This window comes from Kitasatospora sp. NPDC056531, assembly GCF_042794375.1.
Taxonomy (GTDB): domain Bacteria; phylum Actinomycetota; class Actinomycetes; order Streptomycetales; family Streptomycetaceae; genus Kitasatospora.
Genome location: NZ_JBHTTU010000036.1, coordinates 41,161 through 84,990, shown reverse-complemented (window position 1 = coordinate 84,990; position 43,830 = coordinate 41,161). Strand labels below are relative to the sequence as shown.

General features: G+C 74.0%; 40 protein-coding genes and 2 pseudogenes. 22 read left to right on the top strand and 20 right to left on the bottom strand.

The window, feature by feature from the left end; all coding sequences use genetic code 11:
- The 3 genes from ACFQ87_RS26830 to ACFQ87_RS26820 all read left to right on the top strand — a co-directional run.
- A partial coding sequence (locus ACFQ87_RS26830) for an electron transfer flavoprotein subunit alpha/FixB family protein (protein ID WP_360509808.1) occupies positions 1-322 on the top strand: 322 nt, incomplete at its 5' end.
- Positions 323-515: 193 nt separating this feature from the next.
- The gene (locus ACFQ87_RS26825) at positions 516-1,937 is read left to right on the top strand and encodes an AMP-binding protein (RefSeq protein ID WP_380613377.1); all 1,422 of its coding nucleotides are present in this window, start codon (positions 516-518) and stop codon (positions 1,935-1,937) included.
- A gap of 266 nt (positions 1,938-2,203) precedes the next feature.
- Complete coding sequence (locus ACFQ87_RS26820) at positions 2,204-3,073, top strand: C40 family peptidase (protein ID WP_380613376.1); 870 nt, start codon at positions 2,204-2,206, stop codon at positions 3,071-3,073.
- Positions 3,074-3,187: 114 nt separating this feature from the next.
- On the opposite strand, the gene ACFQ87_RS26815 is transcribed toward ACFQ87_RS26820, so the two are convergent.
- Complete coding sequence (locus ACFQ87_RS26815; RefSeq protein WP_380613375.1) at positions 3,188-4,102, bottom strand: PfkB family carbohydrate kinase; 915 nt, start codon at positions 4,100-4,102, stop codon at positions 3,188-3,190.
- A gap of 389 nt (positions 4,103-4,491) precedes the next feature.
- On the opposite strand from ACFQ87_RS26815, the gene ACFQ87_RS26810 reads away from it, so the two are divergent.
- Positions 4,492-5,559 carry an NUDIX domain-containing protein gene (locus ACFQ87_RS26810; protein ID WP_380613374.1) on the top strand — a complete coding sequence of 356 codons (1,068 nt, stop codon included), beginning with the start codon at positions 4,492-4,494 and terminating at the stop codon, positions 5,557-5,559.
- 163 nt (positions 5,560-5,722) lie between these two features.
- Complete coding sequence (locus ACFQ87_RS26805) at positions 5,723-6,586, top strand: DUF4184 family protein (RefSeq protein ID WP_380613373.1); 864 nt, start codon at positions 5,723-5,725, stop codon at positions 6,584-6,586.
- Here ACFQ87_RS26805 and ACFQ87_RS26800 read toward each other — a convergent pair.
- Entirely contained in the window at positions 6,537-7,901 is a 1,365-nt protein-coding gene (locus ACFQ87_RS26800; RefSeq protein ID WP_380613372.1) for a dipeptidase, read from the bottom strand. The genes ACFQ87_RS26805 and ACFQ87_RS26800 overlap by 50 nt on opposite strands.
- 266 nt (positions 7,902-8,167) lie before the next feature.
- Between ACFQ87_RS26800 and ACFQ87_RS26795 the strand changes: the two genes are divergently transcribed.
- Entirely contained in the window at positions 8,168-9,358 is a 1,191-nt protein-coding gene (locus ACFQ87_RS26795; RefSeq protein WP_380613371.1) for a geranylgeranyl reductase family protein, read from the top strand.
- Positions 9,359-9,478: 120 nt separating this feature from the next.
- On the opposite strand, the pseudogene ACFQ87_RS26790 reads toward ACFQ87_RS26795, so the two are convergent.
- Together ACFQ87_RS26790 and ACFQ87_RS26785 are read right to left on the bottom strand one after the other, a co-directional pair.
- Positions 9,479-9,715, bottom strand: a pseudogene (locus ACFQ87_RS26790) (glycosyl hydrolase family 18 protein); the annotation flags it as partial.
- A 50-nt stretch (positions 9,716-9,765) separates the two neighbouring features.
- Complete coding sequence (locus ACFQ87_RS26785; RefSeq protein WP_380613370.1) at positions 9,766-10,758, bottom strand: ArsR/SmtB family transcription factor; 993 nt, start codon at positions 10,756-10,758, stop codon at positions 9,766-9,768.
- Between the two features lie 75 nt (positions 10,759-10,833).
- Between ACFQ87_RS26785 and ACFQ87_RS26780 the strand changes: the two genes are divergently transcribed.
- Positions 10,834-12,222 carry an MFS transporter gene (locus tag ACFQ87_RS26780; RefSeq protein ID WP_380613369.1) on the top strand — a complete coding sequence of 463 codons (1,389 nt, stop codon included), beginning with the start codon at positions 10,834-10,836 and terminating at the stop codon, positions 12,220-12,222.
- A gap of 32 nt (positions 12,223-12,254) precedes the next feature.
- Here the strand turns inward: ACFQ87_RS26780 and ACFQ87_RS26775 are convergent, their stop codons facing one another.
- Together ACFQ87_RS26775 and ACFQ87_RS26770 are read right to left on the bottom strand one after the other, a co-directional pair.
- Complete coding sequence (locus ACFQ87_RS26775; protein ID WP_380613368.1) at positions 12,255-12,659, bottom strand: RidA family protein; 405 nt, start codon at positions 12,657-12,659, stop codon at positions 12,255-12,257.
- A gap of 139 nt (positions 12,660-12,798) precedes the next feature.
- Positions 12,799-13,596, bottom strand: a complete 798-nt coding sequence (locus ACFQ87_RS26770) for an ATP-grasp domain-containing protein (protein ID WP_380613367.1) — start codon at positions 13,594-13,596, stop codon at positions 12,799-12,801.
- A 200-nt stretch (positions 13,597-13,796) separates the two neighbouring features.
- Here ACFQ87_RS26770 and ACFQ87_RS26765 point away from each other — a divergent pair, with 200 nt between their 5' ends.
- Complete coding sequence (locus ACFQ87_RS26765) at positions 13,797-14,570, top strand: enoyl-CoA hydratase family protein (RefSeq protein ID WP_380613366.1); 774 nt, start codon at positions 13,797-13,799, stop codon at positions 14,568-14,570.
- A gap of 72 nt (positions 14,571-14,642) precedes the next feature.
- Here the strand turns inward: ACFQ87_RS26765 and ACFQ87_RS26760 are convergent, their stop codons facing one another.
- Positions 14,643-15,434, bottom strand: a complete 792-nt coding sequence (locus ACFQ87_RS26760; protein ID WP_380613365.1) for a maleylpyruvate isomerase family mycothiol-dependent enzyme — start codon at positions 15,432-15,434, stop codon at positions 14,643-14,645.
- A 213-nt stretch (positions 15,435-15,647) separates the two neighbouring features.
- Here ACFQ87_RS26760 and ACFQ87_RS26755 point away from each other — a divergent pair, with 213 nt between their 5' ends.
- The gene (locus ACFQ87_RS26755; RefSeq protein ID WP_380613364.1) at positions 15,648-16,403 is read left to right on the top strand and encodes an acyltransferase; all 756 of its coding nucleotides are present in this window, start codon (positions 15,648-15,650) and stop codon (positions 16,401-16,403) included.
- Between the two features lie 174 nt (positions 16,404-16,577).
- Here the strand turns inward: ACFQ87_RS26755 and ACFQ87_RS26750 are convergent, their stop codons facing one another.
- On the bottom strand, positions 16,578-17,891 hold the full coding sequence (locus ACFQ87_RS26750) for a PucR family transcriptional regulator (protein ID WP_380613363.1): 1,314 nt from the start codon (positions 17,889-17,891) through the stop codon (positions 16,578-16,580).
- 114 nt (positions 17,892-18,005) lie between these two features.
- On the opposite strand from ACFQ87_RS26750, the gene ACFQ87_RS26745 reads away from it, so the two are divergent.
- Positions 18,006-18,986 carry an esterase/lipase family protein gene (locus tag ACFQ87_RS26745; RefSeq protein ID WP_380613362.1) on the top strand — a complete coding sequence of 327 codons (981 nt, stop codon included), beginning with the start codon at positions 18,006-18,008 and terminating at the stop codon, positions 18,984-18,986.
- A gap of 94 nt (positions 18,987-19,080) precedes the next feature.
- Here the strand turns inward: ACFQ87_RS26745 and ACFQ87_RS26740 are convergent, their stop codons facing one another.
- Entirely contained in the window at positions 19,081-19,656 is a 576-nt protein-coding gene (locus tag ACFQ87_RS26740) for a HutD family protein (protein WP_380613361.1), read from the bottom strand.
- A 170-nt stretch (positions 19,657-19,826) separates the two neighbouring features.
- Positions 19,827-21,059, bottom strand: coding sequence for an MFS transporter (locus tag ACFQ87_RS26735; protein ID WP_380613360.1), 1,233 nt, complete (start codon positions 21,057-21,059; stop codon positions 19,827-19,829).
- A gap of 116 nt (positions 21,060-21,175) precedes the next feature.
- Here ACFQ87_RS26735 and ACFQ87_RS26730 point away from each other — a divergent pair, with 116 nt between their 5' ends.
- Positions 21,176-22,351: an ROK family protein gene (locus ACFQ87_RS26730; protein WP_380613384.1), complete on the top strand. Its 1,176-nt coding sequence runs from the start codon at positions 21,176-21,178 to the stop codon at positions 22,349-22,351.
- Between the two features lie 125 nt (positions 22,352-22,476).
- Entirely contained in the window at positions 22,477-23,607 is a 1,131-nt protein-coding gene (locus tag ACFQ87_RS26725; protein WP_380613359.1) for a PLP-dependent cysteine synthase family protein, read from the top strand.
- A gap of 126 nt (positions 23,608-23,733) precedes the next feature.
- Here the strand turns inward: ACFQ87_RS26725 and ACFQ87_RS26720 are convergent, their stop codons facing one another.
- The 5 genes from ACFQ87_RS26720 to mscL form a co-directional block, all read right to left on the bottom strand.
- A complete protein-coding gene (locus ACFQ87_RS26720) occupies positions 23,734-24,042 on the bottom strand; it encodes a DUF6191 domain-containing protein (RefSeq protein WP_380613358.1) in 309 nt (102 codons plus the stop codon).
- A 43-nt stretch (positions 24,043-24,085) separates the two neighbouring features.
- Positions 24,086-26,515 (bottom strand): right-handed parallel beta-helix repeat-containing protein, encoded by a 2,430-nt coding sequence (locus ACFQ87_RS26715; RefSeq protein WP_380613357.1) that lies wholly within the window; start codon positions 26,513-26,515, stop codon positions 24,086-24,088.
- Between the two features lie 301 nt (positions 26,516-26,816).
- A complete protein-coding gene (locus tag ACFQ87_RS26710) occupies positions 26,817-27,692 on the bottom strand; it encodes an MOSC domain-containing protein (protein WP_380613356.1) in 876 nt (291 codons plus the stop codon).
- Positions 27,693-27,946: 254 nt separating this feature from the next.
- Complete coding sequence (locus ACFQ87_RS26705; protein WP_380613354.1) at positions 27,947-28,741, bottom strand: DUF6643 family protein; 795 nt, start codon at positions 28,739-28,741, stop codon at positions 27,947-27,949.
- Positions 28,742-29,144: 403 nt separating this feature from the next.
- Positions 29,145-29,594: a large conductance mechanosensitive channel protein MscL gene (gene mscL, locus ACFQ87_RS26700; RefSeq protein WP_380613353.1), complete on the bottom strand. Its 450-nt coding sequence runs from the start codon at positions 29,592-29,594 to the stop codon at positions 29,145-29,147.
- A 437-nt stretch (positions 29,595-30,031) separates the two neighbouring features.
- On the opposite strand from mscL, the gene ACFQ87_RS26695 reads away from it, so the two are divergent.
- The 3 genes from ACFQ87_RS26695 to ACFQ87_RS26685 all read left to right on the top strand — a co-directional run bounded on the left by ACFQ87_RS26695 (position 30,032) and on the right by ACFQ87_RS26685 (position 32,965).
- Entirely contained in the window at positions 30,032-31,237 is a 1,206-nt protein-coding gene (locus tag ACFQ87_RS26695) for a glycosyltransferase family 4 protein (protein ID WP_380613352.1), read from the top strand.
- A 104-nt stretch (positions 31,238-31,341) separates the two neighbouring features.
- Complete coding sequence (locus ACFQ87_RS26690) at positions 31,342-32,016, top strand: thiol:disulfide interchange protein DsbA/DsbL (RefSeq protein WP_380613351.1); 675 nt, start codon at positions 31,342-31,344, stop codon at positions 32,014-32,016.
- Between the two features lie 73 nt (positions 32,017-32,089).
- Positions 32,090-32,965, top strand: a complete 876-nt coding sequence (locus ACFQ87_RS26685) for an alpha/beta fold hydrolase (RefSeq protein ID WP_380613350.1) — start codon at positions 32,090-32,092, stop codon at positions 32,963-32,965.
- A 27-nt stretch (positions 32,966-32,992) separates the two neighbouring features.
- On the opposite strand, the gene ACFQ87_RS26680 is transcribed toward ACFQ87_RS26685, so the two are convergent.
- Positions 32,993-33,739, bottom strand: a complete 747-nt coding sequence (locus ACFQ87_RS26680) for an SAM-dependent methyltransferase (RefSeq protein WP_380613349.1) — start codon at positions 33,737-33,739, stop codon at positions 32,993-32,995.
- A 44-nt stretch (positions 33,740-33,783) separates the two neighbouring features.
- A complete protein-coding gene (locus tag ACFQ87_RS26675) occupies positions 33,784-34,971 on the bottom strand; it encodes a glycosyltransferase (RefSeq protein ID WP_380613348.1) in 1,188 nt (395 codons plus the stop codon).
- An 18-nt stretch (positions 34,972-34,989) separates the two neighbouring features.
- On the opposite strand from ACFQ87_RS26675, the gene ACFQ87_RS26670 reads away from it, so the two are divergent.
- Positions 34,990-35,760, top strand: coding sequence for a glutamate racemase (locus tag ACFQ87_RS26670; protein ID WP_380613347.1), 771 nt, complete (start codon positions 34,990-34,992; stop codon positions 35,758-35,760).
- A 711-nt stretch (positions 35,761-36,471) separates the two neighbouring features.
- Here the strand turns inward: ACFQ87_RS26670 and ACFQ87_RS26665 are convergent.
- Entirely contained in the window at positions 36,472-37,602 is a 1,131-nt protein-coding gene (locus ACFQ87_RS26665; RefSeq protein ID WP_380613346.1) for a polysaccharide deacetylase family protein, read from the bottom strand.
- A 342-nt stretch (positions 37,603-37,944) separates the two neighbouring features.
- On the opposite strand from ACFQ87_RS26665, the gene ACFQ87_RS26660 reads away from it, so the two are divergent.
- Both ACFQ87_RS26660 and ACFQ87_RS26655 read left to right on the top strand, forming a co-directional pair.
- Positions 37,945-38,217: a hypothetical protein gene (locus ACFQ87_RS26660; protein ID WP_380613345.1), complete on the top strand. Its 273-nt coding sequence runs from the start codon at positions 37,945-37,947 to the stop codon at positions 38,215-38,217.
- Positions 38,218-38,573: 356 nt separating this feature from the next.
- Positions 38,574-39,062, top strand: coding sequence for an NUDIX domain-containing protein (locus ACFQ87_RS26655; protein ID WP_380613344.1), 489 nt, complete (start codon positions 38,574-38,576; stop codon positions 39,060-39,062).
- Positions 39,063-39,080: 18 nt separating this feature from the next.
- Here the strand turns inward: ACFQ87_RS26655 and ACFQ87_RS26650 are convergent, their stop codons facing one another.
- Positions 39,081-39,620, bottom strand: a complete 540-nt coding sequence (locus ACFQ87_RS26650; protein ID WP_380613343.1) for a PTS-dependent dihydroxyacetone kinase phosphotransferase subunit DhaM — start codon at positions 39,618-39,620, stop codon at positions 39,081-39,083.
- Positions 39,621-39,984: 364 nt separating this feature from the next.
- On the opposite strand from ACFQ87_RS26650, the gene ACFQ87_RS26645 reads away from it, so the two are divergent.
- The 4 genes from ACFQ87_RS26645 (at position 39,985) to ACFQ87_RS26630 (ending at position 43,141) form a co-directional block, all read left to right on the top strand.
- Positions 39,985-40,218, top strand: coding sequence for a DUF397 domain-containing protein (locus ACFQ87_RS26645; RefSeq protein ID WP_380613383.1), 234 nt, complete (start codon positions 39,985-39,987; stop codon positions 40,216-40,218).
- An 806-nt stretch (positions 40,219-41,024) separates the two neighbouring features.
- Complete coding sequence (locus tag ACFQ87_RS26640) at positions 41,025-41,519, top strand: hypothetical protein (RefSeq protein ID WP_380613342.1); 495 nt, start codon at positions 41,025-41,027, stop codon at positions 41,517-41,519.
- Positions 41,520-41,599: 80 nt separating this feature from the next.
- The gene (locus tag ACFQ87_RS26635) at positions 41,600-41,683 is read left to right on the top strand and encodes a putative leader peptide (RefSeq protein ID WP_380613382.1); all 84 of its coding nucleotides are present in this window, start codon (positions 41,600-41,602) and stop codon (positions 41,681-41,683) included.
- A 171-nt stretch (positions 41,684-41,854) separates the two neighbouring features.
- Positions 41,855-43,141 carry an acyl-CoA dehydrogenase family protein gene (locus ACFQ87_RS26630; RefSeq protein WP_380613341.1) on the top strand — a complete coding sequence of 429 codons (1,287 nt, stop codon included), beginning with the start codon at positions 41,855-41,857 and terminating at the stop codon, positions 43,139-43,141.
- A gap of 36 nt (positions 43,142-43,177) precedes the next feature.
- Here ACFQ87_RS26630 and ACFQ87_RS26625 read toward each other — a convergent pair.
- A pseudogene (locus tag ACFQ87_RS26625) lies at positions 43,178-43,747 on the bottom strand (phosphotransferase family protein); the annotation flags it as partial.
- Positions 43,748-43,830 lie beyond the last annotated feature (83 nt).

The following is a 43,830-nucleotide window of genomic DNA, read 5'->3' as shown; positions in this document are numbered from 1 at the left end:
GGGCTTCGGCGTGGTCGAGGAGCTCGCGGACGCGCTCGGCGCGGCCGTCGGCGCCTCGCGTGCCGCCGTCGACGCCGGCTGGTACCCGCACAGCAACCAGGTCGGCCAGACCGGCAAGCAGGTCTCCCCGCAGCTCTACATCGCGGCGGGCATCTCGGGCGCCATCCAGCACCGGGCCGGCATGCAGACCTCGAAGACCATCGTGGCCGTCAACAAGGACCCCGAGGCCCCGATCTTCGAGCTGGTCGACTACGGCGTGGTCGGCGACCTCTTCCAGGTCCTGCCGCAGCTCACCGCCGAGGTGAAGGCCCGCAAGGCCTGATCCCGCGGACAGACCGCGGAGGGCGTGGCACCGGGTGCTCGGTGCCACGCCCTCCGTCGTTAGCCCCGGTCCGCAGGCGCCGGAGCGGCGGCCCGTAGAGTCGGTCCGACGGCGCGGGACGCGGCGACGTACGGCACGACCGTGTTCGGTGGGTTCGGCGAGACCAGGGTGAGACGAGGGCGAGGGCGGAAGCATGGCACTGCTGACGGCACTTCAGGGCGACTACGGCGACGCTGCGGACGCGCTGCGGATCGACGGTCGGGCGCTCTCCCGGGAGGACCTGCTGGGCGCGGCGACCGCCGTGGCCGACCGGGTGGCGGGGGCTCCCGCGCTCGCCGTGCTTGCAAGGCCCACCGTGGAGACGGTCACCGCCGTGGTCGGCGGCCTGCTGGCGGGTGTGCCGGTGGTGCCGCTGCCGCCCGACTCGGGGCCGAAGGAGCGCGAGCACATCCTGCGCGACTCCGGCGCGGCGCTGCTCGCGCACGCCGCCGGGGAGGCCGTGCCGGAGGGCGCTTCGGTGGAGGCCCTGCCGGTCGACCCCGCCGAGCGCTCCGCCACCGGTTACGCCGAGCCGGCCGCCGACGCGACCGGCTTCGTGCTCTACACCTCGGGCACCACCGGCGCGCCCAAGGGCGCGGTGATCCGGCGGGAGGCGATCGCCGCCGACCTGGAGGCCCTGGCCGCAGCCTGGCAGTGGACCGCCGGGGACACCCTCGTGCACGGCCTGCCGCTGTTCCACGTGCACGGGCTGCTGCTCGGCGTGCTCGGCGCCCTGCGCACCGGCAGTCGGCTGGTGCACACCGGGCGGCCCACCCCGGAGGGGTACGCGGCGGCGGGCGGCAGCCTGTACTTCGGCGTGCCCACCGTCTGGTCCCGGCTGGCGGCGGACCCCGCGGCGGCCGCCCGGCTGGCCTCGGCCCGGCTGCTGGTCTCCGGCAGCGCGCCGCTGCCCGTACCGGTGTTCGAGCGGCTGGCGGCGCTCACCGGGCACGCCCCGATCGAGCGCTACGGGATGACCGAGTCGCTGATCACCGTCAGCACCCGGGCGGACGGCGAGCGCCGCCCCGGCAGCGTCGGACTGCCGCTGGAGGGGGTGCGCACCCGGCTGGTCGGCGAGGACGGCGAGCCGCTGCCGTACGACGGGGAGAGCGTCGGTGAGCTGCAGGTCTCCGGTCCGACCCTGTTCAGCGGCTACCTCAACCGGCCGGACGCCGACGCCGAGGCCTGGACGGCGGACGGGTGGTTCCGCACCGGGGACGTCGCGGTGATCGGGCCGGACGGCTTCCACCGGATCGTCGGCCGCGCCTCCGTGGACCTGATCAAGAGCGGCGGCTACCGGATCGGCGCGGGCGAGGTGGAGGCCGCGCTGCGCGACCACCCGGCGGTCGCCGACGCGGCGGTGGTCGGCGCGCCGGACGAGGACCTCGGACAGGCGATCGTCGCGTACGTCATCCCGGACGGCGCCGTGACGGGGGAACAGCTGACGGCTTTCGTGGCCGAGCGGCTCTCGGTGCACAAGCGGCCGCGCCGGGTCGTGCTGGTACCCGAACTGCCCAGGAACGCACTGGGAAAGGTGCTGAAGAAGCAGCTGCTCGCGGAGGCCGAGGGCCGCTGATGACGGGGCGTCGGCCGACCTCCCGGTGACGGGTACTCATCCTGATGCCCCGTCGGAAACCACCGCCCGGGAAACCTTCCTTTGGCGCACTCCACTGCGCGCCGTGAGCGAACGCGTGCTTAACGTGACACACAGGCAGAACTGATCTGCCGAGCGAACGGACCGGCGATCCCGGGGCCTACCGCGTGTCCGCAGCAGTTTCCGCAGCCGCCCGTCCGGCGGCCGTTCGCACCAGTGCGTTCGAAGCAGCGAAGGAAGTCAGCAGGATGACCACCGTCAACACCAGCGTGCCGGATGTCGCCGACGAACCGACCGGGCAGCACGCCACCCCCGGCCGCTCCGGCGGACCCGCCCGCCCCTCGCGGGCCGCGCGGGTCCGCCGGGGGATCGCGATGGCGGCCGTGGTCGCGGTCGGGACCGGGGTGATCGGCCTCGGCACCGGCGTGAGCCCCGCGGCGGCGGAGCGGGCGCCGGCGCACGCCGGGTGGGACGGCTCGCGGTACTGGTTCAAGAACGCCCAGGGCGAGTGGCGCTGGACCACCCACTACGACATCTACCTGGCGCGGACCAGTGGCGCGAAGTCCTCGTCGACGTCGTCCGCGAAGTCGAGCGAGGGGATCAAGCAGGGCTGGGACGGTTCCCGGTACTGGTTCAAGAACAGCAAGGGCGAGTGGCGCTGGACCACCCACTACGACATCTACCTGGCGCGGACCGGCGGGTCCTCGTCCTCCTCCGGCTCCTCGGGCTCGTCCCATGACTCGGTGGCGGGGGACCGCAACGTCGAGGCCGCCGTGCAGTTCGCGCTCGCCCAGGTCGGCAAGCCGTTCATGACGGCGGGCAACGGGCCGGACGGGTACGACTGCTCGGGCCTGGTGCAGCAGTCCTTCCGGCGCGGCGGCATCGAGCTGCCGCGGATCGCCAACGACCAGTACGCGGCGACCACGCCGATCAGCGCGAGCCAGCTGCGCCGCGGCGACCTGCTGTTCTGGTCGCCGGACGGCACCCGGCGCGGGATCCAGCACGTGGCGATCTACCTGGGCAACAACCAGTACGTCGAGGCCGCGCGGCCCGGGACGAAGATCCGGATCTCGGGGATCAGCAAGGGGTACTACCCGGCGTACATGGGACGGCCGTAGCGGGGGCGCCGGTTCGGGCGCCAGGGGCGCCGGTGTTCGGCCCGGTGCCTCTGGCGTGCCTTCGTGCGCAGGACTCCGGGGGGCGGCCGGTGGCGTGCGTTCACGCGCGGGAGCTCAGAGGTCGGCCGGGCGGGGGAGGGCGCCGCGGGCGCCGAGCGCGGTGACGGCGAAGGCGCCGGCGGCCACGGCGGTGGCGGCTGCCTCGGGGAGGGCGGCGCCACGGGCCAGCCCAGCGGCGAGGGCGCCGCAGAAGACGTCGCCGGCGCCGGTGGTGTCGACCACCCGTACGGCGGGCGCGGGCAGCCTGGCGACTTCCTCCCCAGTGGCGACCAGGGCGCCGTCGCAGCCGAGGGTGACCACCGCCCCCTCGGCGTGGCGGGCGAGGGCGCGGGCGGCCTCGGTGACGGTCGCCGCGCCGGTGATCTGGCGGGCCTCGACGGCGTTGGCGACCACCAGGGGTCGGCGGCCGCCGGGGCCGGGGTAGGGCAGTGCCCCGGCCGGGGCGGTGTTGTGCAGCCAGCGGGTGCCGCCGTTCGGGCCCGCGGTGGGGAGGGCGGCGGCGGTGGCGCGGATGCACTCCGCGGGGACCTCGTTGCTGGTGAGGACCACGTCGACCGGGAGCAGGTGGAGACGGGCCAGGGCGGCGGTGACTTCCTTCGGGGTCAGTTCGGCGTTGGCACCCGGGACGACCACGATGCTGTTCTCGCCCGACGGGTCGACCATGACGATCGCCTGACCGGTGGGCGCGTCGGGGTGCGTGAGCACGGCGCCCGTCTGGACCTCCGCGCCGCGCAGATCGGCGAGCGCCGCCTCGCCGTCGGCGTCGCGACCGATCTTGGCGACCAGGTGGGTCGCCGCGCCCATCAGGGCCGCCGCCACCGCCTGGTTGGCGCCCTTGCCGCCGAAGCCCTGGCCGGCGGAGGTGGCCAGGACGGTCTCGCCGGGGGAGGGGAGCACGGGGCAGCGGAGGATCCGGTCGGTGTTGACCGAGCCGATGACGACGACCCGGCCGACGGGAAGCAGCTTCATCGTTCCTCTGTACGCGCCGGGGAGCGGGCGGCGCAAGAGGCACTCGCGGAGGCGGGCAGAGGAGATCAGGGGGGTGGGAGGGCGCAGGGGCGGCGCGCACGGCGTACGGGTGGGGCGCGCGGCGGAAATCGGCCGGTCCGACTTCCTGTGCGCACGGCGTACTGTCAGCGGGCGGCTTTGCGGTCGAACGGTCCGCATGCGTCCCGGCCCAGGCCCCTGGCCTGGGCACATGCCTCTGTCAAGGGGCGGGCCGGGGCGCGTGGGCGGGCGCGGCGGGCAGGTATGGGGAGCGGCGTGGCGCGGGTACCACCACGGGTGGCGCTGGTTCGGTCGACGGGGGCGCTGCCCGGTGCGTACGCCATCGGGGCAAGTCGAGGGCAGGGGACGTTGTGATCGTCTGGGTCAATGGCACATTCGGGGCGGGCAAGACGAGTGCCTGCCGCGAGCTGGTGGAACTGCTGCCCGGGAGCGTGCTCTTCGATCCCGAGCTGGTGGGCTTCGGCCTACGCCGGATGCTTCCGGCCGACCGGCTGGCGGCGGTGTCCGACATCCAGGACCTGGCGGCCTGGCGCCGACTCGTCCCCGAGACGGCGGCCGCGCTGCTCGGTGAGGTCGGCGGCCCGCTGGTGGTCCCGATGACCCTGCTCAGAGAGGACTACCGGGACGAGATCTTCGGCGACCTCGCCGCCCACGGGATCGCGGTGCACCACTTCGTGCTGGACCCAGAAGAAACGATCCTGCGCGACCGCATCACGCAACGCGAGGAGTGCCCGGGCGATCCGGAGGCCAGCGAGCGGGTCCGCAACTGGTGCCTGGAACACCTGGCCCGCTACCGGGCCGCCCGCCGCTGGCTGGTCGGCGACGCCCGGATGCTCGACACCAGCCGGCTCACCCCGCGCGAGACCGCGCACCGGATCGCCGAACTGGTCCGGGTCGGTGCCGCGCGCTGCCCGATCGTCCAGAGCCCCGACCCGACCGGGGACACCGTGGCCTCGGCGGTGCTGTTCTTCGACGAGCAGGAGCGGGTGCTGCTGGTCGACCCGGTCTACAAGCCCGACTGGGACTTCCCCGGCGGCGTGGTCGAACGCGGCGAGGCCCCCACCGACGCCGCCCTGCGCGAGATCGCCGAGGAGCTGGGGTTGCGGCTCGACCCCGCCACCCTGCGGCTGCTCGCCGTCGACTGGGAGCCGCGCACCGGCCCGCGCCGCGGCGGCCTGCGGCTGATGTACGACGGCGGGCTGCTCGACGACGCGGGCCGGCAGAACCTGCTGCTGCAGCAGGAGGAACTGCGCGGTTGGCGGTTCGTCACCCTGGACGAGGCGGCCGACCTTCTGCCGCCGAGCCGCTACCGGCGCCTGGCCGCGGCCCTGGAGGCGCGGCGGATCGGGGAGCTGCGGTACCTGGAGGCGGGGAGCAGGGTGGCGCTCGGGCTGGCCAGCACGGCGGACGCGGCGTAGGGCTGCGGTGGTCGGTGGGTGGGGCGGCTGCGGGGTGGCCCTTCGGCGGCCGGCCGGTGGGGCGGCTGAGGGGATGGGCCTGCGGTGGTCCGCCGGTGTGACGACTGCGGACCGGGCCGACCTCGGTTGGCCCGGCGGGCGGTGCGGGCGTCAGGATGGGGGCATGCCGTTCACGTTCAGTCATCCCGCCGCCGTCCTGCCCCTGCTGCGTGCCGCCGGGGAGCGAGGGCCTCTGGTGGCCTCGGCGCTGGTGGCAGGGTCGATGGCGCCCGATGTGCCGTTCTTCGCCGAGTCGCTGCTGCCCGGGGTCTACGAGCACGGCGGGCTGCTGCACCGCTGGTGGGCGGTGCCGACGGTCGACGTGGCGGTCGCCGCCGCGCTGGTCGCGGGGTGGCACGGGTTGCTGCGGGCGCCGCTGGTGGGGCTGCTGCCCGAGCGGTGGGCCGGCGCCGCCGAGGCGCTGACGGCCCGCCGGGCCGGTAGCGGTGGAAGCCGGGGGACAGACGCGGCGTGGTTCCTGGGGTCGGCGGCGATCGGCGCGGCCACCCACGTCGGCTGGGACGCGTTCACCCACGGTGACCGACTGGGCGTACGGCTGCTGCCCGTACTGGAGCGGAAGGCGGCCGGGGTCCCGCTCTACGAGGCGCTGCAGTACGGGACTTCGGCGCTCGGTCTGGCCGCGATGGCCGGCTGGGCGGCGCGTACGGTGCGGGCGGTCGAGCCGGTGCGCCCCGCCGTCCGGCCTGCGGCCCGGAGCCGGCGGGTGGCCGTCGCGGCGCTGGGCGCGGCGACGGCGGCCGGGGTGCTGCACCGGCTCAGCCCGCTCCGGCGGAACCTCGTCCCGGAGGTCTGCTTCGGCGCCGGGGCGGGACTCGCGGTGGGCGCGGTCGGCTACGCGGCGGTGCTGGCGGCCGCCCGCCGGTGGCGGGGCGGGCGGCCGGTGGCGGACCCGGAGGTCCGCACGGTCCCGACTGCCGTCAGGCAGAGCGCAGTTCGGCGTAGCGGCGCAGGAACAGGGCCTCGGTGAGGGCCATCCGCTCCAGCTCCTGCGGGTCGACGCTCTCGTTGACCGCGTGGATCTGGGTGGTCGGCTCCTCGACGCCGATCAGCACGATCTCGGCCTTCGGGTAGAGCGAGCGCAGGGTGTTGCAGAGCGGGATCGAGCCGCCCTCGCCGGAGGCGACCATCGGGGTGCCGAAGGCCTCGGCCATGGCCTCGCCCATCGCCTCGTACGCCGGGCCGCTGGTATCGGCGCGGAACGGGGCGCCGTTGCCCTGGCGCTCGATGGTCAGCCGGGCGCCGAGCGGGACCTGCGCCTCCAGGTGGGCGACCAGCGCGTCCTGGGCGGCGTCCGAGCTCATGCCCGGCGGGACGCGCAGGCTGACCAGCGCCTTCGCGGCGGCCTGGACGGAGGAGGTGGCGCCGATCACCGGCGGGGCGTCGATGCCGAGGACGGTGACGGACGGGCGGGCCCACAGCCGGTCGGCGATGGTGCCGGTGCCGGTCAGGGCGACGCCGTCGAGCACCTTGGCGTCGGCGCGGAACTGCTCCTCCGGGTACTGCACGCCCTCCCAGGTCTGGTCGGCGGTCAGCCCGGCGACGGCGACGTCGCCGTTCCCGTCGTGCAGCGAGGCCAGCATCCGGACCAGGCACTGCAGCGCGTCCGGGGCGGCGCCGCCGAAGGCGCCGGAGTGCAGGTTGCCGCCCAGCGTGGTGACCGAGGCCTCGACCACCGTCATGCCGCGCAGCGAGGCCGTCACGGTGGGCAGGCCGGCGGCGAAGTTGCCGGTGTCGCCGATGATGATGGCGTCGGCGGCGAGCAGCTCGGGGTGGGCCTCGGCGTAGCGCTCCAGGCCGCCGGTGCCCTGCTCCTCCGAGCCCTCCACGATGATCTTCAGGCCGACCGGGTAGGCGTCCCCGTACACCTGGCGCAGCGCCCGCAGGGCGGTCAGGTGCATCAGGATGTTGCCCTTGCAGTCGGCGGCGCCGCGCCCGTACCAGCGGCCGTCACGCTCGGTCAGTTCGAAGGCGGGGCTGATCCAGGCGGCCTCGTCGAGCGGGGGCTGGACGTCGTAGTGCGAGTAGAGCAGGACGGTCGGGGCGCCCTCGGGGCCGGGCAGCTCGCCGTAGACGGACTGGGTGCCGTCCGGGGTGTCCAGCAGCTGGATCTTGGTCAGGCCCTCGGCGGCGAAGGCGTCGGCGACCCATTGAGCGGCCTTCTGGCACTCCTCGACCGGGAACTGGCGCGGGTCGGCGACCGACGGGAAGGCGACCAGTTCGGCGAGGTCGGTGCGGGCACGGTCCATCAGGGACCGGACGGCGTCGGCCAGGGGCTGTGACATCGGGGCTCCGAGGGGTCGGGTCCGCCCGTGGGGTGGTACGGGCGGAGGGGTCGGGTTGGGGTACCGCCGATCATAGGCGGAGGCAATTGTCGGGTGGTGCGGCGTCCGGGTGGCGGTGCGGACGCATAGGATTGCTCGACGTGACTGACTCCGGAAGCTCCGATTCCCGTACCCCGCTCGACCGTACGACCGCGTCGGTAAGAGATGAGGCGTCCGCGCAGGTGTCAGCGGCGTCTCCGCAGGCGTCGGCGGCTTCGGCGGATTCGGTGGCCTCGGTGGGACAGCTGGACGGCGTCTGGGACGTGGTGGTGGTCGGCGCCGGGCCGGCCGGGGCCTGCGCCGCGTACGCCGCCGCCGCGCAGGGCCGCCGGGTGCTGCTGCTCGACAAGGCCGAACACCCCCGTTACAAGACCTGTGGCGGCGGCATCATCGGCCCCTCCCGGGACAGCTTGCCGCCGGACTTCGAGCTGCCGCTGCAGGACCGGGTGCACGCCGTCACCTTCGCGTACGACGGGCGGTACACCCGGACGCGTCGTTCCAAGCGGATGCTGTTCGGCCTGGTCAACCGGGACGAGTTCGACCTGCGCCTGGTGCAGGCGGCCAAGCAGGCCGGGGCGGTGCTGGTCACCGGAGTGACCGTCACTGGGGTCGAGCAGCGTGGCGGTGACCACCGGACGGCGGTGGTCACCGCGGCCGACGGGCGCAGCTTCGAGGCGCGCGCGGTGGTCGGCGCGGACGGCAGCGCGAGCCGGATCGCCCGGCACGTGGGCGTCACCTTCGACCAGATCGACCTGGGCCTGGAGGCGGAGATCCCCGTCCCGCCGCAGGTGGCCGCCGACTGGTCGGGCCGGATCCACCTCGACTGGGGCCCGCTGCGCGGCAGTTACGGCTGGGTGTTCCCGAAGACCGAGTCCAGCAGCCTGACCGTGGGCGTCATCTCGGCACGCGGCGACGGCGAGCGGACCAAGCAGTACCTCGCCGACTACATCCGGCGGTTGGGCCTGTCCGGCTTCACCCCGCAGGTCGAGTCCGGGCACCTGACCCGGTGCCGGGCCGAGGACTCGCCGCTCTCCCGCGGCCGGGTGCTGGTCGCGGGCGACGCGGCCGGGCTGCTGGAGCCGTGGACCCGTGAGGGCATCTCCTACGCGCTGCGCTCGGGCAGGCTGGCCGGTGAGTGGGCGGTGCAGATCGCGGAGGCGGGCAACGCGGCGGCGGTGCGGCGCGAGGCGCTGAACTACGCGTTCGCCGTCAAGGCCGGGCTGGGCGTGGAGATGCGCGCGGGCAAGCAGCTGCTGGGCGCCTTCGAGCGGCGGCCGTACCTGTTCCACGCGGCGGTCTGCCTGGTGCCTGCCGCCTGGCGGGCCTTCGCCCGAACCACCCAGGGGCACACGAGCTTCGCGCAGGTGCTGCGGCAGTACCGGGCGGCGCGGCGGCTGGCGGCGATGGCCTCGCGGTAACCGATCTGCTGCCGGGTGGGGCCGGCGTTCCTCCGCTCAGCGGAGTGAACGCCGGCCCCGTTCGCTGTGCGGGGTGGACTATTCGAGGCCGGCTACTTGGGTCCGGCTATTTGAGGCCAGCTACTTGAGGCCGGTGCCGAGTGCGGTCATGAGGGTGCCGGACGGGGTGTCGCCGGACATCTCCCAGATCATGCCGCCGAGCAGGTTCTTCGACTTGAGGTAGGCCGCCGTCTGGACGATGGACCAGGCATCGTCGAAGGTCCACCACTGGCCGCCCGCGCCCGTATAGCCGTACGTGGCAACGGACTTGGGGTCGTGGTAGACCGTGAGGCCGGGGACGCCGCTGATGAGGTCGTTGTCGGTTGTCGGTTGGCGCCGGTCGTTCGCCGCCGGTCGTTCGCCGCCTGTTACCGGCCGCCGGTCAGCTCGTCCCCGAGCACGCTGCGCCGGTACAGCACCGAGCGGCCGTGCCGGGCGCGGGTGACCAGGCCGGTGGCCGCCAGGACGGACAGGTGCTGGCTGACCGCGCCCGGGGTGACGCCGAGGCGGTAGGCGAGGTCGGTGGTCGAGGCAGGCTCGGCGAGCAGGGCCAGCAGCCGGGCTTTCGGGGCGCCGACCAGCGACTCCAGGGCCGCCGACGCCACCGGCGCGTCCGCGCCCGCGCCGCCCATGGCCGCCTGCCCGCGCGCCGGGTAGGAGATCTGCGGCTCCCGGTCCCTGCTGATCATGGTGATCGCCCCGCGCACGAAGCAGGTCGGGCTGAGGACCAGCCCGCGCCCGTCCACGGCGGTCTCCACGTCCCCGTCCCCCCAGTGCCGGTTGATCGACAGTACGCCGTTCGCCCAGTGCAGCCGGTGGTCCAGGTCCGCGAACAGTGCCGCCGCGCCCTGCTGGGCGAGCACCCGCGCCCGGTAGATCAGGTCCGCCTCCAGCACCGCGCGGGCCTGCGGCCACCAGCCGGGCGCGAGGCACGCCTCCCAGTACTCCTTCAGCGCGTCGGAGATCCGTGCCAACAGCCGTGCCGGATCGGCGAGTCCGTCGTCGAGCAGGGCGGGCAGCGGCTGCCCGTGCGACAGAAAGGTCAGCTCCAACTCGCCGCGCAGCAGCTCCGGCGGCAGCGCGCGCACGACGGCCAGCTCGGCGCGGAAGTCGCCGGCGGCTGCCGTCGGTCGGGGCGTCAGGAAGTCGGGGACCCAGCGGTTCTCGGCGACCAGCGCGAGCAGCAGACGGCGCGATTCCAGCCGCTCGAAGGAGGGCCGGAGCTGCTCGAAGGCCCTGGTCTGGAGCGGGTAGACGCCCGGGTGGGTCCACATCCGCAGGCTGAGCACCGCCTCGTGGATCGGGGAGACGGCGAACCAGGTGGTGGCGAGGTCGGCCAGCCGGAGTGTGAAGCGGTGCACGCACGTCCCCCTCGTAAGATTCAGCCAGAGCCTAAAGGAATACCCCTGGCGGCCTGCTGGCGGTGGGATCAGGGCATGACCACCAAGCCGGCGGAGTCCTCCGCGCCGTCCTTCGTCCTGCCCACGCACAACCCGGGTGGCCGCCTTCCCGCGGCTCTCCGGCGTCGTCTTCACCCCGATCCGACGGTCCGTCGGCTGGCCGGGATCACCCTCGTCAACACGGTGGGCAACGGCCTCTCGTTGTCCGTCGCGGTGCTGTTCTTCACCCGGGTCCTCGGCCTGAGCGCCGCCCAGCTGGGCGGCGGGATGACCGCGGCCGGCCTGTGCGGGGTCGTCGCCAGCGTGCCGGCCGGTCGGGCCGCCGACCGCTGGGGCGCCCGGAGGGTGCTGGTGGTGCTGGTCGGGGTGGAGGCGGTCGGCACCGCCGGGTACGCGTTGGTGCACAGCTACCCGGCCTTCGTCGCACTGGCCTGCGCCGTCTCCGCCGTCGACCGGGGGTCGGCCGCCGTGCGGAACGCGCTCTACGCCGAGGTCCTGCCGGCCGATACCCGGGTGGCGGGCCGGGCCTACCTGCGGGTGGTGACCAACGTCGGCATCTGCGTGGGGACGGGGCTCGGCGCGATCGCGCTCCAGCTGGACACCCGGCCGGTCTACCTGGCGGCGATCCTGGCCGACGCCGTCTCCTACGTGGCCGTCGCGGTGCTGTTCTACCGCCTGTCCGCCCTGTCCGCCCTGTCCGCCCTGGCCGGCCCTTCGTCGGCCGAGCCCTCGGCGAAGTCCGCGACGGTGACCAACTCCGGCACGGCGAACCCGTCGGATCCCGGGGGCAAGGGCGTCAAGCAGGGCCGACGGCGCAACCCGGCACTGCGGGACGGCCCGTTCCTGGTCGTCACCGCGTTGTGCTCCGTCCTCGGCCTGCAGTTCGCCGTCCTGGAGGTGGGCGTTCCGCTGTGGATCGTCCAGCAGACCGACGCGCCGCGGATCACCGTCGCCGGCGCCCTGATCGTCAACACCCTGATGGTGATCACCCTGCAGGTGCGGGCCACCCGGGGCACCGAGGAGCGGACGGCCGCCGCCCGGGCCTGCCGTCGCGCCGGACTGGTGCTGGCCGCCTCCTGCCTGGTCATCGCCTTCGCGCACGGCCTGCCCGGGATCCTCGCCGCCGTGGTGGCGCTCGCGGGGATCGCGTTGCAGTCGCTGGCCGAGGTGATGGGCCAGGCGGGCGGCTGGGCGCTGAGCTACGACCTCGCGGGTGAGGGTGAGCACGGCGCCTACCAGGGCGTGTTCAACGCGGGTTCGGCGGCCACGATGATGGCCGGCCCGGCGGTGGTCAGCACCGCGGTGATCGGCTTCGGGCTGGTCGGGTGGGCCGTGCTGGGCGCGGTGCTGGCGGCGGCCGGCCTGACGATGGGCCCCGCCGTCCGGTGGGCCGGACGGCGGGAGCTGCGGCTCCGCGCGGCGTGACCGGCGGCTGCTCCGAGCGGCGTGAGCCGTCGTTACTCCCGGACCACCGCCATCGCCTCGATCTCGATCAGCACGTCCGGCCGGAACAGTGCCGCGACCTGCATGGCCGAGGCGGCCGGCAGCGGCAGGTCGCCCAGGTACGCGTCGCGGGCCTCCCGGATGGCCGGGAGATGGGCGATGTCGGTCATGAAGAAGGTGAACTTCACGACGTCGGAGAAGTCGGCCCCGGCGGCGGCCAGGCAGCGGCGCAGGTTCTCGAAGACCTGCCGCGCCTGCGCCTTCGGGTCGCCCTCGCCGACCAGGTTCCGGTGCTCGTCGAAGGCGACCTGGCCGGAGACCTGGACCAGTCGGCCGGTGCCGGTGACGACCTGGGTGTAGCCCGTCCCGGGAGCGACGCCGGGTGGCTCGGTGATGTGGGTGAGGTGCGTGGTGGTCATGGCGCATGATCGTGCGCCATCGCGTGTCCGGACCGCAAGCGATTCCCCTTGGCGGCCGGCGGGTTGGCCAACGGACTGGCCTACGGGCCGGCCGACCAGCCGGACAACTGGCCGGCCGACCGGCTGGCCAGCTGGTCGGTCAGCGCAGCACTTCGGGCAGTTCGCTCCGGAACGGCCGGTCGGTGGCGGGAAGTTGGGCATCCGGTCCGGCCGAGCGCAGCACCGCGTCCAGGACGGTGTCCGGCTCGGCCGCGTAACCCCCGCTGGCCCAGGCCGCGTTGGCCTCGACCACCGCCCAGCCGTGGTCGGTGCGACCGACGTCCACCACCACCGCGCTCGGCAGCGGGGCTTGCGAGGCGGAGGCAGCCAGCACGTCGTGGGTGAAGGCCAGCACCTCGGAGCCGTCCCGCCCGAGCGGCCCGACGGACAGCTCGCCGTCCACCGCGTAGCGCGAGCCGGCTCGCACCGTGCTGTCCAGGACGAACAGCCGGTACTCCGTGCGGAACCGCACCACCTCGCTCACCAGTACCGGGGTGTCGCCGTCCAACAGCTCGGGCCCGGGCAGCGCGCCGCCGTCCGGGTAGACCCGGGCGGCGAACAGCTTGTCGGCCGGCGGCTTCACGAAGGCCGGGCCGTGCAGCCCGCGGGCCTCGGCCAGCGTGGTGGCGGACACCCGTCGTCCGGTCAGCGCGAGCGGCAGCCGGGCCAGCCAGTCCTCGGCCGGCTCCAGCAGGGCGAGGCCGAGCTCCCGTCCGACCGCGTCGGCGAACAACGGCCCGCCGTACACGTGCACCGGCGCACCGAGCAGTTCGCGCGGGGCCTGCCAGGACGTCGCGGTGTGCGCTCGCAGGCCGCGCAGTCCGGCGGCGGTGCGCAGCTGGAGGCCGGTCTCGTTGATGCGCGGCGCGAGCAGCAGGACGGGGGATTCGGGGATCACGCCGCCCATGCTGCCGGGAGTGCGGCGGCCGCCACCAGCGGTTTTCCGCCCGGCCACCGGGCGGTTGGCTCCGGCTGGAGTGCGGTTGGCTCTGGCCGAGGGGTGGGTGGGCGTGCCAGAGTCGTCCGGGCGCGGTCCGGGCACCCCGGCCCCGCGCCCGCAGTCCGACCCACCCTCAGCCGGAAGGCAGGCCCACACCGATGACCAGCGCAGAGCCCCTCGTCCGCGTCAGCACCGTCGACGCCGTCACCACGCTCACCCTCGACTCGCCGCACAACCGCAACGCGCTCTCCTCCCGCCTGATGTCCGAGCTGCACGCCGGACTGGCGGTCGCGGCGGCGAACCGGGACGTCCGCGCGGTGGTGCTCACCCACACCGGCAAGGTGTTCTGCGCGGGCGCGGACCTCTCCGAGGCGACCGGCGCGGACCCGACGGTCGGCCCGCGCGGCCTGGTCGAGCTGCAGAAGGCGATCGTGGACTGCACCAAGCCGGTGATCGCCGTGGTCGACGGGCACGCCCGGGCCGGCGGCCTCGGCCTGATCGGTGCGGCGGACCTCGCCATCGCCGGACCGGCCGCGACCTTCGCCTTCACAGAGGTCCGGCTCGGCCTCGCGCCCGCCGTCATCTCGCTGCCGCTGCGCCCCAAGCTGGACCCGCGCGCCGCCTCCCGCTACTACCTGACCGGCGAGGTCTTCGACGCCGCCGAGGCGGCCCGGATCGGTCTGCTCACCCGGGCCGCCGAGTCCACCGAGGACACCGGGGTGGTGCTGAAGGGCCTGCTGGACGCGCTGCGCCAGGGCTCGCCGCAAGGGCTGGCCGAGTCGAAGCGGCTGGCCAACGCCGAGGTGGTGCGCTCCTTCCAGCGCGACGCGGACGAGCTGGTGCAGCTGTCGGCGCGGCTGTTCGGTTCGGCGGAGGCGCAGGAGGGCATGCGGGCGTTCCTGGAGAAGCGGGCCGCTGCCTGGGTGCGCTGAGTCGGCGTACGACTGGCCGAGTCGGCTCGGGATCGGCTGACTCGGCTCAGGATCGACTGACTCGGCTCGGGGTCAGCCGATCGCCGCGGTGTCCCGCCAGAGGTCGAGCAGGTCCCGGTCGCCGCTGACCTCGACCTGCCCGGCCTGCTCGGACAGCCCGCCCCGCTCGACCTGTTCGACCGTCAGCCGGTTCCAGAGCAGCAGGTAGAGCTGGTGGGCCGGTCCGGTGAGGGTCAGGTCGGCCTGCTCGGGGCGCTCCTCGGTGCTGACGGACAGCGGCTCGTGGGTGATGGTCAGGCGCCAGGAGCCGGGGCCGTCGGTCGTCCGGACCTGGACGGTGCGCAGGCGGTCGCTGCGCACCTTCGACCGGCTGCGGACCATGAAGCCGCGCAGCAGCTCGTCGATGCCGTCCAGGGCGAGCGCGGTGTCCACGGCCGGGCCCGGCGAGCCGGCCGCCGCGTCGGCGTCGAAGCGGTGGACGGCGGTCTCGTGCGCCTGGCGCCGGGCCCAGAAGGCCAGCGGGCTGGGTGCGGGCAGGAAGCTCCAGCACTCGACCTCGGCCGGGGCCTCGGTGAGCGTCGCCACCAGTGCGGCGTGGCCCTCGTGGAACCAGTCGAGCAGTGCGGCGTCCGAGGGCGCCGGTCCGACGGCCTCCTGCTCGCCCGCCGGGTCCAGCGGTGCCCGCAGGCCCCTCGACGGGTAGGTGGCGGCCCAGCGGTGGACGTGGCCGACGTGCCGCAGCAGGTCGCCCAGCCGCCAGTCCGGGCAGGTCGGTACGGGGGCGGCGAGGTCGGTGCGGGCGGCGGCCTCGGTCAGCAGGGTGCCCTCGCGGCGCAGCGCGTCGATGTGTGCGGAGATCTCCATGGGACGGAGTCTTTCACCGCCTCCCGCCGTCGGTGGCGGATTTCGGACGGCCCTGGGGTCGGCGCGGGTGCGGCGGGTGAGGCCGGAGCGGCGGGGCAGGTGATGCCGGTGTGGGTGGGGCCCGTGAGACCGGTACGGCTGGGGCCGGTGGAGCTGGTGTGATGTCGACCTCCCGGCGACCGGGCGGACGCTACGGACCGGTAACGTGAGCGCATGCCGATAAGCCGTTCGCTTCTCTCCGCCGTCCGGACCGGTGGCCGCCGGGCCGCCGGACGCGTCGTCCACCGGGGCTGGCGCTGGGTGCAGCGGACCGGCGCGGTCACCAACCGGAACCCGGGCCCGTACCGGTTCGGCGAGCTGGGGGACGGCACGACCCTCGCCTTCCCGCTCGGGGCGGTGTTCAACGAGCAGTGGATCACCATCGGGCCGTTCTCGATCATCGGTGAGCGGGTCACCATCAGCGCGGGCTTCCTGCCCGGCCTCGACCTCGGGCCGGAGCCGATCGTGCGGATCGGCGGCGGCTGCGTGATCGGACGGGACAGCCACATCGTCGGCCACCAGTCGATCGTCATCGGCGACGACGTCTGGACGGGGCCCGGCGTGTACGTGAGCGACCAGGCGCACGAGTACCGGGACACCGAGCTGCCGATCGGCAAGCAGTGGCCGCGCAACGAGCCGGTGGAGATCGGCGCGGGCAGCTGGATCGGCACCGGCGCGGTGATCATGCCGGGGGCACGGATCGGGCGCAACGTGGTGGTCGCCGCAGGGGCCGTGGTGCGCGGCGAGGTGCCCTCCCACTGCGTGGTCGCCGGAGCGCCCGCCAAGGTGGTGCGCAGCTGGACCGAGGAGGAGGGCTGGCAGCCGCCGCTGCGCCACGAGCCGCCCCGGCCGGTGCCGGACGGGGTGACGGCGGAGCAGCTGCGCGCCCTGGTCGGCTGGGACCTGCGGCTGCCGGGGGAGCAGGGCTGAGGGCCGTCCGTCCGGCTCTTTCGTTCTGTCGATCTTTTGGCCGTTGGCTCCTGATCTCCGACGATCGGTCGGCCGGGGTGCCGTTTGCTCGCCCACGCCTCGCTGTACCGCTGATCCCCGCTCGTCCCCGGCACTCGCGTCACCGTTCCCGGCGGCGCGGGTGCCGGGGTGTGACTAGCGTGCCGGGGAGGACTGTTCGGCGGCGCGCGCGGCGATGGCCGCGGTGATCCGCAGGACGTCGGCCGGGCGGGACGGGTCCAGGCCGGTGAGGACGGCGATCCGGCGCAGCCGGTAGTCCACGGTGTTCGGGTGCAGGTGCAGGGCGCTCGCGGTGTGGCGGCGGTTGAGGCCGCCCGCCAGGTGGGTGCGCAGGGTGGTGAGCAACTCCCCGCCGTCGGCGAGCGGTTCGAGCAGCGCGGCGAGCCGGGAGCGGGCCTGACTGGGCCGGGTCAGTTGGTACTCCAGCAGCACGTCGTCGAGGCGGTGCAGACCGGTCGGACGGCCGAACGCCCTGGCCACGTCCAGGACTTCATAGGCGAGCGCAGCCGCGCCCGGCACCTCGGCCGGTGCCGCGGCGGCCGCCCCGGCGAGCACGGGCACCCCGGCGGCGCGGGCCGCGGCGGCGAGGGTGGCGGCTAGCTGCGGCCAAGGGGCTTCGGGGGCTGTGCCGTCGGCCGGCTCGGGTTCCGGGTCGAGCGGGACCAGGACCAGGCCGCCCGAGGGGGTGAGCGCGGTGAGCGCCGACTGCCGGGTGCGGTGGTCGAGTTCGGCGACGAAGCGACGCAGCTTGCGGTGGGCGGCGATGGCCGGATCGACGCCTGGGGAGTGCTCGTCCGGGTGGTCGGCGAGGGCCAGGCAGAGCGCCGCGTAGCCTGCCGGAAGCCGGACGCCCGCCCGGGCGGCGGCCTCCTCGGCGGGGGTGCCGGCAAGCAGTGCGGTGAGCAGGGACTGCCGGGCGGTGGAGTGTCGGTCCCCGGCCGGGCGCCGGCCGTCCAGGTAGCCGGCGCCGGCGGCGGCGGTGGCCTGGCGGAGCTGGTCGAGTAGCAGCCGGTTGAGCACCAGCAGGTCGGCGGCGTCACCGGCGTGGGCGTCGCGGGTGACGAACTCCCAGCAGACCTCCAGCCCGAGGTGGTGGGCGAGCAGCACGGCGTCCAGCGGCAGGCCCTCCTCGGCGCGGCGCGCGGCGGCCTCCCGTACGGCGGTGAACTCCTCGGCGGGGGCGGGGAGTCCGGTGCGGACGGCGTGGGCGAGTGCGCGGATGCGGCGTTCGGTGTCCCGGGTGAGCTCGCCGGTGAGCTGCTCGCGCGGGAGGCGGCGGTAGACCGGCACGCGGTCCAGCAGGGCGGCGACCACGCCCTCGGCCAACTCGCGGACGCCGCCGAGGAGTAGTTGGTCGGCCGGGCGGTCGCCGATCAGCGGTACGCGCCAGGTCGGCGTGGTTTCGGGGATGTCCGGGGGCGTGCAGTGGGGTGCGTTGTGACCGGTCACAGAGAACACCGTCCAGGTCTGGGGAACGCCCAAGGGCCGGGCCGGAGGGGCGACCGCATGATTGAGCCACTCGGGTTACCTGTTGGTAACAAACTTCCGCTGTGGAGGCAACAGTTGAGAACCCCACTTCTCCGCTTCCCCGCAACTCCCTTGCGCCGTCGGCTCGGCGGATCCTTCGGCGCGGCCCTGCTGGCGGGTGCGCTGCTGGCGGGGGCGACGGCGGGCCCGGCCTCGGCCGCCCCGGCCGCCGCCGCGACCCCCGTCGTCGTGAGCCCGGCCGTCACCGCCGCTGCTGAACTTCCCCCCGACGGAGACTCGGTGGCCTCGCCGCCCGGCGCCAACGACTGGAACTGCCGACCGACCGCCGCGCACCCCAACCCGGTGGTCCTGGTGCACGGCACCTTCGCCAACCGCTACGAGAACTGGCTGGCGCTCTCCCCGCTGCTGAAGGGCCTCGGGTACTGCGTCTTCGCCCTCGACTACGGCACCATCCCCGGCATCACCTCCACCGGCAGCGGCCTGCTGCTGCCGATCGGCGGGCTCGGGCCGGTGCCCGCCTCGGCGGCCCAACTGGCGAGCTTCGTCGACCTGGTGCGCAACGCGACCGGTGCGGCCAAGGTCGACATCGTCGGACACTCGCAGGGCGGCATGCTGCCGAACTACTACCTGAAGTTCCTCGGCGGGGCCTCGAAGGTCGACAAGCTGGTCGGCCTGGCGCCGTCCAACCACGGCACGACGCTCGACGGGATCACCAAGCTCGCGCCGTACTTCCCGGGCGTCGCGGACCTGATCTACACGGTCTGCCAGGCCTGCCGTGACCAGGCGGTGGGCTCCGACTTCAACCGGGCCATGGCGTCCCGACCGGACACCGTGCCCGGGGTGAGCTACACGGTGATCTCGACGGTGTACGACGAGGTCGTCACCCCGTGGCAGACCCAGTTCCTGACCGGGCCGGACGTCGACAACGAGGTGCTGCAGGACCACTGCCCGATCACGCTCGCCGAGCACGTGGCGATCGCGTTCTCGCCGACGGCGCTGCACCTGGTGACCAACGCCCTGGACCCGGGGCACGCCACGCCGGTGCTCTGCGGCTGAGCGCCCGCGGCGCTCTGTGCGCTCGCTGCGGTCGCGGCGAGCGCCGCGACCGCCCGTGCCCCGGCTGCCCCCGGGGCACGGGCGGTCTCATTTCTCAGCGGGCGGTGCGGAAGGTGACGGCGGCGGTGGTGCCGTCGGCCGGGCGCAGCTCCCACGGACCGGGGGCGGTCAGCAGGGCGGCGTCGAAGCGGGCCAGCTCGGTGCCGTCGAGGGTCGCCGAACCGGCGAGGCAGACCAGCAGGACGGTCGCCGCGGGCGGGACCTCCACCGGGCCGGGCCCGCTGCGCAGGTCGACGGTGGCCTCGACCCGGCCGCGACGGGTCATCACGTTGAAGTCCACCACCGGGCCGCCGAGCAGTCGGCAGTCCGTCGTGGCGTCGCCCAGGAAGGCGAACGGGCGGAACGGCGCATCGACCAGTTGCTCGGTGCCGTCCACGGTGAGCGCCATACCCGCGCCTTCGACCAGGGTGATCACCCGGTCGATCCCGGGGAACGGCGAGAAGGGCCCGGCGGAGGCGACGTCGGCGAGGCTGACCCGCCAGTCGAAGCTGTCCAGCCCGGCCCCGGCCGGGAACCCGGCGACCTCCCTGGTCACCCCGCCCCCGTTGAGCCACGCGGTGGCGGGGCGCTCGCTGGCGCGTAGTACCTGGATGCGTCCGGTGGTCGTCATGGGGCCGCATCCTGCCACCTTTTGGGGCAGGTGCGGCAGCGGGCGCGAGGGCGGCTAACAGCGAACAGATAACAGATGACAGATGTTGAAGTCTGTCATCTGTTCGCCGTCATCTGCCCGCCGTTGCCCCGCCTCCCCGGCTGCCCGTCTCCCCGACAACCCGCAGCCCGTCAGCGCCGCCCCGCCACCAAGGGCAGGAACGCCGCCACCGTTGCCGCGAGGGCCACCGTGGTCAGGGCCAGCGGCAGTCCGGCCGCGTCGGCGAGGAAGCCGATCACCACCGGGCCGATCAGCATCCCCCCGTACCCGAGCGTCGAGGCGAGCGCGACGCCCTGCGGGCCGCCCGTCGCGCCGGCCCGGGCGATGGCGAGCGGGAACAGGTTGGCCAGACCGAGGCCGACCAGCACGAAGCCACCGATCGCGACCGGTACCGCCGGGGCCAGCGCGGCGACCAGCATGCCGACCGCCGCCGCCAGTCCGCCGAGCAGCATCAGCCGGTCCTGGCCCAGCCGGATGGACAACCAGGTGCCGCCGACCCGTCCGCTGGTCATCGCGAAGGCGTACGCGGCGTACCCGGCGGCGGCCGTCCCGGCGCCCGCATGGACGTCGTCCGTCAGGTGCAGGGTGGTCCAGTCGGCGATCGCGCCCTCGCCGTACGCGGTGCACAGCGCGGTGAGGCCGAGCAGCAGCACCAGCAGCCGGGCGTGGCCCCCGGCAGGCCGTTCCGCCGAGTCATCGGCGGAACGTTCCGGCGCAACCATCGGAGCCGCCGGGCTGCGCAGCAGCACGACGCCCGCGCCGACGGTGACGGCCATGCCCAGCAGCCCGCCGAGCGCGAGCGCCCAGGCGGTGGTGAGCTGGTCGGCGAGCAGTCCGCCGAGGCCCGCGCCGAGCAGCCCGCCGAGGCTGTACCCCGCGTGGAAGCTGGGCATGACCGGCCGTCGCAGCTGCGCCACCAGGTCGACGGCGGCACTGTTCATGGCGACGTTGGCGCCGCCGTACCCGGCGCCGAACAGCAGCAGCACGCCCCCGAGCGAGAGTACCGAGTGGGCGTGCGCGGGCAGGGGGACGGCGAGGCTGAGTAGGGCGAGGGAGCCGACGGTGACCGGCCGTGAGCCGTACCTCAGGCAGAGCCGGCCGACCAGCGGCATGGTGAGGACGGCTCCGATCGACAGGCAGAGCAGGGCCAGGCCGAGGGTGCTGTGTGAGGCGCTGACCTGGCTGCGGACGTCCGGGATGCGGACGACCCAGGCGGCGAAGAGGAAGCCGTCGACGGCGAAGAAGGCGGTGAGTGCGAGCCGCGCGGGGCTCCAGGGGCTGTCGGTCACCGGGGTTGTGCTGCGAGACTGGATGGGGGAGTCGTCGGGTTGCTGGCGGGAACGGATTTTGTTTCGAAGCGGCACAAAGTCACAATAGGGGCGTGCAGCTCTCACCTTCAAGCCCGAGGCCCCGCTCAGGGACCGACCCCGACGCGCAGCGCGACGCCCACCGCCGCGCGGCCCCCGACCGCGGTCGGACGCTGCTCGGCCCCGCGCTCTCGCTCATCCACACCGGCCAGACGCCCACCCGTTCCGCGCTCACCCGTGCGCTGGACGTCACCCGGGCCACCGCCGGGGCGGTCACGGCCGAACTTGAGGCGCTCGGCCTGATCACCGTCGACTCCCGCCCGGCCGGAGGCGGCCGCGGCCGGCCCTCGCACCGGTTGGCGATCGACCCCCAGGGCCCGGTGGTGGTCGCCGGGCAGATCCACGCCGACCAGCTGAGCGTCACCCTGGTGGGCCTCGGCGGACTGCTCGACCCGCCCGTCCACCTGCCGCTGCCCGCCGCCACCGACCCGGTCCGGATGTTGCGAGCGGTCGCCCAGGCCGGCGCCGAACTGGCCCGCTCCACCGACCGCCGCTGTCTGGCCGCCTCGCTCGCGCTGCCCAACCCCGTCACCGAACCGGACGGCACCGCGCTGGCCGCGCTGCACTTCGCCTGGCCCAGCGGCACCCCGGTCGCGGACCTGTACGACGTCGAGGTCGGTCGCGCCGACCACGGCCCGAACGTCCTGCGCCCGCTGCCCACCTTCGTCGGCAACGACGCCAACCTCGCCGCGCTCGCCGAGTACCGCCACGGCGCCGGGCGCGGCGCCCGCCACCTGCTGCTGGTCACCTCCGGCCACAGCGGTGTCGGCGGCGCGCTGGTCATCGACGGCAACCTGCACACCGGCAGCGCCGGACTCGCCCTGGAGGTCGGCCACCTCACCGTCGACCCGCAGGGCCGCCCCTGCGTGTGCGGCAACCGGGGCTGCCTCAACTCCGAGACCGACCCCGACGCGCTGTTCGCCGCCGCCGGGCTCACCCCGGAGCCGGGCCGCCCGCTGCTCGCCCAGGCCCGCGAGCTGTGCTGGTCGGCCACCACTGATGTGCGGGCGCGGGCGGCGGTGGAGCACGTCATCGACCGGCTCGGGCTCGGGCTGGCGGGCGTCGCCAACATCCTCAACCCGGACCGGGTGGTGCTCAGCGGCCTCCACCTCGACCTGCTGGAGGCCGCCCCCGACCGGCTGCGCGCGGTGGTCGCCGAGCGCTGCCTGTGGGGGCGCAGCGGACGGGTGCCGATCGTCGGGGCGGAGCTGGCGCACGGCGCCCTCGCGGGTGCGGCCGAGCTGGGTTGGGGGCCGTACCTGGCCGACCCGCAGTCGGTGCCCGTGTAGGGCGGGCTGTCGGTGGTGCCGGAGGGGCGATAAGCGGAAGCTGGGCTTCTAAAAACGGTCACTTATCGTGACCCTCGTACACTCGTAGTGAGCAGCGGGGGGCCGCAACGAGGGAGTAGTGACCAATGAGCACCCAGTCCGGTGGGATCCCCGGCATCGAGCCGACCGTCGACGTCGACCGTTCGGACCCGCAGTACCGCGCCTGGCTCAAGGAGGCGGTGCGCAAGGTCCAGGCCGATGCCAACCGCTCCGCCGACACCCACCTGCTGCGCTTCCCGCTGCCGGCGGAGTGGGGGATCGACCTCTACCTCAAGGACGAGTCCACCCACCCGACCGGCTCCCTCAAGCACCGTCTGGCCCGCTCGCTCTTCCTCTACGGGCTCTGCAACGGCTGGATCCGCCCGGGCAAGCCGGTGATCGAGGCCTCCAGCGGCTCCACCGCCGTCTCCGAGGCGTACTTCGCCCAGCTGATCGGGGTGCCGTTCATCGCCGTCATGGCCAAGAGCACCAGCCAGGCCAAGATCGACCTGATCGAGTTCCACGGCGGTGAGTGCCACCTGGTCGGGCGCTCGGACGAGGTGTACGAGGCCTCCGCCAGGCTCGCCGAGGAGACCGGCGGGCACTACATGGACCAGTTCACCTACGCCGAGCGGGCCACCGACTGGCGCGGCAACAACAACATCGCCGAGTCGGTCTTCGCCCAGCTGCGCCTGGAGCCGCACCCCGAGCCGGCCTGGGTCGTCGCCACCGCCGGCACCGGCGGCACCTCGGCGACCATCGCCCGGTACGTGCACTACATGCAGTACGACACCCGGATCTGCGTGGCGGACCCGGAGAACTCCTGTTTCTTCGACGGCTGGGTGAACCACGATCCGGACGCCGTCTGCGACAGCGGCTCCCGGATCGAGGGCATCGGACGGCCCCGGATGGAGCCGAGCTTCGTCCCCGGGGCGGTCGACCGGATGATGAAGGTGCCGGACGCCGCCTCGATCGCCGCGGTGCGGGTGCTGGAGCAGGTGCTCGGCAAGAAGGCGGGCGCCTCCACCGGGACGGGACTGTGGAGTGCGCTGCGGATCGTCGCTGAGATGCGGGCTGCCGGGCACACGGGCAGCGTGGTCAGCCTGATCTGCGACCCGGGGGACCGCTACCTGGACAAGTACTACTCGGACGACTGGCTGGCCGGCGAGCGGATCGACATCGCGCCGTACCGGGCCGCCCTGGAGTCCTTCCTGGCGGGCGGCGCCTGGACGGGCTGACATTCCGTCAGACTGTGAACAGATGACAGATTTCAGTGGACAGAATCTGAAATCTGTCATCTGCTATCTGTTCGCTGAAGCCTGTCGGCCGTCAGCCGTCAGCCGTCAGCCGTCGGCGGTCGGCCGTCAGTCGCCACTCGACCGCCGGATCACCACCCGCCCACCCGCGAGGTCGATCCCCGTGCGCTTCGGCGCGCCGTCGTGCTCGTCGTCCCGCAGCACCAGCTCGATCCGCCGCTGCTCCAGCTGCACCCGCTTGCTCGGGTACAGCAGCGCGTGCAGCTCCTCCGTCGCGGTCGCACCCGCACCGCGCCCGCTGGCCGCCGCCGCCGGACGGGCGCGTAGTCGCCGTACCACCGCGCCTAGGAAGAACAGGACCACCAGCCCGGCCGGCAACAGCAACCCGCCTGCCGCACCCGTCAGAAGCGCGCTCATGTGTGCCCAACGCCCCGCCGTCGACGGCGAGTTCCCAGGATCCCTACGGCAGCGGCGCCGTCGGCAGATCCCCCGGCACCAGGAGCTGCAACTCCTCCGTGGACGGGTCGGCCAGCGTCGCGACCCGTACCGCGTGGCGCTCGACCATCGTCTCGAACACCTGCCGCGCCGTGCGCCCGTTGCCGAAGTTGGGGCCGCGCTCCAGTCGGGCGAAGTGCTCCAGCAGTGCGCCCTCGGTCGCCTCGGAGAGCGCGTACTCGTGCTCCGCGCACTGCGCCCGGGCGATCTCCAGCAGCTCGTCCGCCGTGTAGTCGGGGAAGGTGATGGTGCGTGAGAAGCGTGACGAGACGCCGGGGTTGGCGGACAGGAAGCGTTCCATCTCGGCGGTGTAGCCGGCCACGATGACGACCACCTCGTCCCGGTGGTCCTCCATCAGCTTGACCAGGGTGTCGATCGCCTCGCGCCCGAAGTCCCGCGCGCCGTCCTCGGGCGCGAGTGCGTACGCCTCGTCGATGAACAGCACCCCGCCGCGCGCCCGGTCGAAGGCGGCGGCGGTGCGGATCGCGGTGGAGCCGATGTGCTCGCCGACCAGGTCGACCCGGGCCACCTCGACCAGGTGTCCGCGCTGGAGCACCCCGAGCGAGGCGAGGATCTCGCCGTACAGCCGGGCGACGGTGGTCTTGCCGGTTCCGGGGGCGCCGGTGAAGACCAGATGGCGGCGCAGCGACGGTGCCTTGAGCCCGGCCTGGCGGCGGCGCCGGCCGACCGAGATCAGGTCGATCAGGGTGCGCACCTCCTGCTTCACCGTCGCCAGCCCGACCAGCGAGTCCAGTTCGGCCAGCGCCTCGTCGGCCGGTCGGCAGTTCGGGATCGGCGCGATCGCGGAACCGGCAAGGGCGGCCGGAGCGCCCGAAGGGGCGATCAACACCGGTACGGCGGAAGCCAGTTGGGCCGCCCGCGGGGCCGGTACCTCGGCGGCCGAGCCTGCGGCGGCGGTCGGCCCGACGTCGTCCGAGGTGCACCCCTCGGCGACCGGGCCCGGTTCGGAGAACTCGAACCCGGCCCGCTCGTTCTGTTCCGCCCGGCACCCGGTGAGCTGGGTGCGGCACCCGTCGATGATGTGGAAGCCGAAGCCTTTGCCGTGCGAGACCCGGCAGTCCTCGAAGGTGCCGCGCCCCTGCGCCGAGACGTACACCCCGGCGTCGGTGCTGGCCCGCACGGTGCAGTCGCGCAGCACCGGGTCGGCGCCCTTGGTGACGATGACGCCGGTGGCCACGTCCGAGATCTCGCAGCCGGTGAGCAGTCCGCCGCTGCCGTGGTCGCGGAACCAGAGCCCGGTGCCGGCCTCCTGCACCCGGCAGCCGGCCAGGGAGACCGTGGCCCCGCCGCTGACCGAGACCGCCGAGCTGCGGATCCGGCTGAACGAGCAGCCCTCGGCGACGGCGGCGGAGTCCCGGTCGAGGACGAACAACGCGTCCGGCAGGTCGTGCAGCGAGCAGTCGGTGAGGGTGAGCCGGGCGCCGTCGCTGACCCACAGCGCCGGGTACTCGCCGGTGGAGCCGTGGATCTGGCAGGACTCGGCGACGGCCTCGGTGCCCTGGTCCCAGACCGACAGCGCCCCACGCCCGAAGTCCCGCACGGTGCTGTGGGCGAGGCTGAGCCGGGAGCGTCCGCGCAGGTCGGCGCCGTTCTCCGGCAGGTCGTGCACCCGGCAGCCGGTGAGCACGAGCTCGGCCTCGCCGTCCAGGGTCAGGCCGTTGCCGGTGACCCGGTGGATCTCGCAGTCGACCAGCCGCCCGCCCGCCTGGGCCTCGGCCTGGACGCCGCTGCCGCGGATCTCGTAGATCTCGCAGCCGGTCAGTTCGGCCGCGCTGCCCGGGTCGGAGAGCAGCACCCCGGCGCCGGAGGCGTGGTGGACGCGGCAGCGGTCCAGCGCGGCGGTCGCGCCGCCGAGGACGGCGAGCCCGGCCTGGCCGGCCGCGGCGACCTCGCAGTCCTCGAAGGCGGCGGCGGTGCCCTCGCCGCGCAGTCGCAGCCCGAGGCCGCCGGGGTTGGCGATCACGCAGCCGCGCAGGGTGGGCCGGGCGCCGTCGGTGACCTCGATCCCGGTGGCGGAGCGGGTCTCGACCCGGCAGCCGCTGAACGCGGGCACGGCCTGTGGCCCGGTGACCAGGACGGCCGGGGTGGAGCTGTCGCCGCCCTCGATCACCAGGTCGCGCACGGTCGCGGCGGCGGTGACGGTGAGCGCCACCCCGGAGGTCGGCTCGATCCGGACGGTGCCCGGACCCTGGGCCGGGACGATCGTCACCGGCTTGTCCAGCAGCACGTTCTCCCGGAAGGTCCCTGGCCGGACGGTCACGGTGTCGCCCGCCTCGGCGGCCGCCAGGGCCTCCGCGAGCGTGTCGTACTCGCCCGCGCGGCGACGCCAGCGGGATGCGCTGTCCTGGGTGACCCGGACCCTGTGCTCAGCCATGACGGTCTGTCGTCCCCACCTTCGTCGTGCCGGCGATCAACGGGCCGTACGCGCGGGGTGCGCGGGCCGTCCGCCCACCGTAGCGCGCTCGTATGGGTGCTCCGGCCGCCCTCGGTCGCGCGGACACCGGTAGCGCCCATCGCGGCCACAGGTTCCGACCACTTGTTCAACGAGCGCGCACAGTCGGGGTTCCGTGGGTTCCGTGCCGGAGCCCCGGAAGCGGAGCGGGTGCGGACGTCCCGGGAGCGGTGTGCATGCCGACGAGCCGGAACGAGCGTGCGACCCGGGCACGGGCGGGCGCTCAGCGCCCGTCGGCCGGCCAGTGCGCCCCGTCCTCCAGCACCTCTACGTCGTCGCCGAGCCGCAGCGTGCCGAGCACGTCGCCCTCGACGCCGGCGGGACGCTCGGGGATCAGGTTCTGTCCGAACGCGGCCTTGCGCAGCAGCCGGTGGTGTCGGGCCAGGGTGCGCAGCGGCTCGGGGCCGCGCCGCTCGCCGCTCTCCTGGTCGGTGGTGGTGATCACGCAGCGGCCGCAGGGCTTGACCACCGTGAAGGTGAGCGAGCCGATCCGGATCCGGCGCCAGCCGTCCTCGGCCCAGGCCTCGGAGCCGCCGACCACCACGTTGGGGCGGAAGCGTTCCATCGGCAGGGCCTCGTGGCCGTCCGGGTGTTCGGCGGCGATCAGCTCGTTGAGCCGGTCGAGGGAGGCGGTGGTGGTGAGCAGCAGCGGGAAGCCGTCGGCCATCGAGACGGTGTCGCCGGGCCGACCGTACTCGGGGTCGACGGGCCGGGCGCGCGGGTCGTCCAGGTGCACCAGACGGTAGTCGCCGAGGTGCTCGGCGATCCACTCGTGCGCATCCTTGGCGGCCTCGGCGGCGCGGAAGCGGGTGCCCCAGACCTCGACCTCGGCGAGCGGGTCGCCGGCCGCGACGGCGGGGGCGGTGACCTCGATCCGGGAGCCGCCGGGGGCGGTCAGCGACAGCGCGCCGTCGGGCAGCGGGGCGACCCGGATCTGCCCGAGCGCGGCGTTCTCGCGCTGGCTGACGAAGCGTCCGGTGGGGTCGGCGAGCATCCAGCGGCGGTCTCCGGCCAGACCCCAGGGCTGGACCGCGGCGGTGTCCGGGCTGAGGCGGTACATCGACTTGACGGGGTAGACGTGGAGTCCGGTGAGATGCATTCCCCCATCCTGCCAGCAGCGCCGTGGGCATCCGAACGGCCCCCGGACCTCCCCGTACACCCACGGACCCCCGCACGCCTACGCCCTCCAGACCTCCCCCTAAGCGCACGGACCGCCCGGGACGCCGTGGGGGCGTTCCGGGCGGTCCGTGGATGACCCGTTTCTCCGTTGGCCCGGCGTTCAGGGGTCGCCGGGTGGTGCTCAGGTGGTGCGGGTGCGGGCCGAGTGGGGTTCGGCCCCGGGATGCCGGAGGCTCAGTAGCCCGGGCCCTGCGGCTGGTAGCTGCCCTGGAAGTCGCCGGGCCCGCCGTACGGGCCCGGGCGCTGCGGCTGCATCGGGCGGACCGGCGCGACCGGTGCCATGGCCGGGCGCAGCTGGGCGCCGCCGAAGCCCTGGTCGCCGCCCTGGCCCTGGAAGCCGGGGCCGGCCGGGCTCGGGCCGCCGAAGGACTGCTGCCCGCCGAAGCTCTGCGGACCGCCCTGCGGCTGGCCGCCGGGCTGGCCGTGGCCGAAACCGGCCGGGCCGCCGGTCGGCTGCGCGCCGAAGGTCTGCGGGCCGCCCTGGCCGATGAAGGTGTTCTGGCCGCCGAAGCTCTGGCCGCCGGTCGGCTGGTAGCCGCCGCTGGCGGTCTGCGCGAACGCGGGGGCGCCGGGCTGCGGTCGCTGGTACGGCTGGGGGCCGCCGTAACCGGGGACCGCCGGCTGCGGGGCGGCGGCGTACGCCGGCGCGGGCTGCGCCGGGATGTACGCCGTGGCGGGGCCGGCGGAGGGGCCGCTGCTCGGGCCGGGGCCCAGGGCGAGGCGGGCGGGCGGCAGCGCGGGGAGGTTGCTGCCGGCGCTCTCGTACCCGTTGCCGTACCGGTTCTCGTAGGACGGGCCGACGCCTGTTCCGTATCCGGACGACAGCGCCGGCGGCAGGGCGGCCGGCACGTTGATGGGTGCGATCTGGGGGACGCCGCGCTCAGCCACGAGGCTGTCGTAAATCGGCGTGCCGGAGGAGAAGGACGGAGAGGGGTAGCCGACTCCGTCGTAGGAGCGGGGCGAGGTCATGGGGCATACGGTAAGCCCACAATGCGCCTGCTGAGGAGAGTGGGAGGGGGAGCAGTTCGAGTGTTTACACAGTCTTCGCTCGCACAAAGGTTTCGAAAGTAGGAAGAACGGACATAACGGCGTTCAGTTCCGGACAACCCTGGCGCCCCGTCATTGATCGAACAGCTCCCGGACGCGGCCACCGCACGACCTTGTGGTTACCGGGTGGTAGACGGCTGCGGACGCTGCGGAGAAACTTTTGCGGACGGGGCGTGCGCCGGCGCATTCGAGCCCCCGCCGACGGGACGGCGGGGGCTCGTGAATGTTTCGGGAATAAATTTCCCGTCAGCGCCCAGAGCGGGCGATCCGGACGCCGGTCCGAGGGCGAGCCGGGCGGATGAGCCGGACGACGCCTGCGGGACCGTCAGTGCGACTGCAGAGCCTGGCTCTGTGCGGGCAGACCCGGCCGGGCGGCGACCTCGGAGGTGCAGAAGGAGCAGCGGGCCGCGGCGGCCGGGATCGAGCTCAGGCACTCCGGGCAGTCCACCTTGGCGGCCGGCGCGGGCTTGGTCGCCTCGAAGCGGGCCTGCAGCTTGCCGACCGGCACTACCACGGCGAAGTAGATCACCGTGCTGACCAGCACGAATCCGATCAGCGCGTTGACGAAGAGGCCGTACGGGAACTTGGTGCCGCCCACCTCGAAGGTCTTCTGGGTGAAGTCGCCGACCGCCCCGGCGGCCACCCCGACCAGCGGGGTGAGGAAGGCGCTGACGAACCCGGTGACGACGGCGGTGAAGGCCGCGCCGATCACGATGCCGACCGCGAGGTCCACCACGTTGCCGCGCAGCAGGAAGCTGCGGAATCCCTTGAACACCGGGTGACTCCAAATCCGAGCGGGGGAGGGGGAGATGGGGCGGCGCGGGGCAGCCCCGGCCGGACATCCTGCCGAGCGGTCCGGGGCGAGGTCCAACCGCGTTCACCCGATCCGCGTAACCGGCCGCCGGGCCGTACCCGGCCGTGCCCGGCCCACCCGGCCTTCCCGGTCGGCGTGCGGGCGCCCGCGTACCGGCCTGCCGGCGGCCCCTGGACCGGTGAACTGGCGGGTGTGAGCCGGTACTTGAGGCGGCGTGCGGCGGAGCGGAGGGCGGTCGATCGGAGCGGCCGGGGGCGAGGCGGGGCGCACAGCGGTCGCAACCGGCGCACGACGGCGGGTCTTCAGCGCACATCGGGTGTACGGGCGCGGGCGCACGGGCCACCGCCAGGTTGCGCGAAGGGGCTGTACCGGGCGTGGCGCTGTGCCAAGGTCTGTCCATGCCCGACCATACGGCGGCCGATTCGGCCGGAGCCCGCCCGCGTGTCCTGCACCTGATCAGCGACTCGCGCCGGGGCGGCGCCCAGAACTTCGCCCGTGACCTCCACCGGGAACTGCGCCGCCGGGGCCAGGCCTCCGCGCTGTGCGCCCTCGCCCCGCACCCGGCCGTGCCACCCGCCCGGCCGGGTGCGGCCGCTCCGGGAGTGTGCGCCGCGGGCACGACCGTTCCGGGGGACTGCGGCGAGGAGTGCCCCGACACCGCCGGGCTGCGCGCCGCCGCCGTCCTCGGCCCCGGTCGGCTGCGCCCGGGCACCCTGTGGGCGCTGCGCTCCGCCGCCCGCTCCGCCGACGTGGTGCTCGCCCACGGCTCCGACACCCTGGCCACCTGTGCCCTCGCCCTGGCCGGCACCCGCACCCCCTTCGTCTACGTCTCGGTCGGCCACCCCCGCTACTGGACCGCCAACCGGCTGCGCAGGGTGCGCGGCGCCACGCTGATGCACCGCGCCGCCGCCGTCACCACGCTCACCGACGAGGCGCGCGAGGTCCTGGAGGAGCAGTTCCGGCTCCCCGGGGGCAAGGTCCGGGTGATCCCCAACTCCCGTGCCGCCGAAAGCTATCCCCCCGCCGACGGCCGGGCCGAACGGCGCGCCGCCCGGCACGCCCTGGGCCTGCCCGCAGACGTCCTGCTGGTCGCCTGGATCGGCGCCATAGCGCCGGAGAAGCGGCTCGACCTCGCCCTCGACGTGCTCGACCGGCTGCCCGACGTCCGGCTGGCCGTCGCCGGGGACGGCCCGCTGCGCGAGACCCTGGCCCGCCATCCGGCCGCCGCCCGCGCCCACTTCCTCGGCCCCCTGCCCGACCCCGTCCCGCTCTACCGGGCCGCCGACGCGCTGCTGCTCACCAGCGACAGCGAGGGTGTGCCCGGCGCGCTGATCGAGGCGGCGCTGGCCGGGGTGCCCGCCGTCGCCACCGACGTCGGCTGGGTACGCGAGGTGGTCCGGGACGGTGCCACCGGTGCACTGGTCGCCCCCGGGGACCCGCTCGCCCTGGCCGAGGCGCTGGCCAAGGTGCTCGCCTGCAACCGCGCGGGCCTCGGCGCGGCCGCCCGGGCGCACGCGCTGGAGCACTTCGAACTGGGCGCGGTGGTGGACGACTGGCAGCGGTTGGTCGCCGAGGTGTGGACCGGAGTTCCCACCTCGCGCTGACGGGCGGCTCCGACGCGGTCCCGGCTGCGCCGATCGGGCGAATCCGGGCCCGCCGACCCCTACCGACTCGTCGGTAACGAGCCGTCACCAGCACACTTCCCGACGTGAACTCGAAGTCGCTGCTGCGGTCCGCCGTCCTGCTAGCCGTCGCCGCCGGGATCGCCGGATCCCCCGTCCAGGCCGGTGCGGTGTCCCACCAACCACCGTCCGAGGGCGTTCAGTTCGTCAGGCTCGACCACCCGCAGCCGGTGCGTGAGAGTACCCGCACCGAGGCGGTCGAGTTCTTCTGGTACGACTGCGGCCACTCCCAGAAGCTCGAACAGCCGTTGCAGGCCTGGGTCGAGAAGCACCGGGCGGACGTCGTGCTGCGCCGCGTCCCGGCGATCTGGCCGGGCAGCTCGGACGAGGGTGCCCAGCGCGCCCACGCGCGCCTGTACTACACGCTGGAGCGCCTGGGTCTGGTCGAGCGCCTGCAGACCAGCGCGTTCCGTTCGATCCACGGCGACCGGGCCGGTCTCACCACCGAGTCCGCCGCCACCGACTGGGCGGTGCGCCACGGCGTCGACGCCCGGCTGTTCGGCCGGACCTACCGCTCCGCCGAGGTCGGGCAGTCGGTGGACGACGCGGCCGCCCAGTTCGTCCGCTACGGCATCGACGAGCTGCCCACCGTGGTCGTCCAGGGCGAGTACCGCACCTCGCCGACCAAGGCCGGCGGCGTCGACGCGATGCCCGAGGTGCTGGACCACCTGGTGCAGCAGGAGCAGCTGCCGAAGCACTGAGCTCCTTCTCGTGTCGGTGGCGTGTGGCCGACTCGCCTTTGACTAACCACTAATATGACGTTTAATGGTTAGCATGAGCGAGCTGATGATCCCTCACGTCCACCACCGCCACATCGACCTCGACGGCCTGCGCGTCTTCTACCGCGAAACCGGTCCGGCCGACGCCCCCGTCCTCCTGCTGCTGCACGGCTTCCCCTCTGCCTCGCACCAGTACGCCCGGCTGCTCGACGCACTCGGCACCCGCTACCGGCTGATAGCCCCCGACTACCCCGGCTTCGGCCACAGCGACAGCCCCGCGCCCGACGCCTTCCAGTACCGCTTCGACACCCTCGCCGACGTGGTCGAACGCTTCTGCCTCGCACTCGGCCTGGACCGCTTCGCGCTGTACGTCTTCGACTTCGGCGCACCCGTCGGCCTGCGCCTGGCCACCCGCCGGCCGGAGTGGATCACCGGCCTGGTGGTCCAGAACGGCAACGCCTACGAGGATGGACTCTCCGACCAGGCAAGGGAGTTCATCGCCAACAAGCGCGGCGTCCCGGGTGCCGGGGACGCCGCCCGCTCGATCCTCACCCTGGACATCACCCGCAGCCAGTACGAGGGCGGCACCGGCGACCCGAGCCTGGTCGCCCCCGACGGCTGGACGCTCGACCAGCACTTCCTCGACCTGCCCGGCCGCAAGGACATCCAGGTCGAACTGGCCCTCGACTACTTCTCCAACGTCGAGCTCTACCCCGAGTGGCAGGCCTGGTTGCGTGCCAACCAGCCGCCCACGCTGGTGGTTTGGGGGCTGGGCGATCCGTTCTTCACCGAGGCCGGCGCCCGTGCCTACCTGCGTGACCTGCCCGAGGCGGAGCTGCACGTCTTCGACACCGGGCACTTCGCGCTGGAGGAGAAGCTACCCGAAATCGCCCCGCTGATCGACGACTTCCTCGCCCGCACGCAGAAGTAGCTGAAGTAGCGGGCTCCGTAAGGTGGTTCAGTCGCGGCGCAGCAGGTAGGTGACGAAGCCGAGCGTCCCCCGGTAGCCGTGCAGCCACTCGGCGCGGTGGCGGTCCGCAGCCTCGCGGGCCGCCGCCGCGCCCGGGTCGTCCGGGTGGTCCAGCGCCCACTCGGCCAGTGAACCCGTCCAGGAGAACTCGTAGTCGTCCCACTCCCGCGCGGTGCTGACATGCCCGTACACCGGGGTCCAACCGTCCGCGAGCACCCGGTCCGTGGTGGTCGCCAGGTCCGCGAAGTCCTCCCGGGTGGCACCCAGCCCGTCCAGCGCGGCCTGGGACGGCTCACGCTCCCAGAACCCCTCGCCGACCAGCAACCGGCCGCCCGGGGCCAGCAGTTCACGGGCGGCCGCGAGCGTCGGCAGCAGCCCGTCGAAGGCGTGGGTGGCGCCCACGCACAGCACCAGGTCGAAGGGCTCCTTGGCGGTGAACTCCCGGGCGTCCAGGTGGTGCAGGCCGATCCGGCGGACCACGCCGAGCGCGGTGGCCGTCTCCCGGGCCCGGGTCAGCGCCTCCGCGTCCAGGTCCACCCCCACCGCCCGCCAGTCCGGCCGGGCGGCCAGCGCCCGCAGCAGCCAGGCACCCTCGCCGCAGCCCAGATCCAGCGCCCGGCCGGACTCCTGCCCGGCGAGCGCGCGGTCCAACAGCCGGGCCACCGACCCGTCCGCCAGCGGCGCCGCGATCGGGTGGTGGGCATGGGCGAGGCGGGAGAGCTGCTGACGGTCCATCCGAGCAGTATGGATCCGTCCGGCCCGGAGCGCCCGCCCTTTCCTCATGCCGGCGGGTAGGTCCGGCCCTTCCATGCCGCGCCCCGGCCGCGCCAGTGCTGCACCGCCGAGTCCACCGTCATCAGCAGGTACAGCGCGGCCGTGACCGGCAGTAGCAGAACGGCCGCGGCCGGCTGCCTGTAGTACCGGACCATCGGCAGGTACGTCCCCGCCATCAGCGCCCAGGCCGCCCCGCCCGCCGCCGCCACCGCTGGCGCCCCGGCCACCAGCCCGGCCGCCGTCGCCACCGGCGGCACCAGGTACACCAGCGTCAGCCCCAGCACCGTCCCGAGCAGTAGCAGCGGCGAGTGCCTCAACTGGGCGTACGCGCTGCGCGACACCATCCGCCACAACTGCTCCAGCCGCGGGTACGGACGGACGCTGTCCACCTCGTCGGCCAGACCCAGCCAGGTCCGCCCGCCCGAGGACTTCACCGCCCGGGCCAGCGACACGTCGTCGATCACCGCGCCCCGGATCGCCGCCACCCCGCCCGCGCGCTCCAGCGCCTCCCGCCGCACCAGCGAGCAGCCGCCCGCCGCGGCCGCCGTCCGGGAACCGGGTCGGTTGCTCCAGCGGAACGGATAGAGCTGGGCGAAGAAGTAGACGAAGGCAGGGACGATCAGCTGCTCCCAGCCGGTCGCCACCCGCAGCCGGGCCATCTGCGACACCAGGTCGAGTCCGTTGCTCTCGGCGGCGGCCACCAGCTCGGCCAGCGAATCCGGGCCGTGCGCGATGTCCGCGTCCGTCAGCAGCAGGTACTCGACGTCCGGACCGGCCAGCTCCACCCCGTGCCGCAGCGCCCACAGCTTGCCCGTCCAGCCCGGCGGCAGCGGGGGAGGGGTGGTCACCGTCAGCTCCAGCCCGTCCATCGTGCGCAGCTCCGCGGCCAGGGCTCCAGTGCCGTCGGAACTGTGGTCGTCCACCAGGATCACCCGCGCCCGCCCCGGGTACTTCTGTGCCAGCAGCGTCGGCAGGCTCAGGGGCAGCACCGCAGCCTCGTCCCGGGCCGGCACCACGACCGCCACCTGCGGCCACCGCACCGGCGGACGACGCGGCGGCAGCCGTACGTCGGTGCGCCAGAACAAGCCGTGGCAACACGCCAGCCAGAGCCAGACCAGCAGGGAGAACGCGGCGATCCACAGCAGGGCGGTCACCCCGGCAGTCTGCCGCAGAACCGGCTCCGGCGGGCGCATCGACTAAAGTCTTGCCCTGTGAAGATCGCACTGATGGACTCCGGAATTGGTCTGTTGGCCGCCGCCGCGGCCCTTCGGAAGCTGCGCCCGGACGCCGATCTGGTGCTCTCCTCCAACCCGGCCTCGATGCCGTGGGGACCGCGCACGCCCGAAGAGATCACCGAACTGGCCCTCGGCTGCTGCCGGGCCGCGGCCGCGTACGAGCCCGACGCCCTGGTGATCGCCTGCAACACCGCCTCGGTCCACGCGCTCGCCGCCCTGCGCGCCGAACTGGAGCCCGGACTGCCGGTCATCGGCACCGTCCCGGCGATCAAGCCCGCCGCCGCGCTCGGCGGCCGCGTCGCCATCTGGGCCACCCCGGTCACCACCGGCAGCGCCTACCAGCGCGGCCTGATCCGTGACTTCGGCGGCACCGCCGAGGTCACCGAGGTCGCCTGCCCGGGCCTCGCGGACGCCGTCGAACACGGGGACGACGACGCCATCACCGCCGCCATCGCCGACGCCGCCGCCCGCACACCGGTGGGCACCGACGTCATCGTCCTCGGCTGCACCCACTACGAACTCGTCGAGGACCGCATCCGCGCCGCCGTCGCCACCACCGCCTCCCCGGCCCTCACCCTCCTCGGCTCCGCCGACGCCGTCGCCGCCCAGGCCCTCCGCCGCATCACCGGCCCCACCGGCACCGGCACCGGCACCCTCACCGTCCTCCACGCCGGCAGCCCCGCGACCCTCCCCGCGGCCGCCGCCCTCTACCCCCAGGGCCTCACCCTCGCCACCCTCATCCCCTGACCGAAAGCCGCCCAGGCCGAGGTCCCGCGCAGCGCAGACCTCTCGCCCGGTGCCGAGAACGCGTGGGAAGTCGGTCGGATCGACTTCCTGCGTGAGGTGGCCCTCAGTGCCCGACGTCGCGCGGAAGCGGGCGCTACCCGCACGCGGGGCCGCCCGGGCGCAGCCCGTGCCTGAGCGGCACCACCGTCTGGCTTTCCGCTCCGCACGGCCGGCACCCAGTCGGGTGAACCTTTCTCGCTGGGGCTCCCCAGCTGGCCGGCAGGTCCTTGGCCGCTCGCGCAGGCCTTCTTCCGTGATGCTCGGGGCCGCGCCGACCTGGCGCTCTTCCAGGCATGGCCGCTCGGGCACGGCCTGTGCCCAGGCGGCACAACCTCCGGGTCTCGCTGCCCGTCACCCCGCGGGAGTCGCGCAGCTGAGCCTGCCCAACGGGCACTGGAAGTCGGCCGGGCCGATTTTTCGGGCATTGACCCCCGGCCGGGACTGGCTGGCACTTGATCGCGTGCGCGGACGGTCGGCTGGGCCGACTTCTCGTACAGCGCGAGTGTTCGCGCCGAGCGCCTGAGAGCGCGCAGGAAGTCGGCCCGGCCGACTTCCTGCGCGGCGGGTGGGCGTAGCCGGATTGCCTGCCCGGCAAGGTGTGTGCCAGGGCCGGGCGGGCGCGCCGGGTGGGGAAGCCGGTCCCCGGGGCTTCCCCACGCGACGGGCGTGTCGTTAGGCGACCGCTTGGCGGCGCCAGCGGCGGTAGGCGGGTTCGAGGCCGGAGAGGATGGTGTCGAAGCGGCGGGTGCTGGTGGTGGAGTCGACCTGGAGGCGGCTGATCTGGAGGGGGTGGGTGGGGAGGCGGGGGCCGAGGCGGTGGTCGGAGAGGAAGCCGAGGCGGTAGCCGAGTTCCTGCAGGACGGTTTCGGCACGGGGGTCGTGGCCGCCGTCGGGGTACGCGAAGGCGGTCGGGGGTTCGCCGAGCCAGTGGGTGAGGGCTTCGTGGGCGCCGGTGATCTCGGCGCGGACGGTGGCGTCGTCACAGCGGCCGAGGCACGGGTGCCCCTGGGTGTGGTTGCCGATGGCGACGCCGCCGTCCCGCAGGGCGAGTAGGTCGGCGGGGGTCAGCTGCTCCTGGCGGGGTGGCCGGCGGTCCGCGCTGACCCGCAGTTCGTGCAGGCTGCGGCGCCGGTCCGGGTCGGGCATGGCCTTGAGCCGGGGGAGCAGCTGGGAGGGGTGGCCGCAGTCGAGCGAGCGGGCGCGGCCGCCGTGGCGGGCGAGGAAGTCGGCCTCGTGCCACCAGAAGGGGCGTTCGGTGCCGATGAGCTCGGAGATGACGAAGGCGGTCGCGGGGATGCCGCGAGCGTCGAGGGCGGGCAGGGCGTGGGTGAGGACGCTCCGGTCGGCGTCGTCGAAGGTGACCAGGACGCTGCGCGGCGGCAGCGGCCGCCGCTCGGTGACGGCCTGGAGCACGGCTTCGAGCGAGACCGGGGTGGCCAGCCTTCGCAGCCGGTCGAGCTGGGCGCCGAAGGATCGGTGGTCGGTCACCCCGTGGTAGGCGAGGACGGCGAGCCGTTGGGCGGCCCGAGCCCGGAACAGGGGTTGCACGGGGGCGAACCGCAGCCATTCGCCCCGCGCGTCCTGGTGCTCGGTCTCGGCGTGCTCCGCGGTGGCGGACGCCTGGTTTCGGTCGGCGCCGTGGTGGTCGGCGCCGTGTCGGTCGACCCCCTGGTGATCGGCCCCCCGGAGGCCGGTCACGTGGTGGTCGGCCGCCCACCCGGTGGGTGGCGGCAGCGCCCGTACGCCGGGCACGGGCCTGGCGCGGGCGATGGAGATCGGTGTGGTGGACTGGGTTTGCGGCAACGGTTCCCCCTCGGTCGCCGAGCGGCGTGGCGGTCCCGTCGGAGGACGGAGCCCGGCCTCCGACTCCAGGGGGCGGCGGCTCCGTCCCCTGGATATTCCGGTTCTCGGTGGGGGGTTCTCACCCGTCCCGCGAACGGCTCCTGGATCACTCGATGCCATTTGAGACCGCTGCCCTACCGGGATGGTTGTACCGGGGGGACGAGGATTTTTCGTGGACTGATTGTGGAGCATGAACACGCGTCCGCTGGCCAGGACCACCCTCGTTCGGCCGGTTGCCCCGCGCGCCGTAGTCCTCACTCCCTGCGGGCTGCCTGCCGCGCGTGCCCGGGGTACCTTGGGCTCATGGCAGATGCGGACCGTGATCCCGTCCCCCAACACGGCGCGACCCGGATGGCCCGCGCGTGCAGCGGCGGAGCCCTGGTCACCCACCAGATCCCGCTGGCAGTGGTCGGCTTGGCCTGCCTGGCGCTGGGCATCGTCGTGGCCGTGATCGTTCCGGACAGTGACGGACCGGCCTGGGCGATGGCGGTCGCCGGCTGCCTGGCGGCGGGCGTTCTACTGCTCGGCCGGATCGCCTTCGGCGTGTTCCGCGACCGGCGCCGCGCCGCGCTCTAGCGGGAAGCGAGTGGGAAGCCGGCGGTAAGTGTCGAGCGATAGATCAACAGATCGAGTGAAATTGGTCAGATCGACCGAATTTCAACGTGTCCGACAATCTCCCGCCCTTCTTTCACGATTCCCGGACAACCACTTCATCCTGCCCTTACTGTGAATACGTTCTTGTGGCTCGGGGCGCCCTGGAGGCGGGCGATGAGTGGCAGACCGGGCACAGCCGCGTCCGCCGCATGAGGCGCGGTGGCGACCTCGCCGTCGCCGCCCTGCTGCGCCCGTACGGAGACTGTCCCTGTGGGGACCGCTCCTACGGAGACTGCCTCCACGGAGACCGGCCGAGGTCGCCCGCTAGGCTGCGTCGCATGGCCATTCCCCCCTTCCTCGCCGAACTCCGCTCCGTGGTCGGCACCCAGCCGCTCTGGCTGAGCGCCGTCGTCGCCGTCGCCGTGGACGACCAGGGCCGGGTGCTGCTGGCCCGCCGGGCCGACGACGGCCGGTGGGCGCCGGTCGGCGGCATCCTCGACCCGGGTGAGCAGCCCGCCGACGGTGTGGTGCGCGAGTGCCTGGAGGAGACCGGCGTGGTGGTCGTGCCCGAGCTGCTCGCCTCGGCCACCGTGTCTCCGCAGGTCACCTACCCGAACGGCGATGTGACGCAGTACCTGGTGCTGACCTTCCGCTGCCGGGCGGTCGGCGGCGAGGCGCGGGTGGCCGACGACGAGTCGCTGGAGGTGGGCTGGTTCGGAGTGGACGAGCTGCCGCCGATGATCGACACCGAGCACGAGCGGCTGCGCCACGCCCTGGAGTGCCGGGGCCCGGCGATCTTCAGCTGGGACGGCAAGGAGCGCCCCTAGGGGCTTGTCGGTGGCCCGTCAGGCCTTGCCCTGTCGGTAGGCCTCCTCCGCCGCGTCCAGCACCGCTGCCAGGTCCCCGCCCGCCGTGGCGGTCGCCGTGGCGGCCACCGCGCCCTCCACGAACGGCGCGTTCGCGAAGCGGACCGGGAAGGGCAGGCCGTGCTCGTCGGCGTCCGAGAGCAGGGCCCGGACGGTGGTGACCGCCCCGCCCAGGTCGGCGAGCACCACCACGCCGTGGCCCTGGTCGACCCGGCGGGTGGCGGCGGCCACCAGCACCGCGCTGATGCCCGGTCCGTCGGCCGGATCGCCACCGGTCGCGGAGACCGGCGCGGGGGAGTCGGATCCGGTCAGGGCGAGTGCCAGGTCGCGTACGGCGGTGGCCAGTTCCTGGCTGTGTGAGACCAGGACGATCCCGACCCGGCCGTGCGCGGACGGCCGGGCGGGGGTGGGTCGGGGCAGGGGGGTGGGTACGGGCGGGGTGCGGGGCGCCGGAGGATGGGCCGAGGGGGCGTCGGAGATGGGGATGACGTCGGCGCGGGTTCCGTCCCGGCGGCTCATCGGCTGCTCCTTAAGGCTGGGTCGTGGGCTGGGGGTGGGTTCCGGGCCGTACGCGCGCCCTGGCAGCACTCTGGCAGCTGCCCCGGCACCCGCCGGTCGGGACACGCCTCGGCGCGCCTGGACGAGTCCTGCGGAGCCGCATATGACGCCCCGAGGCCCCTCCGCGTCGCCCTGCGGAGCATCCACGTCGCCCCGAGGCCCCTCGACCGTTCCTCCGGCCGCCCTCTTCCGAGGTCCGCATCCCCTCCCGGGGGGAGTCCTCGTGAACCCACTGACCGAGCCCGGGAGGTGTGGCTAGGCTGGCCCGGGAATGCCGTCGGGAGGAGATCGGTCAGTGGCAGTCAACAGCGGTACGGACACCGAGGTGGCCGGCGCGCAGCCGGAGCTGGCGCCGAGCGGGAAGCCGAAGGTGGACTTCACCGGGGCGGAGTGGCTGTGCAGCAGCCAGGGCGTCGGGGACGTCCAGATCGCGTTCGTGGACGGGTACATCGGGATGCGGGACGGCCGTCAGGAGGACGGTCCGATCCTGGTCTTCACCCCGGCCGAGTGGCGGGCCTTCGTGCTCGGCGCCCGGGACGGCGAGTTCGACCTCACCTGAGAGCTCGGCTCCGGCCCGGCGTCGGGCCTCACCTGAGCCACCGGCGCGCACCCGCGGAGCGGACCCGTCCGGCACGGAAGTGCACAGCGGACAGGTCCGCTCCGCGGGTGGTTCAGCAGGCGATTTCCACGCCGAACATCACAACTGATGATCTTTTGAGCGTGCCCCGTCAGAATTTCTGTTGACTGTTAGACAAACGCAGCTCAGAGTATGAGCACAGGCAGACGCCGTGCCCACCGCCCCCACGCGGCCAGACACGGCGCCTGCTGTGCGGCCCGGCAGCACTGCCAGGCCATCCTCCCAGTCATCCCCTGCGCACCGGGGTGCGTCGGCCGGTCCCGACCCACAAGGGGTCGGCAGTCGCCGGGAGGCTGGCGCCGAATCCGAGAGCGACTCGGACAACGGCACCTTTTGCTCGGGACCCGCACGCCCCCACGCGGCGGCGTCCCGAGCAGATCCACGGGAGCGACGGGCCGGGGCCCCGCGGATCTGGCTCTTGTTACATGTGGTGCATGGAACTGCATGGAACTGTTGGCTTGTGTGTTGTGCGGTGTGCGATGACGAAGCTGGGTGCTCGGCTTTTCGGCACGACAAGTGCACAGTGAGGGATACGCGTGTAGGGCCGCGTTGCGACGTGCCGTCCCCCCGGAGGGTGAAACCCGGAACGGCTGTCGTGCTGAACCGAACGTAGCCCGGACGGTTGCTCAGAGTCAACATTGGTCTCTGAGCGTCGATCTCCCGCCGGTCCCGAGTCGGTGCCCCACCCACCTCGCCAGCGCGGTGTGCCGGGCACGTACGATGTTCCCATGTCTTTTCTCCGCCGTCGCTCCGGACAGCCCGCCGGCCCGGACTTCGACGTGCTCGCGATGGACCCGGGCGACTGGCCCGGCGACTTCGGTGCGGCCATGATGACCGGCCCGGACGGCTCCTGCCAGGGGATTTTCCTGCGCTACGACCTGTTCGGCGGCAGAGGCCCGGCGATGTTCATCGGCAATCTCCCGGAGGGCTCGCCCGCCCGGGAGACCGGCGACAGCGTGCCCTTCGAGGTGCGGCAGTTGCTCGCGGCGCTGGAGAACGACGAGCCGGTCGAGTTCGTCTCGGCCGAGGACTTCCCGGTCATGCTCGGGGACGACCTGCTGATCGTGAAGAAGGTCAAGGTCAGCGAGGAGCGCGTGTTCTGCGCCCAGTTCGGCCGCAGCGACGGCGTCCTGGTCACCATCGCGTCCTGGGACCGACCGATTTCGGACGACCTGTATCAGCTGCTGAAGCCGCTTCCGGCCGACATGTTCCAGCAGGGCTGATTCCGGTGGGGCCGACCGGCCCCACCCGGGGCCTGGACGCTGCTTGACGGTTTCGATCACCGGTTCGTACAGTCGCGGACATGCCGTGCCGTCCCCCGTTGCTGACCCGTCGCAGGCATCTCGACCTGCGGCGGACCGCCAGCGCGGCGTGTCCGGGCCGCTGAGGGGGGTTTCGCCCCCGTGGCGGCGGGCAACCGGCCTGATCCGGTCGGTGGTGCCGAATCCGGGGGCGGGCCGTGTGTCGACCTCCGGGGCCGCCAGCCGGTTTCGCACGCCCGTGCGGCGTGCCGTCCGCACTCGCTGAGCCCATGCTGCCGCCCGGAGGCACCAGCACCATGACGACCACCGCCGACACCGATCACCCCTCGAACGATCGTTCCCGAACCGAGTCATCAGGTTCCGGCCACTCGGTCTCGGTCCGCTCGACTTCCGGCCACACCGTTTCAGGCCACACCGCGTCGCCCGCGCCCGACCGCACTGCGGTCGAGGCCGCCCTGGCCGGACTGCCCCGGGTGGTCGACCTGCTCGCCGCCCGCGCCGAGGAGCACGACCGCGACGCCACCTTCCCGTACCAGGGCATCGAGGCGGTCCACGAGGCCGGGCTGCTCACCCTGACGGTCTCCCCGCGGTACGGCGGACCGGGCGGCACGCTCACCGACATCGTCCGGGTGCTGGCCCAACTCGGCCGCGGCGACGCCTCGGTGGCCGTGGTCACCGCGTTCACCCTGCTCAGGCACGCCGAGCAGGCCCGCCGCGCCGGCTGGCCGACGGCCGGCTACCGGCGACTGCTCACCGAGTCCCGGCGCGGGCCCGCGCTGGTCAACACGCTCCGGGCGGAGCCAGCGGGCCGGCCGGACGGACTGCCCGGGACGGTAGCCCGACGGGACGGCGGCGGCTGGCTGCTGACCGGCCGGAAGACGTACTGCACCGGCGCCGAGGCACTGGCCTGGATGGCGGTCACCGCACGGACCGACGAGCCCGAGCCGAGGGTCGGCACCTTCCTGGTCCGTGGCGAGAGCGAGGGCCTGGAGATCGACCCGATCTGGGACCAGCTCGGCCTGCGGGCCAGCGCCAGCCACGACGTCGTCCTCGACAGGGTGCGGGTGCCGGCCGAACTCGCGCTCGGCCTCGGCGCCCCCGGGCAGGAGGACCGTGCGGAGGCCGAACTCTCCCGCGCCTGGCAGGATCTGGCCCTCGCCGCGGTGGCGATCGGCGTCGGCAGGGCCGCCGAATCCTGGCTGGTTCGCTTCCTCGGCCAACGCACTCCGGCCAATCCGACCGAACCGCTCGGCGCCCTGCCGCGTTACCGCTGCGCCCTCGGCGAGATCGAGGCCCAGCTGATCGGCGCCGAGGAACTGGTCGAGGGTCTGGCCCCCCGGGTGGACCGGGGCGACCCGGACGCCGTGGCCCGGACCGGTCCGGCTCAGCTACTGGCCACCCGGGCCGCCATCGCGGCGCTCCAGCAGGCCGTTGCGCTCACCGGCAACCCGGGGCTGAGCCGGCGTCACCCGCTGGAGCGCTACCTGCGGGACGTGCTCAGCAGCCGGGTGCACCTCGCGCCGGAGGAAACCGTTCTGGAGGCCACCGGCCGGGCCGTCCTGGAGCGCGGCGCCCGGCCGTAGCGCCCCAGGACGCACCGGCAGCGGAACCCCCGGCCCTCAGCGCGTCCCGACCGCGGCCCGGACGGCCCGGCGGGCCAGCGCGGCGTCGTCGTAGAGCCGGCGGATCATGATCCGCTGCTCCTCGCCGGCGCCCGGCACGTCGTACAGCCGGATCTCCCGCATCAGCACCAGCACCAGGTTCACCAGGAAGGCGTCCCGGGCCAGTGTGCCGCCGCTCTGGGCGAGTTGGCTGATCTGGCGGCGGGCTGCGGTGTCGCCGGAGAGCACGCTCCACAGCACCGCCAGGTCGTAGCCCGGCAGATACCAGCCGGCCTGCTCCCAGTCGACCAGCACCGGCCCGGACGGCGCCAGCAGCATGTTGCTGAGCAGGGCGTCGCCGTGGCACAGCTGCAGCGGGGTGTGGCCGAGGCCGTGCAGCAGGCCGCGCAGGTCGCCGGCGTCCCGGTCGGTGAGCTGGCCCACGGAGTGGTAGCGGGCGATCTCCAACTGGTAGTCCAGGCGCGGCTGGAACACGTCGCTCGGCGGCCGCCACAGGTTCAGCGTCCGGACCGCGCCGAGCAGCGCCCGCACCTCGCCCGGGGTGGGCGCGTTGACCGGGTGGCGGTTCCGGGGGGGGGGGGGGGAGGGGGAAGGGCTCCCCAACAACCAACACAAGGCGGTGGTGGGGGTGACCAACCAAAGAAAACGCC

Bases quoted from the DNA above. Each gene is read 5' to 3' on its own strand.
- ACFQ87_RS26710 (WP_380613356.1), bottom strand. From the start codon at position 27,692: ATGCATCTCACCGGACTCCACGTCTACCCCGTCAAGTCGATGTACCGC.
- ACFQ87_RS26805 (WP_380613373.1), top strand. From the start codon at position 5,723: ATGCCGTTCACGTTCAGTCATCCCGCCGCCGTCCTGCCCCTGCTGCGT.
- ACFQ87_RS26760 (WP_380613365.1), bottom strand. From the start codon at position 15,434: ATGGAGATCTCCGCACACATCGACGCGCTGCGCCGCGAGGGCACCCTG.
- ACFQ87_RS26820 (WP_380613376.1), top strand. From the start codon at position 2,204: ATGACCACCGTCAACACCAGCGTGCCGGATGTCGCCGACGAACCGACC.
- ACFQ87_RS26720 (WP_380613358.1), bottom strand. From the start codon at position 24,042: ATGAGCGCGCTTCTGACGGGTGCGGCAGGCGGGTTGCTGTTGCCGGCC.
- ACFQ87_RS26680 (WP_380613349.1), bottom strand. From the start codon at position 33,739: ATGGACCGTCAGCAGCTCTCCCGCCTCGCCCATGCCCACCACCCGATC.
- ACFQ87_RS26685 (WP_380613350.1), top strand. From the start codon at position 32,090: ATGAGCGAGCTGATGATCCCTCACGTCCACCACCGCCACATCGACCTC.
- ACFQ87_RS26755 (WP_380613364.1), top strand. From the start codon at position 15,648: ATGCCGATAAGCCGTTCGCTTCTCTCCGCCGTCCGGACCGGTGGCCGC.
- ACFQ87_RS26675 (WP_380613348.1), bottom strand. From the start codon at position 34,971: ATGCGCCCGCCGGAGCCGGTTCTGCGGCAGACTGCCGGGGTGACCGCC.
- ACFQ87_RS26650 (WP_380613343.1), bottom strand. From the start codon at position 39,620: ATGAGCCGCCGGGACGGAACCCGCGCCGACGTCATCCCCATCTCCGAC.
- ACFQ87_RS26695 (WP_380613352.1), top strand. From the start codon at position 30,032: ATGCCCGACCATACGGCGGCCGATTCGGCCGGAGCCCGCCCGCGTGTC.
- ACFQ87_RS26815 (WP_380613375.1), bottom strand. From the start codon at position 4,102: ATGAAGCTGCTTCCCGTCGGCCGGGTCGTCGTCATCGGCTCGGTCAAC.
- ACFQ87_RS26715 (WP_380613357.1), bottom strand. From the start codon at position 26,515: ATGGCTGAGCACAGGGTCCGGGTCACCCAGGACAGCGCATCCCGCTGG.
- ACFQ87_RS26725 (WP_380613359.1), top strand. From the start codon at position 22,477: ATGAGCACCCAGTCCGGTGGGATCCCCGGCATCGAGCCGACCGTCGAC.
- ACFQ87_RS26800 (WP_380613372.1), bottom strand. From the start codon at position 7,901: ATGTCACAGCCCCTGGCCGACGCCGTCCGGTCCCTGATGGACCGTGCC.
- ACFQ87_RS26765 (WP_380613366.1), top strand. From the start codon at position 13,797: ATGACCAGCGCAGAGCCCCTCGTCCGCGTCAGCACCGTCGACGCCGTC.
- ACFQ87_RS26635 (WP_380613382.1), top strand. From the start codon at position 41,600: ATGCCGTGCCGTCCCCCGTTGCTGACCCGTCGCAGGCATCTCGACCTG.
- ACFQ87_RS26630 (WP_380613341.1), top strand. From the start codon at position 41,855: ATGACGACCACCGCCGACACCGATCACCCCTCGAACGATCGTTCCCGA.
- ACFQ87_RS26640 (WP_380613342.1), top strand. From the start codon at position 41,025: ATGTCTTTTCTCCGCCGTCGCTCCGGACAGCCCGCCGGCCCGGACTTC.
- ACFQ87_RS26775 (WP_380613368.1), bottom strand. From the start codon at position 12,659: ATGACCACCACGCACCTCACCCACATCACCGAGCCACCCGGCGTCGCT.
- ACFQ87_RS26705 (WP_380613354.1), bottom strand. From the start codon at position 28,741: ATGACCTCGCCCCGCTCCTACGACGGAGTCGGCTACCCCTCTCCGTCC.
- ACFQ87_RS26740 (WP_380613361.1), bottom strand. From the start codon at position 19,656: ATGACGACCACCGGACGCATCCAGGTACTACGCGCCAGCGAGCGCCCC.
- ACFQ87_RS26825 (WP_380613377.1), top strand. From the start codon at position 516: ATGGCACTGCTGACGGCACTTCAGGGCGACTACGGCGACGCTGCGGAC.
- ACFQ87_RS26655 (WP_380613344.1), top strand. From the start codon at position 38,574: ATGGCCATTCCCCCCTTCCTCGCCGAACTCCGCTCCGTGGTCGGCACC.
- ACFQ87_RS26660 (WP_380613345.1), top strand. From the start codon at position 37,945: ATGGCAGATGCGGACCGTGATCCCGTCCCCCAACACGGCGCGACCCGG.
- ACFQ87_RS26780 (WP_380613369.1), top strand. From the start codon at position 10,834: ATGACCACCAAGCCGGCGGAGTCCTCCGCGCCGTCCTTCGTCCTGCCC.